The 57,671-nt window shown below is 36.4% G+C and carries 53 protein-coding genes and 5 pseudogenes (1 of these 58 only partly in view); 21 read left to right on the forward strand and 37 right to left on the reverse strand.

The window, feature by feature from the left end; translation table 11 throughout:
• From RTP99_RS16390 to RTP99_RS16400, 3 genes and pseudogenes are all read right to left on the reverse strand, one after another.
• Positions 1 to 780, reverse strand: a pseudogene (locus tag RTP99_RS16390) (S-layer homology domain-containing protein); the annotation flags it as partial.
• Positions 781 to 946: 166 nt separating this feature from the next.
• On the reverse strand, positions 947 to 1,279 hold the full coding sequence (locus tag RTP99_RS16395; RefSeq protein ID WP_000415599.1) for a hypothetical protein: 333 nt from the start codon (positions 1,277 to 1,279) through the stop codon (positions 947 to 949).
• Between the two features lie 184 nt (positions 1,280 to 1,463).
• Positions 1,464 to 1,679: a hypothetical protein gene (locus RTP99_RS16400; protein WP_041184715.1), complete on the reverse strand. Its 216-nt coding sequence runs from the start codon at positions 1,677 to 1,679 to the stop codon at positions 1,464 to 1,466.
• A 162-nt stretch (positions 1,680 to 1,841) separates the two neighbouring features.
• Between RTP99_RS16400 and hpt the strand changes: the two genes are divergently transcribed.
• Together hpt and RTP99_RS16410 are read left to right on the forward strand one after the other, a co-directional pair.
• Entirely contained in the window at positions 1,842 to 2,369 is a 528-nt protein-coding gene (hpt, locus tag RTP99_RS16405) for a hypoxanthine phosphoribosyltransferase (protein ID WP_001019304.1), read from the forward strand.
• A gap of 82 nt (positions 2,370 to 2,451) precedes the next feature.
• Positions 2,452 to 3,354 carry a diacylglycerol/lipid kinase family protein gene (locus RTP99_RS16410; RefSeq protein WP_046648685.1) on the forward strand — a complete coding sequence of 301 codons (903 nt, stop codon included), beginning with the start codon at positions 2,452 to 2,454 and terminating at the stop codon, positions 3,352 to 3,354.
• Between the two features lie 60 nt (positions 3,355 to 3,414).
• Here the strand turns inward: RTP99_RS16410 and RTP99_RS16415 are convergent, their stop codons facing one another.
• Entirely contained in the window at positions 3,415 to 4,095 is a 681-nt protein-coding gene (locus tag RTP99_RS16415; protein ID WP_001168353.1) for a DUF7003 family protein, read from the reverse strand.
• Between the two features lie 229 nt (positions 4,096 to 4,324).
• On the opposite strand from RTP99_RS16415, the gene RTP99_RS16420 reads away from it, so the two are divergent.
• Positions 4,325 to 5,047 carry a glycosyltransferase family protein gene (locus RTP99_RS16420; protein WP_000461062.1) on the forward strand — a complete coding sequence of 241 codons (723 nt, stop codon included), beginning with the start codon at positions 4,325 to 4,327 and terminating at the stop codon, positions 5,045 to 5,047.
• Positions 5,048 to 5,180: 133 nt separating this feature from the next.
• Here RTP99_RS16420 and RTP99_RS16425 read toward each other — a convergent pair.
• Positions 5,181 to 5,291: pseudogene (locus tag RTP99_RS16425) on the reverse strand (DUF7003 family protein); the annotation flags it as partial.
• Between the two features lie 208 nt (positions 5,292 to 5,499).
• Between RTP99_RS16425 and RTP99_RS16430 the strand changes: the two are divergent.
• Positions 5,500 to 5,961, forward strand: a pseudogene (locus RTP99_RS16430) (Rpn family recombination-promoting nuclease/putative transposase); the annotation flags it as partial.
• Between the two features lie 71 nt (positions 5,962 to 6,032).
• On the opposite strand, the pseudogene RTP99_RS16435 reads toward RTP99_RS16430, so the two are convergent.
• From RTP99_RS16435 to RTP99_RS16455, 5 genes and pseudogenes are all read right to left on the reverse strand, one after another.
• Positions 6,033 to 6,176, reverse strand: a pseudogene (locus RTP99_RS16435) (FtsX-like permease family protein); the annotation flags it as partial.
• 210 nt (positions 6,177 to 6,386) lie between these two features.
• Positions 6,387 to 6,977: a DedA family protein gene (locus RTP99_RS16440; protein WP_000418909.1), complete on the reverse strand. Its 591-nt coding sequence runs from the start codon at positions 6,975 to 6,977 to the stop codon at positions 6,387 to 6,389.
• Entirely contained in the window at positions 6,977 to 7,555 is a 579-nt protein-coding gene (locus RTP99_RS16445; protein WP_001176075.1) for a class I SAM-dependent methyltransferase, read from the reverse strand. Before RTP99_RS16445 ends, RTP99_RS16440 begins: the two co-directional genes overlap by 1 nt.
• Before the next feature lie 142 nt (positions 7,556 to 7,697).
• Positions 7,698 to 9,647 carry an ABC transporter permease gene (locus RTP99_RS16450; RefSeq protein WP_000176128.1) on the reverse strand — a complete coding sequence of 650 codons (1,950 nt, stop codon included), beginning with the start codon at positions 9,645 to 9,647 and terminating at the stop codon, positions 7,698 to 7,700.
• Positions 9,634 to 10,404, reverse strand: coding sequence for an ABC transporter ATP-binding protein (locus tag RTP99_RS16455; RefSeq protein ID WP_000859654.1), 771 nt, complete (start codon positions 10,402 to 10,404; stop codon positions 9,634 to 9,636). Before RTP99_RS16455 ends, RTP99_RS16450 begins: the two co-directional genes overlap by 14 nt.
• A 305-nt stretch (positions 10,405 to 10,709) precedes the next feature.
• Between RTP99_RS16455 and RTP99_RS16460 the strand changes: the two genes are divergently transcribed.
• Entirely contained in the window at positions 10,710 to 11,582 is an 873-nt protein-coding gene (locus RTP99_RS16460) for an AraC family transcriptional regulator (protein WP_000377724.1), read from the forward strand.
• Between the two features lie 45 nt (positions 11,583 to 11,627).
• Here the strand turns inward: RTP99_RS16460 and RTP99_RS16465 are convergent, their stop codons facing one another.
• Together RTP99_RS16465 and RTP99_RS16470 are read right to left on the reverse strand one after the other, a co-directional pair.
• Positions 11,628 to 12,266 (reverse strand): SdpI family protein, encoded by a 639-nt coding sequence (locus RTP99_RS16465; RefSeq protein WP_001225597.1) that lies wholly within the window; start codon positions 12,264 to 12,266, stop codon positions 11,628 to 11,630.
• Positions 12,263 to 12,535, reverse strand: coding sequence for an autorepressor SdpR family transcription factor (locus RTP99_RS16470; protein WP_001070523.1), 273 nt, complete (start codon positions 12,533 to 12,535; stop codon positions 12,263 to 12,265). The genes RTP99_RS16465 and RTP99_RS16470 overlap by 4 nt, the downstream gene beginning before the upstream one ends.
• A gap of 208 nt (positions 12,536 to 12,743) precedes the next feature.
• Here RTP99_RS16470 and RTP99_RS16475 point away from each other — a divergent pair, with 208 nt between their 5' ends.
• The 6 genes from RTP99_RS16475 to RTP99_RS16500 all read left to right on the forward strand — a co-directional run bounded on the left by RTP99_RS16475 (position 12,744) and on the right by RTP99_RS16500 (position 21,339).
• A complete protein-coding gene (locus tag RTP99_RS16475; RefSeq protein WP_000276733.1) occupies positions 12,744 to 13,439 on the forward strand; it encodes a response regulator transcription factor in 696 nt (231 codons plus the stop codon).
• Positions 13,440 to 13,441: 2 nt separating this feature from the next.
• Positions 13,442 to 14,464: a sensor histidine kinase gene (locus RTP99_RS16480; protein WP_000765346.1), complete on the forward strand. Its 1,023-nt coding sequence runs from the start codon at positions 13,442 to 13,444 to the stop codon at positions 14,462 to 14,464.
• A 94-nt stretch (positions 14,465 to 14,558) separates the two neighbouring features.
• Positions 14,559 to 16,529, forward strand: a complete 1,971-nt coding sequence (locus RTP99_RS16485; protein ID WP_000145073.1) for an FtsX-like permease family protein — start codon at positions 14,559 to 14,561, stop codon at positions 16,527 to 16,529.
• 112 nt (positions 16,530 to 16,641) lie between these two features.
• Positions 16,642 to 18,597, forward strand: a complete 1,956-nt coding sequence (locus RTP99_RS16490; RefSeq protein WP_000145016.1) for an ABC transporter permease — start codon at positions 16,642 to 16,644, stop codon at positions 18,595 to 18,597.
• 19 nt (positions 18,598 to 18,616) lie between these two features.
• Positions 18,617 to 19,369 (forward strand): ABC transporter ATP-binding protein, encoded by a 753-nt coding sequence (locus RTP99_RS16495; RefSeq protein ID WP_000393245.1) that lies wholly within the window; start codon positions 18,617 to 18,619, stop codon positions 19,367 to 19,369.
• Positions 19,366 to 21,339: an FtsX-like permease family protein gene (locus tag RTP99_RS16500; protein WP_000144908.1), complete on the forward strand. Its 1,974-nt coding sequence runs from the start codon at positions 19,366 to 19,368 to the stop codon at positions 21,337 to 21,339. The genes RTP99_RS16495 and RTP99_RS16500 overlap by 4 nt, the downstream gene beginning before the upstream one ends.
• A gap of 50 nt (positions 21,340 to 21,389) precedes the next feature.
• On the opposite strand, the gene RTP99_RS16505 is transcribed toward RTP99_RS16500, so the two are convergent.
• Entirely contained in the window at positions 21,390 to 21,581 is a 192-nt protein-coding gene (locus RTP99_RS16505) for a YjcZ family sporulation protein (RefSeq protein WP_001290390.1), read from the reverse strand.
• 277 nt (positions 21,582 to 21,858) lie between these two features.
• On the opposite strand from RTP99_RS16505, the gene RTP99_RS16510 reads away from it, so the two are divergent.
• Together RTP99_RS16510 and RTP99_RS16515 are read left to right on the forward strand one after the other, a co-directional pair.
• Entirely contained in the window at positions 21,859 to 22,452 is a 594-nt protein-coding gene (locus RTP99_RS16510) for a TetR/AcrR family transcriptional regulator (protein ID WP_000132253.1), read from the forward strand.
• Between the two features lie 47 nt (positions 22,453 to 22,499).
• The gene (locus RTP99_RS16515; RefSeq protein WP_000710359.1) at positions 22,500 to 23,171 is read left to right on the forward strand and encodes a YqeB family protein; all 672 of its coding nucleotides are present in this window, start codon (positions 22,500 to 22,502) and stop codon (positions 23,169 to 23,171) included.
• Between the two features lie 90 nt (positions 23,172 to 23,261).
• Here the strand turns inward: RTP99_RS16515 and gntP are convergent, their stop codons facing one another.
• The 8 genes from gntP to RTP99_RS16555 form a co-directional block, all read right to left on the reverse strand.
• The gene (gntP, locus tag RTP99_RS16520) at positions 23,262 to 24,587 is read right to left on the reverse strand and encodes a gluconate permease GntP (protein ID WP_000356175.1); all 1,326 of its coding nucleotides are present in this window, start codon (positions 24,585 to 24,587) and stop codon (positions 23,262 to 23,264) included.
• Between the two features lie 199 nt (positions 24,588 to 24,786).
• Positions 24,787 to 25,512, reverse strand: coding sequence for a GntR family transcriptional regulator (locus RTP99_RS16525; RefSeq protein ID WP_000539264.1), 726 nt, complete (start codon positions 25,510 to 25,512; stop codon positions 24,787 to 24,789).
• On the reverse strand, positions 25,512 to 26,528 hold the full coding sequence (locus RTP99_RS16530; protein ID WP_001227464.1) for a sugar kinase: 1,017 nt from the start codon (positions 26,526 to 26,528) through the stop codon (positions 25,512 to 25,514). Before RTP99_RS16530 ends, RTP99_RS16525 begins: the two co-directional genes overlap by 1 nt.
• On the reverse strand, positions 26,521 to 27,276 hold the full coding sequence (gene dagF / locus RTP99_RS16535) for a 2-dehydro-3-deoxy-phosphogluconate aldolase (protein ID WP_000181927.1): 756 nt from the start codon (positions 27,274 to 27,276) through the stop codon (positions 26,521 to 26,523). The genes RTP99_RS16530 and dagF overlap by 8 nt, the downstream gene beginning before the upstream one ends.
• A gap of 1 nt (position 27,277) precedes the next feature.
• A complete protein-coding gene (locus RTP99_RS16540) occupies positions 27,278 to 28,381 on the reverse strand; it encodes a DgaE family pyridoxal phosphate-dependent ammonia lyase (protein WP_000510088.1) in 1,104 nt (367 codons plus the stop codon).
• The gene (locus tag RTP99_RS16545; protein ID WP_000139981.1) at positions 28,359 to 29,459 is read right to left on the reverse strand and encodes an amidohydrolase/deacetylase family metallohydrolase; all 1,101 of its coding nucleotides are present in this window, start codon (positions 29,457 to 29,459) and stop codon (positions 28,359 to 28,361) included. The genes RTP99_RS16540 and RTP99_RS16545 overlap by 23 nt, the downstream gene beginning before the upstream one ends.
• Positions 29,460 to 29,827: 368 nt before the next feature.
• Positions 29,828 to 30,118, reverse strand: a complete 291-nt coding sequence (locus RTP99_RS16550; RefSeq protein ID WP_000760462.1) for a DUF3986 family protein — start codon at positions 30,116 to 30,118, stop codon at positions 29,828 to 29,830.
• A gap of 20 nt (positions 30,119 to 30,138) precedes the next feature.
• On the reverse strand, positions 30,139 to 30,741 hold the full coding sequence (locus RTP99_RS16555; protein ID WP_000726228.1) for a hypothetical protein: 603 nt from the start codon (positions 30,739 to 30,741) through the stop codon (positions 30,139 to 30,141).
• A 198-nt stretch (positions 30,742 to 30,939) separates the two neighbouring features.
• Here RTP99_RS16555 and RTP99_RS27865 point away from each other — a divergent pair.
• Positions 30,940 to 31,131, forward strand: a pseudogene (locus RTP99_RS27865) (hypothetical protein); the annotation flags it as partial.
• Positions 31,132 to 31,264: 133 nt separating this feature from the next.
• On the opposite strand, the gene RTP99_RS16560 reads toward RTP99_RS27865, so the two are convergent.
• The 9 genes from RTP99_RS16560 to RTP99_RS16600 all read right to left on the reverse strand — a co-directional run bounded on the left by RTP99_RS16560 (position 31,265) and on the right by RTP99_RS16600 (position 41,736).
• Positions 31,265 to 32,125: a M15 family metallopeptidase gene (locus tag RTP99_RS16560; RefSeq protein ID WP_000759388.1), complete on the reverse strand. Its 861-nt coding sequence runs from the start codon at positions 32,123 to 32,125 to the stop codon at positions 31,265 to 31,267.
• Between the two features lie 82 nt (positions 32,126 to 32,207).
• Entirely contained in the window at positions 32,208 to 33,314 is a 1,107-nt protein-coding gene (locus RTP99_RS16565) for a HAMP domain-containing sensor histidine kinase (protein WP_001284574.1), read from the reverse strand.
• Positions 33,307 to 34,005, reverse strand: coding sequence for a response regulator transcription factor (locus tag RTP99_RS16570; RefSeq protein ID WP_000822490.1), 699 nt, complete (start codon positions 34,003 to 34,005; stop codon positions 33,307 to 33,309). Before RTP99_RS16570 ends, RTP99_RS16565 begins: the two co-directional genes overlap by 8 nt.
• A gap of 173 nt (positions 34,006 to 34,178) precedes the next feature.
• A complete protein-coding gene (gene menC / locus RTP99_RS16575) occupies positions 34,179 to 35,285 on the reverse strand; it encodes an o-succinylbenzoate synthase (RefSeq protein ID WP_000403261.1) in 1,107 nt (368 codons plus the stop codon).
• A complete protein-coding gene (locus RTP99_RS16580) occupies positions 35,286 to 36,731 on the reverse strand; it encodes an o-succinylbenzoate--CoA ligase (protein ID WP_000449580.1) in 1,446 nt (481 codons plus the stop codon). It lies immediately after the preceding gene.
• 162 nt (positions 36,732 to 36,893) lie between these two features.
• Positions 36,894 to 37,712, reverse strand: a complete 819-nt coding sequence (gene menB / locus RTP99_RS16585) for a 1,4-dihydroxy-2-naphthoyl-CoA synthase (RefSeq protein WP_000963874.1) — start codon at positions 37,710 to 37,712, stop codon at positions 36,894 to 36,896.
• Positions 37,713 to 37,781: 69 nt separating this feature from the next.
• The gene (gene menH, locus RTP99_RS16590; RefSeq protein ID WP_001103341.1) at positions 37,782 to 38,594 is read right to left on the reverse strand and encodes a 2-succinyl-6-hydroxy-2,4-cyclohexadiene-1-carboxylate synthase; all 813 of its coding nucleotides are present in this window, start codon (positions 38,592 to 38,594) and stop codon (positions 37,782 to 37,784) included.
• Positions 38,591 to 40,345, reverse strand: a complete 1,755-nt coding sequence (menD, locus tag RTP99_RS16595) for a 2-succinyl-5-enolpyruvyl-6-hydroxy-3-cyclohexene-1-carboxylic-acid synthase (protein WP_001059228.1) — start codon at positions 40,343 to 40,345, stop codon at positions 38,591 to 38,593. Before menD ends, menH begins: the two co-directional genes overlap by 4 nt.
• Complete coding sequence (locus tag RTP99_RS16600; RefSeq protein ID WP_000616743.1) at positions 40,342 to 41,736, reverse strand: isochorismate synthase; 1,395 nt, start codon at positions 41,734 to 41,736, stop codon at positions 40,342 to 40,344. The genes menD and RTP99_RS16600 overlap by 4 nt, the downstream gene beginning before the upstream one ends.
• A 194-nt stretch (positions 41,737 to 41,930) precedes the next feature.
• Between RTP99_RS16600 and RTP99_RS16605 the strand changes: the two genes are divergently transcribed.
• Both RTP99_RS16605 and RTP99_RS16610 read left to right on the forward strand, forming a co-directional pair.
• A complete protein-coding gene (locus RTP99_RS16605) occupies positions 41,931 to 42,884 on the forward strand; it encodes a 1,4-dihydroxy-2-naphthoate polyprenyltransferase (RefSeq protein WP_000425748.1) in 954 nt (317 codons plus the stop codon).
• 109 nt (positions 42,885 to 42,993) lie between these two features.
• The gene (locus tag RTP99_RS16610; RefSeq protein WP_000957378.1) at positions 42,994 to 43,725 is read left to right on the forward strand and encodes a yteA family sporulation protein; all 732 of its coding nucleotides are present in this window, start codon (positions 42,994 to 42,996) and stop codon (positions 43,723 to 43,725) included.
• Between the two features lie 44 nt (positions 43,726 to 43,769).
• Here RTP99_RS16610 and cspD read toward each other — a convergent pair whose 3' ends face one another.
• The gene (gene cspD / locus RTP99_RS16615; RefSeq protein ID WP_001193054.1) at positions 43,770 to 43,970 is read right to left on the reverse strand and encodes a cold-shock protein CspD; all 201 of its coding nucleotides are present in this window, start codon (positions 43,968 to 43,970) and stop codon (positions 43,770 to 43,772) included.
• Positions 43,971 to 44,361: 391 nt separating this feature from the next.
• Here cspD and RTP99_RS16620 point away from each other — a divergent pair, with 391 nt between their 5' ends.
• Complete coding sequence (locus RTP99_RS16620) at positions 44,362 to 45,144, forward strand: TIGR00266 family protein (protein WP_001201255.1); 783 nt, start codon at positions 44,362 to 44,364, stop codon at positions 45,142 to 45,144.
• 23 nt (positions 45,145 to 45,167) lie between these two features.
• Here the strand turns inward: RTP99_RS16620 and RTP99_RS16625 are convergent, their stop codons facing one another.
• Positions 45,168 to 45,938 (reverse strand): MerR family transcriptional regulator, encoded by a 771-nt coding sequence (locus tag RTP99_RS16625; RefSeq protein ID WP_000043964.1) that lies wholly within the window; start codon positions 45,936 to 45,938, stop codon positions 45,168 to 45,170.
• Between the two features lie 140 nt (positions 45,939 to 46,078).
• Between RTP99_RS16625 and RTP99_RS16630 the strand changes: the two genes are divergently transcribed.
• Together RTP99_RS16630 and RTP99_RS16635 are read left to right on the forward strand one after the other, a co-directional pair.
• Positions 46,079 to 46,801 (forward strand): lipase family protein, encoded by a 723-nt coding sequence (locus RTP99_RS16630; protein WP_001260126.1) that lies wholly within the window; start codon positions 46,079 to 46,081, stop codon positions 46,799 to 46,801.
• A gap of 76 nt (positions 46,802 to 46,877) precedes the next feature.
• A complete protein-coding gene (locus RTP99_RS16635; RefSeq protein ID WP_000911074.1) occupies positions 46,878 to 47,012 on the forward strand; it encodes a hypothetical protein in 135 nt (44 codons plus the stop codon).
• Between the two features lie 133 nt (positions 47,013 to 47,145).
• On the opposite strand, the gene glgP is transcribed toward RTP99_RS16635, so the two are convergent.
• The 5 genes from glgP to glgB form a co-directional block, all read right to left on the reverse strand.
• Positions 47,146 to 49,554: a glycogen phosphorylase gene (gene glgP, locus RTP99_RS16640; protein ID WP_000494089.1), complete on the reverse strand. Its 2,409-nt coding sequence runs from the start codon at positions 49,552 to 49,554 to the stop codon at positions 47,146 to 47,148.
• Positions 49,555 to 49,572: 18 nt separating this feature from the next.
• Positions 49,573 to 51,003: a glycogen synthase GlgA gene (gene glgA / locus RTP99_RS16645; RefSeq protein WP_011040795.1), complete on the reverse strand. Its 1,431-nt coding sequence runs from the start codon at positions 51,001 to 51,003 to the stop codon at positions 49,573 to 49,575.
• 112 nt (positions 51,004 to 51,115) lie between these two features.
• Positions 51,116 to 52,150, reverse strand: a complete 1,035-nt coding sequence (glgD, locus tag RTP99_RS16650) for a glucose-1-phosphate adenylyltransferase subunit GlgD (RefSeq protein WP_000504138.1) — start codon at positions 52,148 to 52,150, stop codon at positions 51,116 to 51,118.
• Between the two features lie 18 nt (positions 52,151 to 52,168).
• A complete protein-coding gene (gene glgC / locus RTP99_RS16655) occupies positions 52,169 to 53,299 on the reverse strand; it encodes a glucose-1-phosphate adenylyltransferase (protein WP_000057613.1) in 1,131 nt (376 codons plus the stop codon).
• The gene (gene glgB, locus RTP99_RS16660) at positions 53,247 to 55,184 is read right to left on the reverse strand and encodes a 1,4-alpha-glucan branching protein GlgB (protein ID WP_001100879.1); all 1,938 of its coding nucleotides are present in this window, start codon (positions 55,182 to 55,184) and stop codon (positions 53,247 to 53,249) included. The genes glgC and glgB overlap by 53 nt, the downstream gene beginning before the upstream one ends.
• A 469-nt stretch (positions 55,185 to 55,653) precedes the next feature.
• Here glgB and RTP99_RS16665 point away from each other — a divergent pair, with 469 nt between their 5' ends.
• A complete protein-coding gene (locus RTP99_RS16665) occupies positions 55,654 to 56,259 on the forward strand; it encodes a CalY family protein (RefSeq protein WP_000053953.1) in 606 nt (201 codons plus the stop codon).
• A 32-nt stretch (positions 56,260 to 56,291) separates the two neighbouring features.
• Positions 56,292 to 57,671, forward strand: partial view of a S8 family serine peptidase gene (locus RTP99_RS16670; RefSeq protein WP_000728873.1) — the 5' end (the start) only. 2,844 nt of this gene lie beyond the right edge of the window; the window shows 1,380 of its 4,224 coding nt (coding positions 1–1,380); the start codon lies at positions 56,292 to 56,294; the stop codon falls past the right edge of the window.

The following is a 57,671-nucleotide window of genomic DNA, read 5'->3' on the forward strand; positions in this document are numbered from 1 at the left end:
TTTTAATTCAAGCTCTTGCTTCACCTGTTCTTCTTTCTGTTTTAATTCAAGCTCTTGCTTCACCTGTTCTTCTTTCTGTTTTAATTCAAGCTCTCGCTTCGCCTGTTCTTCTTTCTGTTTTAATTCAAGTTCTTGCTTCGCCTGTTCTTCCTGCTGTTTTCGTTCAAGTTCTTGCTTTATTCGTTGCTCCAGCTCTAGTTGTTGCTTCTTCAATTCTTCCTGCTGTTTTCGCAATTCATCTTGTTGCTTCTTTAACTCTTCCTTCTTTTTTTGTTCTTCAAATTCTTCATGAACTTTTTCTTCTTGGCCATTGTTTTCTTTTACTTCTACTCCATCCTTTTCTTTAAGTTCTTCTTGGCTTTTTAATTCATTCGTTTTTTTCTCTTGATCATTGCTCTTTACCTGTAATGGATTCTTCTCTTCAAGTTCTTCTTGCTGCTTTTTCAGCTCATTTAATTCCTGATACACTTCTTCTATCTGTACGTTATGTTCACCAGCTTGTTCCAGTAACTCTTCTTTTTTCTGTTTTAAATCATCTATTTTAATAAATAATTCTTCCTGCTGTTTTAAAATTTCTTCTCTTTTTTCTAATTTCATTTCTCGTTCTTTTGCAGCTTCTAATTGTTTTTGTAATTCACTTTTCTCATTGCTCTGCATATGCGATACAGCTTCTATACTATTTCTCGTTTTATTTTCAATTTCAGCTAGAGAGCTAGAAGGAAATGTTAATAGATTTGTCGCTAACAAACTCGCTACTGCAATTACACTATATGTTTTCATCATACACACACCTTTTCAAATTTTATTACGTTCATATTTTCATACTAAATGTAAAATGTAAGATTCCTCCATAATCATAACAAATTTTTCCTCAAACAAAAGACTTTTTGCAAAAAAGAAAAAGAGCACTGTATCAATGCTCTTTTCGGGTGTGTGTCTCAATTATTTACATGTTACTTTCGCGTGATTTAGAAGTAGAACGGGCCGGAGCGATAACTAATTGTCTCGGCTCAGTTTTCTTTAAGTGATTTTTGACGTTACACTTACGACGTTGAACAACCCACGCTTTAATAGGGTTTGTCAAAATAATTTTTTGCTCTTCGTTAGGGGCCTCTTCTTCCAACCTACAACTTTCGCTCCATTTATTCCATTTCATTGTAAATTTAGAAGAAGAATGATCGTCTTCTCGATCAAACAAGTGCAAAAAATCCATTTCGCCAGCTAGCATTACGGTGTTGCTAGTTGCTAAAAAAGAAAAGGTCGTCCAACGTTTCTCCATGCCCTCCTACTCCTTTTTCACATATAGAGTGCCTAAAACTGAATTTACCTAAAATATGCTTGCCTTTTACCTTACACCCATAGTTTATCCAAAACACTACTATGCAACTATCGATTTCCCTTACAACTACCTTACATTTTTGTAAGAAACAAAAAAACCTTCACTATGCATATGTGAAGGTCTCTTATTTCTTATCTATATGATCTTTCATATCATCAAGTCCAGCTTCTTGTAGCTGCGACATCATACCATGAGAAATTGCGCCTAATACTAAAGTCATTCCAATTAGTGAAATCCGAATCGCTGGTACATCAATTATGTAAGCTAACAAGCCAAGAACAATTGTTAAAAGTAATGCTTTTATAAATGTTGCACTTGTATAATCTTTCTTTTTCATCATAATCACCCTTTATGGAAGCGTTTTCTTTATTATAATCAGTATATCATATCATCTGACTATTTTGTGGGTATTTTTGTAAAAAACTTATATCTTCTTTGACTTTTTCCTTTCTATCCTTTACAGTCGAAATGTTCGCAAGTTTTACACTGTAGGAGGACTCCAATGAATATTGAAATAAAAGACACTTTAATTTCTGAAGAACAATTACAAGAAAAAGTAAAAGAACTAGCACTTCAAATCGAACGTGATTTTGAAGGAGAAGAAATCGTAGTCATCGCTGTATTAAAAGGATCTTTCGTATTCGCTGCTGATTTAATTCGTCACATTAAAAACGATGTAACAATCGACTTTATTTCTGCATCTAGCTACGGAAATCAAACAGAAACAACTGGCAAAGTAAAACTATTAAAAGATATCGATGTAAACATTACTGGAAAAAATGTAATTGTTGTAGAAGACATTATCGATTCTGGTTTAACACTTCACTTCTTAAAAGATCACTTCTTTATGCATAAGCCGAAGGCACTCAAATTCTGTACATTACTCGATAAACCTGAGCGTCGTAAAGTAGACTTAAAAGCTGAATATGTTGGCTTCCAAATTCCAGACGAATTTATCGTTGGCTACGGTATCGACTGTGCAGAAAAATATCGTAACTTACCATTTATCGCTTCAGTTGTAACGGAATAATATAATAAAATAAACTTTCATCAATTACTGGTGGAAGTTTATTTTCTATCACAATTCGTAAAAGACAAAGGGAGAGAAAAAAATGACAAAGACAAAATTTGAAAAAGTACTCCTCATCGTAAATCCAAAAGCTGGACAAGGCGACTTACATACAAATTTGGCGAAAATCGTACCACCTCTTGCGGCTACTTTTCCTGACTTACATATCCTTCATACGAAAAAGCAAGGTGATGCAACGAAATATTGCCAAGAGTTTGCTAGTAAAGTAGATTTAATTATCGTCTTTGGTGGTGACGGCACTGTATTTGAATGCACAAATGGCTTAGCGCCTCTTGAAACGAGACCTACACTTGCAATTATTCCAGGCGGAACTTGCAATGACTTCTCTCGCACACTCGGCGTTCCGCAAAACATTGCAGAAGCAGCAAAACTTATCACTAAGGAACATGTAAAACCAGTTGATGTTGCAAAAGCGAACGGACAACATTTCTTAAACTTCTGGGGCATTGGACTCGTATCTGAAGTATCAAACAATATCGATGCAGAAGAGAAAGCAAAGCTTGGTAAAATTGGTTACTACTTAAGCACTATTCGAACTGTTAAAAATGCTGAAACATTCCCAGTTAAAATCACGTACGACGGACAAGTATATGAAGACGAAGCTGTCCTTGTTATGGTTGGAAACGGTGAATATCTTGGCGGTATCCCGTCCTTTATCCCAAACGTAAAGTGCGATGACGGCACACTTGATATTTTCGTCGTCAAATCAACAGGCATTCAAGCGTTTAAAGATTATATCGGAAAGAAACTATTTGAAGACTCAAATGAAAATGACATCTTCCACGTAAAAGCGAAATCCATTCATATTGAAACAGAAGAAGAAAAAGAAGTAGATACAGATGGAGAAAGCTCACTGCATACACCTTGTCATATTGAAGTATTACAAGGGCACTTTACGATGATTTATAATCCTGCGGTTGTGTAATACAAAAAGACGAGCTAAAGTTTTAACATTTTAGCTCGTCTTTTTTATTAGAAAGATATTTTAATATGAGTTTTCGTAATCAAACTCCACCCAATTTTTCCAATGTGTATTAGCGTTCTTATTCACAATAACACTTGGATCTTTCTTCTCTATTGCAGCGGATACTGATTGGAAGAATTCATTTTCACTTACTTTTTCGTCTTCAACATGTTTCCATTCTTCCGTTTCATACGCTACTTCCCAATCACCTTCTAAACCGCACTCTTCTAAAATTTCTTCTTTATCCCACCATACTAATTTTCGAGCTTCATCATTAGTAGCAAGCATACGCATGAAATATGTTGGATAAGACTCTATCGTTTGTACTTCTATTCCATGATTCACATAATCTTCTTCTGTAAATTGATATTCAAAATGATGCTCGCGAATTTTGAAACTGCCGTTATAAATATCCGGTATAAAATTACCTTCATCATCAAATAATTCATAATCTCCATCATTTAATTGCAAAATTCCATCATCACCAATTGAATGGTTTATTCTATCTCCATATACTTGAATATCATTACATACACCTAATGAACCTACACCGACAACCTGAAATACCATTAACCAATCTTTATTATCTTTAAAGAAAAGAGAGAATTTCACTTGTGAAATATCCATATATTCATTATCAAAGGCAGGAAATTCATAGTTACTTTGTTTTTTATCTAATAACCTTAAAATCTCTTTTTGCACATGTATCACCTTTTCATTAATATTATCTAACGTTTACCGTGTTCTCATGTAGCTAGAAAAATTCCTCTTTCATCACTATTCGTATACTCAATCTACCTTAACAAAACTGCTTTTCCTACTTCCATCATATATAGGCCGCACACCGCTTCCATTCCTCTTACTTACGCATATATTGGAATGTTGTTTCTAATGCAGTGTATTTTATTTTTGCTGGGAGGTGTTATAAATCATGTTCGAATGTAAGAACGAACTAAGTCTTTCTAATATAGAAAACTTAAAATATAATTCCAACATTCCTATAATAGTGATAGCCTTCAATAATGTCACTTATGTAAAAAATATGTTAAAACAATTAGAAAACAAAAAGATAAAAAATGAAGATATATGGATTTGGGATAATAATTCAACCGCTCCTGCTTTGCTTGCTTTTTATGAGCAAATATCAACTAAATATAATTTAGTAAAGAATGCAGAGAACTATGGGCCACGTTTTTTTGTAATTCCCTATTTTTTCGATTTACTTCCAGATTTCTTTGCTGTAACTGATCCTGATTTATCTTTTAATGAAAAAATGCCAGATAACTTTTTAGAGTATTTAAAGCAATTAACAATTGAGCTTTCACTCTTTAAAGCCGGACTTGCTTTAGACATTATACCTACGCCTAATTTCAACTGGGACCTCATGTCAAACGAGGAATGTACAGTAACAGAATGGGAAATGCAGTATTGGCTTTTTCCTATAACTAAATACAATAACCCTAAAGTTTTCAACGCTGGGATTGATACGACTTTTGCTGTTTACAATAAAAAATTTATTAGTAACGGTTTTTATAATGCCGTAAGGGTAGCTGATAATTTTACATGTAAACATCTGCCTTGGTATAAAGACAATATAATTTCAGAAGAAGAAAAAAATATGTTAAATACTAAATGGGCTAACTGGCATGAATAAAGTGAAACTTTATTCAGTGGTTTTTCTCTTCATCCCCCACCTAACTTCTTTGCTTCCGCTGCATTTTGAGGTGGGGGTCTTACTGTCCGTTAATGCGAGATAAATAATACAGAGCTTAAATGGTGAATTGCGCTCAAATGTTCCAGTGCGTATTACAATCCTTATTCACGATAATGGTTGGATCTTTTTTCTTTATTGCAGCGGCTACTGATTGGAAGAATTCATAGTTACTTTGTTTTCTATCTAATAGTTTCAAAATATCTGTTTGCATATGTATCATCTTCATCCCAATATAAAGTGAAACTTTAATCGGTGGGGGTCTTACTGCCCATTAAAGTCGGATAAACTTTTCAATTTCACTAGAGTATAACATAGATATGCTTGCCTGTGACATTCTAACAATACTACTCAAAAATAGAAGAATGGCTTGTTTGCATACTCTAGTTATTATTAGATACAATGAAGAAAAAGTAAATCCGTGGAAAGATCCATTTGTTCGTTGGCTTTTATTGCTTTCAGCAAATGAGGATGAACACTTAACTAAAACATTGGAGGATATTGCTATGAACCGAGATCCTATTTTACAAAAAGCAATAAACAAGTGGGAACGTATGAGTCAAGATTCCTCTTTCCGACAAGCCTATGACGCAAGGGAGAAAGTTTTAATGGATGAGGCCGCAAAATTCGCCCATGCAGAGACAGAAGGTATGAAAAGGGGCATGGAAAAAGGCATGGAAAAAGGCTTAGCAAAGGGCTTAGAACAAGGTATAGAAAAAGGGCGAAAAGAAGGGGTTCAACAAGGAAAAATTCAAATGATTAAAAGTATGTATGATCTTGGTATACCACTTGAAACGATTGCTAAGGCAAGTAAATTAAGTTTGCATGAGATTGAGCATATTTTAGGATATAAATAATGATAAAAAAGCGTAAAAGAGCATAATTTACACTATGTTCTCTTACGCTTTTTTTAGTTTGAATCCATTTTTTATTTACTAACAATCCTAAAATAAGAACAAATCGTTACGTAATAATAACCAATGTAAATAACACTATACACACCGATGCTAATTAATAACGGAACTGCAATTTCATATGGAATAACTGTCGCTAATCCTTTTAGCGCAAATAAAAACTCGTACAGTTTCTTAACTTTTTCTTAATGCAGAAGAAATTTGGCATCACATCTAGGTACATGAAATTATATCGACGATTTTTCAAATATATCGAACACAACTCAAAATATATCAACGATTTTTTCAATATATCGACTTACCGACAAAAACTGACAGTAGAGACAACAAAAGAGGCTGTCCAAAAATGTATTTTGGAACAGCCTCCTCTATTTACTAACTACTGCACTTCTTTTTACATAAAACAAACTGCCAATCAAAACGACAATTACGCCAAAATACACACCATACTCTATCGCAACTGCGACAATACTTTCAATATGTTTCCCAAATAAAGAACCTAGCATAAAGTAAACGAGTGTCCAAACAAATCCTGTCGTATAAGAATACAAAGCATACATCTTAAATGACATATTATTCATCCCAACTACATACGGTACGATATGTCTTACAACCGGTATGAAGTAACTTGTAACTAACGCATAATGACCATATTTCTCTACCATTTGTTGAGATTTCAAAAGATATTTCGCCTTTTTCTTTTTCATTAGCTTATGAAGTACTTTTGTACCAAATATTTTCCCTAATATATAACCTAGCGATAGCCCAGATACAACGCCTAAATATGTTAATAAGAATGCAGGAATGCCACTTAATATCCCTAGTGAAGAGACAAAGCCACCACTCATTACAATCATTTCGTCTGGAATTGGCATACCGATAATACCTAACCATAAACAGAAAAATAAAGCCCAATAACCGTATTGTTCAATATAAGATAATAATTCATGTAATTCCATTATGCATATGCTCTCCTTAGCTCTTTTTTACAGCTAAAGACGTACGCTGGTGGGAAATTGAGCCACACCTTTTCTAGTGTAATTTCAGGGAAGAAATGCTGTATAAATCCTTTTTTCACAAGTGAATATTGAAAGGTAATAAATTTACCATTCTCATGTATCGATTCCATTACATTGTTTAAAATACGTTTTGAAACTTCTTCTGGTAAAGAGGTAAAAGGTAATCCCGATAAGACATAATCCACGCATTCTATATGGAACTCTTCCATATACTTCTTTATATTTTCAGCTGAACCGTGTACAACAATGACGTTCTGCTCATCTTTAAACTTTCTCTTTAACTCTTTGCAAAACACTTCATTAATTTCAATAAGAAGAAATATTGTTTCCTTCTTTTTTCTCTTCATAATCTCCTTCGTAAAAACCCCTGTACCAGGCCCTAACTCTACGATGCATTTCGCTCTATGAAAATCAATTACATCTACCATTTTTCTTGCTAATATTTTTGAACTTGGCGCAATTGCACCAGTATGTTTCGGATGTTTAATAAATTCGTGTAAGAATGTTATGAGTTGCATGTAACCATCTCCCCATTCGTTCAATAGTTTTTAACTTGTTTCTAAGTATAACTATCGTTTCTTAACAAAAATTGAGGAGATTTCTTAAGATTTTATGAAGAATAAAAAACAGCTATCGCCTATAGCGATAGCTGCTCCTTTATTACTTCGCACTCACAATCTTATAATAAGAACGAACCGTTAAGAAATAATATCCAATATAAATAACACCGTATACTCCGATACTAATTAGAAGCGGAATCATAATTTCAAATTGTATTAGTGTTGCTAAACCTTTTAGTGCAAATAAGCTGTGCAAAATTCCAATCACTAACGGAATTGCAAAGATAAAGCTTACTTGTTTGGCGATAGCTTTTTTCATTTCTTGTTTTGTGACCCCTATTTTGTGAAGTACAACATAACGCTCACGATCAGCATTTGCTTCTGTTAATTGTTTAAAGTAAATGATAGAACCTGTTGCTAGTAAGAATACAAGACCTAAGAACATTCCAATAAACATCATTAGTCCTGTTCCTTCAAGCCCCATATGGAAACCAGTGTAGAAATCTCTAAATGATAGTACCATTTCTGATTCACCAGCTGGCATCACTTTTGTTAATTTTTCTGTTAACACTTTACTATCTTTTTCATCTTTTACATCAATATTTTTTACAACGCGTGTTCCAAATGCTTGCTTCGCTTGTTCATACATTTCATCTGAAACGACAACAACTAGTTCACCTAAGTTTGTAATTGCAGTATTATTTGCATCCTTGATTGTTAATGTCTTCGTTTCATTTCCAATTTGGAATACCGTTTTATTTCCTTTATATGTTGGACTAAACTCATGCCCTTCCATATACGAACTATCATATATAAATGCTTCACCAGCAGCTACATTCACTGTTTCTGCGTCGATTTTTTTAGCAAATTTATTAAATTCTGACTGAGACATAAACTGATATTTCTCTGAAATCCTATAGTTCATGTTAAGAATGAAATCAACTTTGTCTCCTTCAAACTTCCCTTTTACAGGAACTGTCTCAATTTCAAATTGATCTTTGATCGGGTGATTTTTCTTCTCTTCTGCAAAAATCGCATTTACTTTCTTATCAAGCTCTGCATCTTTTTTCTCATAAGAGTAACTGTAAGGTGCAACTGCTTTTGACTGTGTAAATGTGTTGTAATACATCGTAACTGATGTACCAACTGCCGTTAATGTTACCGCGCTTAAAATAGAAATTGTCGCAAGTGACTTTGCATTTCCTTTAATACGATATAGTAGCTGTGACGTCGTTACCATATTCATACCGTTATAAAACGATGATTTATTCGTTCTTGCACGTTTCAATACGAATACTGTAAAGAACATAAATAGTAAGTACGTACCTAATACTGTTGCTAGTAAAATATAAAGTGCAACTGCCATAAAGTCTGCATATTTAACTGCCTTCATGAACATTAATGCTAAGAAATAACCTGAACCGATTAAGACAACTGAAATGAATGCCATAATGACAGATCCTTTTGGCATTGCTTCTCCTTCACGTTCTGCACGGAAAAGTTCAATTAACTTAAAGCGATAAATTAAACGATATCCTTGAAGTGATGTATACAAAATAATCACAAAGAAAATAAGTGCTGTATCAATAATGGCAGCTATCGGTACTTCAAAATGAACGTTTAAGTTTAATCCCATCATACTTACTAGCAGTTCAAGGAATAATTTCGAAAGGACGCTACCAATCGCAATTCCGATAATTAAAGACATTAATCCCATTAACATATTTTCATAAAAGAGCATTTTACCGATCTGTCTTTTACGAATACCTAATAAGGAATATAATCCAACTTCTTTTTTACGTTTCCTTGTAAAGAAACCGTTTGAATATATAATGAACACCGCTACGAATATAATTAGCATGACACTGGAAACTTGGAAAGCTCCACTAATTTTTTTAGAAGCTTCCGCAGCTTTTTCCATTTGTGAATTATATTGCAGTGCTTTAAATGTAAAGTAAATAACGATACTAAAAATCATAGATGCAAAATATACAAAGTAGTCTTTAAAGTTCCGCTGTATGTTGCGGAGGGCAATGCTAGATAAGGTCATCAGCCATACCTCCGGAAATAGAAGACATTACGTCAACGACTTGTTGGAAGAACTGTTTACGCGTTAATTCACCGCGGTGCAATTCTTTATATAACTCACCATCTTTAATGAAAATAACTCGTTTACAGTAACTTGCCGCAAACGCATCGTGCGTTACCATTAAAATTGTAGAGTTGTCATATTCATTTAGCGACTTCATACTTTCAAGTAAATCTGTTGCTGATTTAGAATCAAGCGCTCCAGTCGGCTCGTCCCCGAAAATCATACTTGGATTTGTAACGATTGCACGTGATGCCGCACATCTTTGCTTCTGTCCACCAGATACTTGATATGGGAACTGACTTAAAATATGATCAATACCGAATTTCTTTGAGATTTCAAGAACGCGGCGATCAATCTCACTCGCTTTCACTTTTGATAACGCAAGAGGTAACGCAATGTTCTCTTTTACAGTTAACGTATCTAATAAGTTATAATCTTGGAAAATGAAACCTAAATGATCGCGGCGGAATAACGCTAACTTATCATCATTCATTTTCACGATATCTTTTCCATCAATTAAAATTTCACCGTTCGTCGCATTATCAATTGTAGAAAGAACGTTTAGTAAAGTTGTCTTACCAGAACCAGAAGGTCCCATAATTCCAACGAACTCACCTTCTTTTACTTGTAAGTTAATACCTTTTAACGCTGCAAATTTATTACCACCCGTGTCATACACTTTTTCAATATTTTTTGCTTCTAACACTGTTTTCATCTCGACATCCCTCATTTCATCTATTCTCTATTTTCACTATATACATTCTCTACTTTTTCCACTATCGATGTTTCTTACACAAACATGACAGTTATGTAAGACCGGTAAGCAAAGAAATCAAAATTTAACCTAATGAATCAAAGTACTTTGTTACTATAACATTGGGATATCATGCCATCCATTCATTCTCCTTACAGGAACATTACAATTTTGTAAGGTACAAAATGTACCCTACAAAGTTGTGCACGAAATGTCGGGTGGAGCTATTTCGTTCCTGCTATTCTATGTACAGAGGAGGTCATAATATGGATTCACTTAAAAATATGAATGCTGCAATGCGCTATATCGAAAACAACTTAACAAATGAAATTAATTTTAAAAAAGTTGCGAAGCTAGCTTACTGCTCGGAATATCATTTCAAAAGAATGTTTTCTTTCCTAGCTGGCATATCACTATCAGAATACATTCGTTGTAGACGTCTTACTCTCGCTGCTTTTGAACTAAAAAATAGCGATGCAAAAGTCATTGATGTCGCTATCAAATATGGATACAACTCACCAGATTCATTCTCTCGCGCCTTTCAAAACTTACACGGCATAACACCTTCAGAGGCCCGAAATAGTAGTCATTCCTTAAAAGCCTATTCACCAATGACCTTCCAATTATCCATCCAAGGAGGAAACGAAATGAACTATCGAATTGAAGAAAAAGAACCATTTCGAATTATAGGTATTACAAAACGAGTACCGATTGTATTTAACGGTGTAAATGAAGAAATTGCTTCTATGTGGAAAAGTTTAAATCCAAAGTCCATTCAAACGTTAAAGTCACTTTCAAACATGGCACCGAATGGAATCATTAGTGCTTCTACTAACTTTTCTGAAGGCAGAATGGAGGAAAAAGGCGAACTCGATCACTACATTGGAGTAGCCACAACTAAAGATTGTCCAGAGCAATTCGCGCAACTTGAAGTCGCAGCTTCAACGTGGGCTATATTTGAAGCTGTCGGCCCATTTCCTGAAACATTACAAAACGTATGGGGCCGTATTTATTCCGAATGGTTTCCTTCCTCAAACTATGAACTAGCGGAAGGACCGGAAATATTGTGGAATGAACAGAAAGATACATCCTCTCCAAACTTTAAAAGTGAAATTTGGATACCGGTTTTGAAGAAGTGATAAAAAAACAAAGCAGCTTTTCCTTGAAAGGAAAAGCTGCTTTGTTTACATTTTTAGTTCTTTTTTATAAGCAACATAAGAATATCCCATCGTTAATCCTACTGCCCCGACAATAATTCCAATGATTAGGAAACCTTTCCACGCTACGGGGGCAAAAATACTTAAAATCATAATAACCCCTAATACAACAAACACTTTTCCGCTAAAACGGTGTGTCTTTCTCCATACTTCCTCGTTACTTAATGTCCACGGTGTTTTTATACCTACAAAGTAATTTGGTTTACATTGTGGTAAATAGTTACCTATAACTATAAATAAAAGACCAACAAGAATATGCGGTGTACTATTCATTGGAATGTCATAACCTAATCCAGCTCCAATTCCAATGATATTTACTAAAAATAATAAGATCAATACACTATAATTTATTACATTATACCCCTTAGAAAACTTATCATAATTCTTATACTTCGGATCTATCTTAGGCAATACAGTCAATAAAGCATATATAAAAACCATAATTGCCACATCAAAAATCATACCTCCCATTTTAGACATATGTCCATCTACTTCACCCGAAACATTCCAGTGACTCGGAACTTCTTCTGGTAAATTCGGCCAAGCAACGCACCATGCAATAATCGTTAAAGCAATTAATAATAACGGAAATACATGTTTTCTCATTTCCCCTCTTCCCCCTTATTCGTAAACGTAAACACCCAAGTTAATAAATCTTGAAATACAGTTGTGTTTAGAGAGTACATAACGAACTGACCTTTTTTTTCATCTTGAATAAGTTCAGCATTTTTAAGTGCGTTTAAGTGGTGTGAAATACTTGGCTTTGTCATATTGAAATGTTCAGCAATCTCACCAGCGGTTAAATCACCTTCTTTTAATAAATCTAAAATTTTTCGCCTTGTTGGATCTGCTAATGCTTTAAATGCTTGATTCAATGTCTTTCTTCCCTTCACTAATTAGACATTTAGATATTTATCTAAATGTTAAAATGATTTCGGTTAATTGTCAATTATATAAGAAGCCCTTTTTACTTTCTACGCTTTTGACATATACTGTTTACTAGCTTATCTTTCAACTTAATGAAAAGACTTGAAACACATGATACACTATAGCTACAATTGTTTTTTTAGGAGGAATATACATATGTATAAAATTTTAATCGTTGAAGACGATCCAAATATTTCATCATTACTGCAATCTCATATTCAAAAGTACGGTTACGACGCTGTTGTTACTGAAAACTTTGATGATATTATGGAATCGTTTAACACAGTGAAACCACATCTTGTTTTACTTGATGTAAACTTACCGAAATTCGATGGATTCTACTGGTGCCGTCAAATACGTCATGAATCTACTTGTCCAATTATTTTCATTTCAGCACGTGCTGGTGAGATGGAACAAATTATGGCGATTGAAAGCGGTGCGGATGATTATATTACGAAACCGTTCCACTACGACGTTGTAATGGCGAAAATTAAAGGTCAATTACGCCGCATTTACGGTGATTATGCACCAAACATTTCTGAACGTATCGTTGAAGTAGAAGGATTAAAATTATTCCCTGAACGTCCAGAAATTCATTTTGGATCTGAGCAAGTTCTTTTAACGAAGAAAGAAGCTATTTTAGCAGAAATGTTATTATCTAAATTCCCTCGTACAGCGAGCCGTGAAGATTTGTTAGCTGCGCTTTGGGATGACGAGAGCTTTGTTGAAGAAAACACATTAAACGTAAACATTACGCGTCTTCGTAAAAAGTTCAATGAGCTTGGTATTGAAAATGCTATTGAAACAGTGCGCGGACTTGGGTATCGTTTTAACGCAACTTGGAGTGAATAAGCATGAAGCTATTTCTACGTGATCATTTTGCATTTTTTCTACTGTACGTATTAAACTTCGGTATCATTTTCGTTCTTTATGATGCAGTAGATGGATTTCAAAATAATAAATTTTACTTCGTCGTTTTAAGCTTATACTTATTTATTTGTTTCCTCGCTTACCGTTACGTTCGCAATCGTAGAATGTACCATAGATTAAGTGAACAACCAGAAAAAATGGAAGATGCATTTATTGAAAGAGCAACTGCTCCGATGCCTCACGGTGTAAATGAACTCGTGCGCACGCAGTATCGTCTATTCCAAAAAGAACTACAATCGTACGAAGTAAAACAGCAAGAACATCAATTATTTATTAACCACTGGGTGCATCAAATGAAGACACCCGTTTCTGTTATGCAGCTTATGGTGCTCGAAATGGAAGATGAACATTTAATTCCGAAATTCAAAAAAGAATTAGAACGATTAAATCAAGGACTCGATATGGCTTTATACATGGCAAGGTTAAATAACTTCCATGAAGACTTCCATGTTGAGACGATTTCATTAAAAGACACGGTAACAAAAAATATTAATGGATTAAAAGAACTATTCATTCGAAACGGGGTCTTCCCTGTTTTAGAAGTTCATTCTGATTTAAAGGTTGCCTCTGATGCGAAATGGCTAAAATTTATCATCTATCAGTTAATGACAAATGCTGTCCGTTACTCTGGTGAGCGCGGAAAGAAAGTATTCTTATCCGCTTACCGAAATGGAAAAGATATTATTTTAGAAGTTCGTGATGAAGGTGTTGGGATTCCGCAAGAAGATATTCGAAGAGTATTCGAACCGTTTTACACTGGGAAAAACGGCCGTACATTCGGAGAATCTACTGGTATGGGGCTTTATATTGTAAGTAAAATTTGTGATTATTTAGGTCACTCTGTCAAACTAGATTCTGAAGTTGGGAAAGGAACGACGATTAAAATCATCTTCCACAACGCTGCAAATAATCAAGCAGAACATACGGAGAAGGTGACCAAAGCATGATCGTAACATATGCTAGCAAAATGTATGAGAACTTACTCTCATACATTTTTTGCAATAAAACTACATATTTTCCTTCTAGCGGGAGGTACGTATTATGACATTTTGGCAGTTTGCCTTTAAAAATGTAACACGTAATTCCAGAGCTTATTTTGCTTATTTCGTAAGCAGTTCTTTTTCCATTGCTGTTTTCTTTTCGTTTGCTGTTTATTTATTTCATCCTAAATTACAAAATTTTAGTATGATCTCAGAAATTTCAGGATTAATGATTTTTTCAGAAGTTATCATTGTCTTGTTCTCGTTCTTCTTTCTACTTTATTCAATCGGATCGTTTTTAAAGGTTCGGAAAAAGCAATTTGGTGTGTTAACCGTTTTAGGTATATCAAAAAAGCAATTACATCGACTCATTTTCACTGAAAATATGTTAATTGGTATTTTATCTATCTTTTTCGGCATGCAGTTTGGACTTGTCTTTTCGCAATTTTTCTTATTAGTAACAGCCAAACTTACTCATGTCCCAGGCATATATTTATACTGGCCTACTAACGCAATCATTTTAACGACAATTGTTTTTCTCAGTCTCTTTATCGTTGTATCTACATTCACACCGATGCTCATTCGAACAAGAAAAACAGTCTATCTTTTAAAGGCGAATACCAGTAAGCGAAAAGAAAGAAAGCCATCTATACTTATTTCTCTATTTGGCACTATATGTTTAGTAGGCGGCTACGCTTTAGCTGGAAACCCAAAATATTTCGTTTCATTAGACCCAAAAATAGGAATGATATATATGGTTTCTAGTATTTTTCTTATTCCACTGCTCGTTTCGATTGGAACGTATTTCTTCTTTTCACAAATTAGTTTCTTACTCATACATATTTTGAAAAAAAGACGAAATTTCTATATGAAACGTATTAATATGCTTTGGATTTCTGACTTGGCTAGCCGTATTCGGACAAATATTAATATGCTTTTTATCGTAGCAATGTTATCTACTATTGCCTTTACGATGATTACCTTTTTATACGGATTTGGGAAGTTTATGAAGTTAGAGGCTGAAAGGATTTCTCCATTCGCATTTTCTTATGTATCATACGAAGCAAATCCATTTACTTCCCAGCACTTAAATTGGCTAGAGAAACGATTACAAGATGAAAAATTCTCTTATGACAAAATTAAAGTGGAGTTATATGCTACACCGTTAAAAGAAGACGAGAGCGTCGGAGATTACAATGACATATACGCCATTAAACAAAGTGATTATAATAAGCTTGCCAATTCCTTACAACTAAAAAAACTATTTATGAACGATAGCGAAGCATATGTCTTAGCTGGATCATCCTATTTCCCGATATTTAACGCGTTAGATGACAGTTACACTAGAGAACACATTACACTTTCTGATACAAATTATAAATTACAAGTAAAAGGATATGAAGCTGTTAATGCCATTCCATCTTATTTTGCACATCAAACATTAGTATTATCTGACTCTGTCATTCACAATCTCCCCAATGGGACGAAACATGTAACAAGCTATAATTACAACGTACAAAACTGGGAGAATACATACACAATTGCTGATGAATTTATAAAACAAATCGATAAAGACCGTGCAAGTATTAAGAACGATGGACCGCTCGTTCTTGCTTACGAATCGGGCAATTCCCTATACAGAATTAAATCAGGGAGTGCTTCCTATTTCTTAATCGGTACTTTCCTCGGAATCATTTTCTTTATTGGTGCCGGCAGTGTACTTTACTTCCGTATGTATACCGATTTAGCAAACGAACAAGAAAAGTACGTAACGATTACCAAGATTGGTTTAACAGAGTCAGAAATGAAGCGCTCAGCGACCATTCAACTTGCCATCCTATTTTTCGTTCCATACATTATGGCTTCTATTCATACTATGTTTGCAACGAAGATGTTACAGGATGTTATTAGTATATCTTTATTCGCTGAAATTACAGTCGTACTTGTCATTTTCGGGACAGTGGAGATTATCTTTTTCCTACTAATTCGTTCACTCTATATGCAGAAGTTATCGCAACATATTCAGGTTTAAATTATAGAAAGGTGAGCTTTATGGAAAAAGTATTACACATAAAAATAAAAGAGTATGAGGAATATTCCCCTCATACTCCTTTGACGTTAACTCTATTAAGGAGGCTAGGCAAATGACATTTTGGCAGTTTGCATTTAAAAACGTCACACGAAACGCCAGAGCTTATTTCGCCTATTTTGTAAGCAGTGCGTTCTCTATCGCAATCTTTTTCTCGTTTGCGGTTTATTTATTTCATCCTAAACTACATATGACAGGCGTAAATGCTGCTCTGAACATATTAATGACAATTTCAGAAATTGTCATTGTATTCTTTTCATTTTTCTTTTTACTATATTCAATCGGTACTTTCTTAAAAGTACGAAAAAAGCAATTTGGGATTTTAACAGTACTTGGCATATCCCAAAAACAATTAAAGAGACTCGTATTTCTAGAAAACATGCTAATTGGTGTTCTTTCCATCTTTTTCGGCATTCAACTTGGACTTGTCTTCTCGCAGTTCTTTTTATTAGTTACTGCCAAGATTACACATGTTCCTGGTTTATATTTATATTGGCCAACAGCTGCCATTATTTTAACTATGATCATTTTTCTAGGACTCTTCATTCTCGTCTCATCGTTTACGCCGATGCTCATTCGGACGAGGAAGGCTGTACGTCTTTTAAAAGAAGGAACAAAACAAAAAGAAAGAAAAGCATCTGTGCTCATCTCTCTATTTGGTGCGACATGTTTAATATCTGGATACGTACTAGCAGCCAATCCGCTATATTTCATGTCGCTCGGCGACATAGTTGGGCTTTTGTACGCCGCCACCAGTATATTTCTCATTCCGTCACTTGTTACAGCTGGAACATACTTTTTCTTTTCACAAATTAGTTTTTTACTCATTCGTATATTAAAAACGCGAAGAACATTTTATATGAAGCGAATTAATATGCTTTGGATTTCTGATTTAGCAGCGCGCATTCGGACAAACATTAACATGCTTTTTATTGTAGCGATGCTATCAACCCTTGCTTTTACTATGATTACATTCTTATATGGTTTTGGTAAATTTATGAAGTTCGATACAGTAAGAGAAAATCCTTTTCCTTTTACATATTTATCACATACTGAAAATACGTTGGCGGATGAACATTTAAACTGGTTAAAACAAAAATTTAATGAAGAGCAATTTACTTATAAACAATTTAAAACGGATATATATGAAGTATCTTCAGCGGAAGAAAATTCGCAGCTCTATTATGCAATTAAACAAAGTGACTATAATGTACTTGCTAAGGCTTTAAATTGGGAAACACTCACGGTAAATAAGAATGAATCTTATATTCTTATGAAAGACTTAGATGATCAAGTTATTGGAACGCTTCATAATAAAGACAAGAAAAATACTCTTACACTTACGCAAAACAATTTACAACTACAAGTGAAAGAATATAAAAGTTATAACCCATTCCCAAATCGCTTAATATACCAATTGCTCATACTATCTGATGAAAATGTAGAAGCATTATCCACTGTTTCAAAACAGATGAGTGTATATAGCTTTAAAGTTAAGGACTGGGAAAAAGCTAATAACATCGGTGCGGTATTCATAGACAAAATTAATACTGACGGGAACAACATTCAAGCAGAGCACCCGCCTTTCCATGCAAGTGAAGCGAGCGATTCTCTATACACAACAAAACAAAATGTCGCTTCGTTCTTCTTAATTGGTACTTTCTTAGGTGTTATTTTCTTTATTGGTGCTGGCAGTGTTCTTTACTTCAGGATGCATACAGATTTAACAAATGAACAAGAAAAGTATGTAACGATTACAAAAATTGGTTTAACAGAAGCCGAAATGAAACGATCTGCTACAATTCAACTTGCGATTCTTTTCTTTGTTCCGTACATTATGGCATCAATTCATACGATGTTTGCGACAAAGATGCTGCAAGAAGTTTTACATCTCTCGTTCTTCGCTGAGATTACAGTCGTACTGGTTATTTTTGGAACAGTTGAAATTTTATTTTTCCTTTTAATTCGTTCCTTCTATATGCAAAAATTATCACAACACATTAAGTTTTAAAATTAGAAAGGTGATTATTATGGAAGAAGTATTACACATTAAAAATGTCTCAAAAGTGTATGAAGGAAAGGTCCCTCATACAGCTTTAAAAAATATAAATTTACATGTAGATAAAGGTGAATTCGTTGCGATTATGGGACCATCTGGTAGCGGTAAATCTACGTTTTTAAACGTTATTTCTACAATTGATTCTCCGACTGCTGGTGATGTCGTGATTAATGGAAAAAAACCGCACACATTTCGTAGAGAGAAGTTAGCTGTTTTCCGCCGCCAAGAGCTAGGATTTGTTTTCCAAAACTTTAACCTACTAGATACACTAACAATCGGTGAAAATATCGTACTACCTTTAACATTAGATAATGTTCCTTTAAAAGAAATGGATGAAAAGCTCGATAACATTTCAAAAAAACTTGGAATTGATCATATTTTAGACAAGCGTATCTTTGAAGTGTCAGGAGGACAAGCACAGCGTACCGCAGTAGCACGTGCTGTTATTCATCATCCGTCTCTTTTACTTGCCGATGAACCGACAGGAAATTTAGATTCAAAAGCGGCAATTGACGTGATGGAACTATTTACGAAATTGAACAAAGAAGAAGATGCAACAATTTTAATGGTTACGCACGATCCATTCGCAGCAAGTTATTGTAACCGCGTCATTTTCATTAAAGATGGCGAACTTTACAATGAACTACACCGCGGATTGTACCGAGAGAAATTTTATCAAGAAATATTGGATGTTCTAGCATTACTAGGAGGAAGACGTGGATGACATTTTGGCAATTTGCATTTAAAAATGTCTCGCGTAATTCTAAAGCATATTTCGCTTATTTTGTAAGTAGTGCGTTCTCTATCATGGTTTTCTTTTCATTTACTGTATACGCGTATCATCCACGCTTACAAATTATGAATAAATTACAGGAACAAGATCCGCTCATGAACTTAGCTGGAATGGCACAGTTTGTTATCGTCTTGTTCTCGTTCTTCTTTCTCTTATATTCTATTGGGACATTTTTAAATGTACGAAAACAACAATTTGGCATTTTAACTGTTCTCGGTATATCCCAAAAACAATTAAAACGTCTTTTGTTTACTGAAAATATGATCATTGGAATACTCGCTATCTTTGTAGGTATTCAAGGCGGTCTTGTGTTTTCTAACTTTTTCTTACTCGTTACTTCTAAATTAACAAGTGCAAAAGGCCTCTATTTATATTGGCCAACAGAAGCAATTATCGTTACAACCGTAACTTTTATTATTTTATTTTTCATCGTATCTACGTTTACACCGATGTTCATTCGTACTCGTAAAACAACACAGCTCATTAAAGGGACTAAAAAAGGCGATAAAGAAAAAAAACCATCTATACTCATTTCGATATTCGCTTTAATTTGCTTAGCAGTATGTTATTATATCGCTGGTTATCCGCAAGGCTACATAACAGAAAAAAATGTTCAAAATGGATCTGTATTATTTATCATGTTATCTATTTTGCCACTCGTAGTAGTCGGAACATATTTATTCTTTTCCCAAACATTTCTTCTCTTTATCTTGATTTTAAAAAGACGAAGAAAGTTTTATATGAAGCAAATAAATATGTTATGGATTTCAGATTTAACTAGCCGCACTCGTAGTAATATTAATGTGCTCTTTATCGTTTCTATGTTATCGGCACTTGCATTTACAATTATTATCGGACTATTTGCCGCTAATAATAATACAAAAGCATCGATACTAGAACGATATCCTTTCCCCTTCACATACATATCCGTAGGAGAAAGTGTACTAGAGCAAAAGCACACTGCTACAATTGAAACAGAGCTTACAAATGCTAATTTTCAATACAATAAATACAAATCTACAGTATTAAAAGATACAGCTTCAAACGAAGACGTTGCTCTTATGAAAATGAGTGACTATAACGCACTCGCTAAACAATTAAAGAGACCGAAAATAACTCTGGATTCTACACAAGTTTATATTATGTCTCGTTACTCGCCAGAACTTTTAAATCTTGTATCAAATCCATTTGCTAAACAAAATACGATTACACTTGGCTCTAATAAAAAGGAATTTCATATTAAAGGTTTTATTAATAAAGGAATAGAACCACCCTTTGCATTGCCTCATCTCATTATTATGCAAGATAATGCAATTGAAAATATGATTCCTCATATTGAGACAATCACGATTTATAATTATTTTGTAGAGAACTGGGAAAATACAATTATTCCGACGAAAAAAATGTCGCGTACCATTCGCGATGATGTACGTGATTTTTATGAAAAACATAAAGGAGAAAATACTCAAGCCCCTTTTTCTATTTATACAGCTGCGGATGATCTAAGCTACAGCAAAGGAAATTCAATTGCCACTTTCTTTATTTGGACATTTCTCGGCTTTATTTTCTTTATCGGAGCAGCTAGTGTTTTATACTTCCGTATGTATAATGACTTAACAACTGAAAAACAAAAGTATATTACGATTACAAAGCTTGGCTTAACTGAATCGGAAATGTTTCGCTCCGCAACGATTCAATTAGGAATTTTATTTTTCGTTCCTTACATCGTTGCTGGTGTTCACACATTATTTGCCGTTAAGTTTTTACAAAGTATGTTTTCTTTCTCATTACTAAAAGAGACATGTATCGTACTCACCTTTTTCGGAATGATCGAGATTACTTTCTTCTTCTTAATTCGTTCCCTGTACATTAATAAATTATCACAGCAGATCAAAATATGAATAAAATGGCCTTGTGCGTATTGCACAAGGCCATTTTCAATAGTTTTTAATTAGCAGCAATATCCGCCGTAGCCACCATATCCGTAGCCGCCGTAACCGCCATAACCACAACCGCCTCCGCCGAAGCAGCTAGCACCGATGATGATTAATAAAATAAACAATACGATTAGAAGCGCAAAACCGCCACCGCACCCATGTCTGCGGTTACAATCATCATGTCTGTGTTCACACTTTTCGCTCATTACTCTATTCCTCCTTTAGTATCATTCATAACAAGTTCACCTTGCTCTAAATGAGGGGATTCCATTTATAGTATGTTTTCAGGGCGAATAGGAAGCTTGGCTTACTTAAAAACGGGCTTGTTTTAGGAATTGGGCTTCATCGATCGGCGGATTAGCCTTTTCAAGATGTAAGCATAAAGCATTTGACATACTTCTAATTTCTTACTAAAATTTAATTGAACGACCAATCAGTTTTTTGATTATACATTCAAATTATATAAATCAGGAGTTGAATAGCGTGACTGATTCTTTTATCGCAGAGGCTAGGCGTGAACAAATTATTCTTGCATGCATTGATACGTTAGAAGAAGTTGGATATAACAACTTAAGCTTAACGAAGGTAGCAAAAAAAGCTAAGATTAGTACTGGACTTATTTCTTATCATTTTAACGATAAGCTTTATCTTATGAATCGGACATTACAATTTTTAGTTGAGAAACAACATGAATTTATTAGCAATCGAGTACTATTAGCCCAATCTGAAATAAACAAACTAGAAGCTTTTATTGAAGCACATTTGGCTTATCAAGAAACTCATTGCAAAAATAATATTGCCTTGATTGAGATTGTCTTTAATGCAAGAAATGAAGAGAATATTCCTTATTACAGAATTGAAGACGATGAAGAAGATGATGCACTTAGAACGATGTTATTAAATATTTTGAAGACTGGTCAACAAAATGGAGTGTTTTCTAACTCTTTCCAAGCCGACACATTAGCTTCATTTATTTTAGGAGCAATCGAAGAAAGAATGCTGAAGGCAAATGCATCTATATCTATAGAAAATTACTCAGATGAGCTCATAAAAATGGTGAAGAAACTCACTATTTAAATGCCCTGATTTTGAAAAATTATATATGAAGAAAGGATGAACTACACGTGAAAAAGGCATCTGTCATTGGATTAGGTTTTTTAGAAAAATTACTTGTTATAGTAAGTCCAATCCTTTTGGGCGTTATCGGATATTTTTCGCCTAAATTAATAGAGATTATAAAAAAGATTCCCCTCTTTTCTGATTTGAAAATGATAGAATTTTTAAATTTTATTAACCCCTTCTGGCTTCCTATTATCCTCATGTCAATTGGCGCTATTGCAGGAATTTTATTTTCTTTAATTATTTATAGTGAAGCTTTAAAAATGAACATTACTTCGGAAAGCATTCATGTAAATAAGGACGATCAAAAGAAGCAAATTACTAGTTCAAATGTAAAAGCCGTTTTTGTAGATACAGGCCAAGTGGTAATCATTGATCAAGAAGACCGCGAATGGTTACGTGAAAAATCTGATATAAATCCACATAAAATTAAAGATATTTTCTTGCTGCACGGCTTTCCATGGGTGGAACAAGATCCTTATAAGCAAGACTATAGTCTATGGAAATTAGAGGATGAGCGATTTAGTAAAAATGTAAATACCATTTTGTATGAAAGACGAAATGCTATCCGAGACGGAAACTCGAAGAAAAAGAAGCACTTACGTAAAGATTTGAATGAGCTAGGAGTCTTTGTCAAAGACGATGGAGAAGATCAGTATGTCCGCTCCATTAAGTAATAGAGCGATAGAAAGCACAAAAAACGAATAAAACCTAGAGAGAAATTACATTCCCTCTAGGTTTTATTCGTTTAAATCTGATCTCCTCTCCTAAAGAAACATATTCAATAAAAGCGCAAAACCAAATGCAATAAATGATAACAATGTCTCCAGTACCGTCCACGTTTTAAACGTTTCCTTCACCGTCAAACCTAAATACTCTTTTACAAGCCAGAACCCTGCATCATTTACGTGAGAAAACATTAATGAACCTGCTCCGGTTGCTATAACGAGCAATTCTAAATTTACACCTGACATATGCTGAATAACTGGTGAAACAATCCCTGCCGCTGTCGTTAATGCTACTGTAGCCGATCCGGTCGCGATTCGAATTAAACCAGCTACCATGAAAGCAAGTACAATTGGTGATAACGATATATGTTCTGCCATTTGCGCAATCGCCGTGCCAACGCCGCTTTCAATTAATATTTGTTTAAATCCACCGCCTGCACCAATTATTAAAATAATAGAACCGACCGGTAGTAAACTTTCATCTGTTAATTTTTTAATCATCTTTTTATTAATACCTTGTCTGATTCCAAGTAAATAAAATGCTGCAAAACATGAAATAAGTAAGGCAATTACTGGGCTTCCTACAAAAACGAAAAATTCAGTCATCTTTTTCGGTAATGAAATATAAGGTGCAACGACCGATAAAATCATCAATACAACTGGTAATAAAATAATAAAGAATGAAACTTTACGACTCGGTAAATCAGTTGAGACAGTCGTAACTCGAATAAGCTCTGGTTCATTTTCAGGTATAACCTTTTTATCTACCCACTTTGCAAATATCGGTCCCGCGATAATGGCTGTTGGTAACGCGATAAGTAATGAATATAATAGTACCTTTCCTAAGTTCGCGTTATAAATACCGATTGCTGTCATCGCTCCTGGATGTGGTGGCACGAGCCCATGTACGATAGATAATCCCGCAATAACAGGTAACGCAATTAATAATATATTTTGCTTCGTCGTTTTTCGTATGGAAATAACGAGTGGTAATAAAATGACGATCCCCACTTCAAAAAATACCGGAATCCCTATAACAAATCCTGCAAATAACATAGCCCACGGTAGTTTCTTCACACCGAAAAATCGAATAAAGAAATCTGCCACTTGCATGCCGGCCCCTGAATCGGACATCATTTTTCCTAAAATTGTTCCGAGAGCTAGAATACCAACTAAATGCCCTAGTACACTACCGACACCAGTTTCATAGGCAGTCACTATTTTCGTCAAATTCAATCCAGACATGATAGCTAAAAATAAACTCGCAACTGTTAAACTAATAAATGCATGCCATTTCCACCATGATACCCCTAAAATAACAATCGCAATTGCAAGTAACGTGACGATTAATAAGTATATATCCATCTCTCATTCTCCTTACTTTATAAAGTGAAACTTTAATCAGTGGGGATTTTGTTCATCCCCCACTGATTATTAGTTGAACCAATCGGACGTTTATGGACAGCCCGACTCCCACCTAACTTCTTTGCTCCAACTGAATTTTGAGGTGGGAGTTTTACTGTCCGTTAACGCGGGATAAAAAAAGAGGGAAAATCCCCTCTTTTTATACGTCATAATTTACTACATAATGCTGCATTTCTGTATTGTAGTAGCCTTCACTATATTCAATTACTTCTCCAACTTCATCGTAAGAATAGCGCATGCGTTTTAATAGCGCTGTCCCCTCTTTTTCACCTAACGCTTCGGCAACGAAACTAGGCGCAAGTCCAACAGCGAATTCATCTCTGAAGTTTTCTAAATGTATACCTCGGTCTTCTACTAAATCGTAAAGCGATTGCAAATCAAAGTCCGATAAATCTGTACTTGCCATGTGTGCTGAGAAATAGTGCGTATAATGAATGTACGGTGCATCATTTAACGTATATAAACGTTCAATGCGAAAACTTTCCTTACCGAATAATCGAAAAGGCACCGTTCCTTCTTCATTATGAACGATTTCTGCTTTGAGCAATTTCTTTTGTACTTTATATCCTTCTTCCACTAACACTTCTGTAAATTTTTTACCCTTTGACAACTTTGTCGCAGAAGTATTACGGATAACTTTCGTTCCTTTACCGCTTTTCTTTTCTAAATATCCTTCTTGAGCGAGTTCTTTAATTGCATTTCGCACTGTAATTTTACTCACTTTGAACTCTTCTTCTAACTGCGGTTCGGAAGGAATATTCGTATGAATCGCATATACACCATGCAATATTCGATCACGAATAATGTTTTTTATTTGTAAATATAATGGTCCTTTTTTCCTCGTTACGTTCACCGTTACACCCACTACCTTTCTACATCACCTACTGATGCCGTCATTGCCCGAAGTATATCCTTCTCTGATGACATTGGCGTATCACCGACGATTGTATGTGCAAGCATTCCAGCTGCTGACGCAAATGAAACAGCTTTCTCTGGTGCAAACTCTTCTATCTCGCCATGAATAATCCCGCTCGTATAAGCATCTCCAGCACCTATTCTATCATATACAGAAAACGTAAGTGTTTTTGCAAAAGTGAACGCACCATCTTTACATATAAATCCGCGAAGCGAGTGTGTATTATCGCTATTAATAGAGCGATGTGTACCAGCAATTGTAGCGATATGATACGTTTCAGCTACTTTCGGAATGAGATCAATAAGTTGCGCCTCTCGCTCCGTCTCCTCTGTTTTCATTCCAAGAACGAACATTGCATCTTTTTCATTCATCATTACAATATCAGCTAGCCCTAACATTTCTTCATAATGCGGTCTCGCCTGCTCATATCCATCTTCTCCCCAAAGTGACGGACGATAATTGCAATCAAAGACGACAGTTCCTCCGTTTTCTTTCACTGCTTTCGCTAAAGATTTCATATGATGACGCACCGTATCATTCATCGCAAGTGTAATCCCGCAAAAATGAACGATATCAATTTCCTTTGCGATTTCTTCAAATTGATACATGTCTTCACATGCCGTATTGAAGCTACTTTCTAACCGATTTGAATATGTAACGCGGCTTGCACGTGCCCCAAATCCATTTTCTAAAAAGTACATGCCGACATATTTACCGCCTCTTGAAATAAATGAAGGACGAATACCTAATTTCTGAATGTGTGATATCGCAGCATCTCCAACCGAATTTTCCGGTAAAGTTGAAATAAGAAAGCCTTCGTGACCGAGATGAGAAAGTGCTGCTGCAACGTTCACACCTGTACCAGAAAATGAGTAATGTAATGTGTTAGCTTGCGACAACAACTCATATCCTGGTACTTGCAGGCGCATCATTACTTCACCAAATGCAGCAATTTTCTTACGCATATTGATCAACTAACTTCTTCACGACTGCTAATAATTCACGAACATCTTCTACTTTCGTATTACCAGTTTCCTTATCAATAATAGAAGAGTATACGTGCGGGATCACTCGCTCTACATTTGCTTCAAGCGCAATACGTACAATTGTTTCAAAGTTTTCTTTATCAATTCCGCCTGTTGGCTCTAATGCAAATCCTTCTTCCGCACAAGCCTTCGCAACTGCGCGATATTCTTCTTCATGAGCTAAACCTTTCATTGGGAAGTATTTCAATGAATTTCCGCCCATATCACGTACAAGTGCAATCGCTGTTTTAATTGGAACGATTGCTTTTTCTTCTCCAGCTGCACTAATTGGACCAGTAGAAATATTTACGTACCCTACTTTTCCTGTTGGCGATACTAAACTATTAATCCAGCTATCTTTTCCGCCAAGATTTGCACGTGTCGCTCCAACTGAAGGGAACACTTGGTTAATATGGCTACCTGGATAATGTTTCGCAATTTCAGCTACAACTGCCGCTTGTCGATTATCTCCTGCTCCTAGTCCGATCGATACAGCATCCTCAATTTCTTTTCCGTATGCTTTCATCGCTGTAACTGCTTCTTCTACTGTTGGATAGTCTTTTGATAACACTCCCACTACTACATAACCTTCTGCTGCTTCAAAAATATCTTTCGCATTTTCGATATTGTTCGCTAATACATTTAATGCTACGCGGCCTTTATAAAAACGTTTTTGAATGTTTGTCATTTTAGTTTCCCCCTACAATTTCTCTCAATTTTTCTTCAATTACATGTATGTCATCACCTAAAAGTGGACGTGGATCAATATCAAAGAATCCTTGTCTTACTCCGTAATCACGTGTATAAATTGCGATTTCCCCTTCGCGTAATGCAGTCACAACGTCTTTTGCTGATTTATTTAATTCATTCTCGTCAATATGAATACGAGCTCTAAAGATTGCTCTTCCCGCTTCATCTTGAACGATCGTTACATTTACACCGTTTAATTCTTTTAGCGGCATAAGTACTTGTAATAACTCTTTTTCTTGCTCGCTCTTATCTTCTTTTACTCCGTACTCATCAAGTGCTTGCAGTAAACCAAAAGTTGTTTCTTTCCCAACTTTCATACTTCTTCCAATGCAATGTAATTGCACTTTCAGCCACTCAATATATTTTCGTTTCCCGCCAACAATACCAGAAGTAGGTCCTTCAATTGCTTTTGAACCGCTATAAATGGCAAGGTCTGCATACTTCACATATTTTTGAATATCTTCTTCAGCTGCCGCATCAACGATAAGAGGGATGTTATTTCGCTGCGCAACTTCCCATGCTTCTTCAACAGAAATCATATTTTTTTGTACTGCATGATGGGATTTCACATACAGAATCGCCGCTGTATTTTCACCAATCGCATCTTCAATATGCTCTGCTTTCCCTTCATTTGCGTAGCCAACTTCTACAAGTTTTCCTCCGCCTAAATAAATCATCGTTTCAACAGGAGCACCGTATTGAACGTTATGACCTTTTAACATAATCACTTCGTTTTTCGCGATGACCTCTTGATGAAGTCTTTCACTTTTACGGCGATTTCCTTCCGTCACGATTGCTGCGATAGAAAGCGCAATTCCGCTCGATGCTGAATTCACAACGACCGCTGCCTCTGAATCTAGAATTCTCGCAATATGATCTCCTGCTTTATCTACTAAATCAGCAATTTCCACATAATTTTGTCCCCCATGTTTCATTGCATCCATAACTGTATCTGTCGGAGCGGATACACCTAAAATACTCATTCTACCGCTCGCATTAATTACTCTTTTTAATCCGTACTTAGCATTCAATGAATGACCCATTGATTACAACCCCTTTCGTATCAATTCTTCTTTCAGCAATGCGCTGATCCCCTTCTGAATCAATTAACGTAATCTTCTCATCTTTCACCGTAAATAAAGTTAAATTTGCAATATCTCCTTCTTGAATACGGCCAAGCTCTGGTTTCTTAAGCCACTCTGCCGCATGTTTCGTAACCGCATCAATTACTTCTTCTAGCGAATAACCTAAGTAAAGGAATTTCGAAAGAACGTGAGCCATACTATACACGGGACCATGCATGCGATTCTTCCGGTAAATATCTGTACTAATTGTATTGAAGGCAATACCGTGACGCTTCGCCGCTTCTGCTACTTTAAAAGAAAAACTAGCATTACCGTGACCAACATCTAAATGTACGCCGCGATTCACTGCATCTAGTAACACAGGTAGCGGTTTGCCTTCTTCATCAAATAAATTATTTTCTTTCCCGTTTAAGTAATGTGTAATAACATCATCTTTTTCTAAAAGAGGTACAACTTCCTCAATGCGAGGAGGCGCTGAACCGATATGTACCATAATCGGCAATGATGTTTCACGGGATAAATCACGCGCTATATGAAGCGGTTCAATTCCGCTATCACAAACGACACTCTTACTCATTCTCGCTTTTAACCCAACGATTACATCTTTATACTTTTCTACTGCTTCTATTACTTTCTCTTTATCGATCCATTCCATATTGGATAATTCATCAATTCGTTTCAAACCGATGCGAGAAATATTTAAAAAGGCAAATAAATTCGTTTTCGCCTGCTCCCTACTTTTGACTAAATCTGCAATACGATCAGCTCCGCAGCTACCCGCATCAACAATTGTCGTTACCCCTTGCTTAACGCCAATTTCGTCCACCTCATCGCCATACGGATCAAACTCTGGAAAAGCATGAACGTGCAAATCAATCCAGCCACTCGATACGTAAGTACCTGAGTAATCAAGAACCTTTCCACCCTCGCCAGCACCAGCTTTCGTCACCTGTGCGATTTTATTATTTTCAATTACAATGTCAACCTCTTCCCCGTTCACACGTTTTACATTACGTAGTACGAATCGTTCTGTCATTGTACTTCACCCTTTTCTATAAGAAGCCATAAGAATACGCTTACATTAAAATTTCATTTTTATATCTCTTTCACACGTTTAGCGTAACACAAAAAAAGAGAGAAGTAAATATAACGTTATAATGTTTAAGTCCCGATAATAGATACAATTATCATTTCGTAAATTTTATATGTTAAGATATTTTTAGTACATTGTGCCTCTGATTTTTCAAGACATTTCTCTATCATAAATAAAAAACCAAAAAGCACTTAAATTGATAGGCCTTTTGGTGATAGATAGATTTATAAAATGAAACTTTAATCAGTGTGGATTAGCCTTCACCAACTTTTGAGGTGGAAGCCTTACTGCCCACCAATAGCGGGCTAGAACTAAACAATTGAATTATTAATTAACCAATCAGTAAATAATTTATTTCCTTCACACTCATCTAGATCTTTTGTACGAACATGGAAAATTTCATATCCATACTTATCATAGAATGGATACTGAGAAAATTGATGATTTGATAAATCATCATAGGAAGAAATATCAAAATACACTACCCATAAATTTTCATTACATACTTTATAAGCTATAGCCTCATATGTAAAAACCTCTTCTATATCCCCGTAATAAAATAAATGCATATGAATCGAATCGTCAAAGTTATATTTTTTCATAGATATAAGCTCCTTAGACATTATCTAAAATATTTATGTGCACTAACATTAGGAGGACTATGATAATGTAAGATAGGACCTTTTCCATCAATATAATGATAATCTATGGCAAAAACTCGGTTACCAGTAGCTTTAGAACGTACTTGTATTATCATTCCACCCTTAGCTGCTTCTAAAATATATTGCTTCGGAGAATTGAGTGCCTTTTGTACATATGGACGCGCAACCGCCCAGGCTTTATCCGCAGCAGTTCTACCTACTTTTGAAACTAATACTCTTAATGCACCAAGAACAATAGCAGGCAATATCTCCTGCTTAACAACCAATTCGCCAGTAAAAGGATTTTTTTCAACAACAGATTCAACCCTTAGTTTACTTACTTCCTCCTCTAGTTGTAAAAAAACAGGGTCATTTACTAAAAACCCATACTCTTTTTCGAAATTTTCAAAATCGAATTCAGAAGTATCAACCTTTGATAAATCAATGCCTAGATTGATTTCAGGGATATACTCCGTTACAATACCATCTTCTTCCGTTTCAATACTTGCATCAGCAATTGATGGTAAAGTAAAGCTCAGCAATAATGCAGCAGAAATCATCCCCGTGATAAATTTCTTTTTCATCTACCATTCTCCCTCCTAAATATATAACAGCAGAAAACAATAAAAATACACTTTTATTATCTCGCATTTTAAATAATAAAATATTAAGAAAAATTTAACTAGTCTATTAATAATCATCAATATTTGTTACTATCAATTTGTATAAAACAATTATTTAATGACATTTAAAATAAATCTCATAACTAATTCATTCGGTGCAAATATAGAGCAATTTATATAATTAATAATTCCTTTTCGTTCCTATTTCAAGTAATCGCCTTTATCAACTGCTTAAAAAGAATGGTCTTAAATCTCATCGATATAAGAAGGTACCATTTTTTATAATCCGATATTGTGTATAAAACAACGATAAAGCATAGACAAGTACCCAATAAAAAAATCGCACTTTAATAAGCTTTTTTAGCACCCCTACTTTTATTTGTTAGTTTAAAGACAATCCGATTTCGTATCCATTGATTTATTTCGCTAGCTTGATAGGCGGCCAATCATGAAAAAAAGCTATCTACTTCAGATAGCTTTTTCTCTATTCCTGAACCGTCACAATAACCCCATCCATATTATTCCCCGAAACTTCATACTGCTTATTCACCGGAACATTCACTTTCATGTTCCCGGATACTTTATAATAAGACACCGTATATTTCTTACCTTCCACATCGGTTGTAATTTCTTTTTTCTCTTTCAAGAAGTCTAAGTATTCCTCTAATGTCATTTTCTTTTTTTGCATAATCGCACTATGAGGTAAGCCGACATAACGAATGTGCCACGGCTCATATTGAATGCCTGTTATATTGCTTTTATTTTTCGGATAACGTAAAACAAAGCCATGCTTCCATACGTTCTCTTCAATCCATTTTCCTTCAGGCGCTTTTTCCATTTTCTTTTGCGTTGATCCAACGTCCAGTGATAATCCTAAATTATGCTCACTGTATCCTGCTGGGAGTGCATAATCAGATCCCATGTCTTTATATAATTTACTTTGTTCTTTAAAATCTCTATACCCGCTATTCATTAAGAAATGTTGTACACCATCTTTTCCAGCCGCATCGACAACGTTCAAAAACTTTTTTACAACCTCCTTTGATAAACGAAGATTTCTATCAAATATTACGTAGCCTCTCACTAATTCACTACTGTGATTTACATTTATAATGTCAGACCTAATACTATCTTTTTTCACTGGGTAGTCTTTGTTAACTAATAATAGATCCCCTTTATAAATTTCTTCTTTTGTAACCTCTACCTTTTTCATATTTTCATTCTTTACTGCACTATTTTCCCCGCCGATTTTCACATCAATTTCTTTTTGAAATAACGGTGATATATAAACGCCTACACAGATTGTGCATGCGATAAAAAAAGAAATAAATACCCACTTTTTCATTTCTAGTTCCTCCTTAACGTAACTTACGTCTAGAATAGAAAAAACTATTAAAATAAAAAGTGGGGTAAAGTTTAAATTTTTATTAAATTGTTACGTTCTCGTCTTTTGGCAATCGCACTTCAAACATTGTTCTAACTACATTACTTTCAGCAGAAATCGTACCGTTATGCTGCTCGATAATATTTTTCGCAATAAATAGTCCAAGGCCTGTCCCGCCACGGTTCTCAGTTCTCGATTTATCACCTGTATAAAACATATCAAAAACATACGGTAGGTCTTCTTCTGGAATGCTATCTCCGTAATTTATAACTTGTACGACAACTTCTCCATTATCGATATACCCATTCAGATCAACAAATTGCCCATCATATCCGTAACGAACAGCATTTGTTAACAAGTTTTCAAATACTCTCGCTAACAATTTTCCATCACCGTTAATCGGCAAATGAGAATCAACATTCAACCTAGCTTCTAAATGATGTTTTTCTAATAACGGATACAATTCCTCATCTAACTGTATAAGTAGCTCACTTATATCAATCGGCTTTTTATCCAGCTTTAGCATGCCATAATTCATACGTGTAATTTCAAATAGCTCATCAATTAAACTTTCGAGCCTTTGCGATTTCGTATATGCAATTGTAGAGAAATGTTTAATTTGTTCCTTCGTTAAATTTTCATCTTTAAGAATTAAATCTAAATATCCTAACACGGATGTTAATGGAGTTCTTAAATCATGAGCTAAATTCACAACGAGCTGGTCTTTACTACTTTCCGCAAAGTCTCCTCGTTCCACTGCTTCCCTTAATTTTTCACTCGCTACATTAATCTCACTTGCAATATATCCAAACTCATCATTTGATGAAACGCGCACTTCATTTGTAAAATCTCCGTTCGCCAAATGATGAATTCCATTTGAAATCTCATCAAAATATTTTAAATACGGCCTAGTAAGGAAGAAGAAAAACATAATGGACAGAGGTATGAAGATAATTAAAAAGAAATTAACATCCCCAATTTGTCTTATTATCGACCGGACTTGAGCTAATGGATCCTCAAAACGAACGACTAATTTATAATAGATCCGTAACCCTTCATAAATGATATACGTTACGCCAGCAGCACATATCATACTTAACGCAAATAGCATAACCATCTTCGAGCGAAAACTTCTCATCTTGTTAGCCATTGAAAGTATAACCTACTCCCCACACTGTTTTTATTAACTTATTCTTTCTTTTATCTTCCCCAAGTTTTTTCCGCAACGTACGAATATGTACCATAACTGTATTTCCGCCTTCAAAATAATCATCGGCCCATACTTGCTGAAAAATATTTTCCACATTGTACACTTTCTTCGGGTGACTCGCTAATAAATATAAAATATCAAACTCTTTCGGTGTTAATTCAACTTGTTCTCCGTACACATTTACCGTTCTTCGCTCAGGATCAATAACGACTCCGCCTACCTCTAAAGCAGATTTATTCTCCGCCACTTTCGGCTGATTTAACGTAAGAAATCGGCGTAATTGTGCATTTACACGTGCGACTAATTCAATCGGTGTAAAAGGTTTCGTCATATAATCATCTGCGCCTAGCACAAGACCTGTCACCTTATCAAAATCAGACGTTTTTGCACTTAAGAAAATGATTGGCATATGGTGCTTCGCCCGAATTTGACGCGTCACTTCATACCCATCCATTTTTGGCATCATAATATCTAAAACCACTAAATCGATTGGCTGCGTTTCAATAATATGAATTGCCTCTTCTCCATCAGCTGCTTTCACGACGTGGTACCCTTCTTTTTCTAAATGTATCTCAATTAAATCAGCAATTTCTGCCTCATCATCCGCTATTAAAATGGAAATGCGCTTCATTTTACTCCCCCTTTTATACGCTCGATTGTAAACTAGTCTATCCAATTTGTACAATACGAAAAGGTTACTCGCGGGAGTAACCTTAGTAAATGAAATTATATCGACGATTTTTTTAATATATCGACTTACCGACAATTAACGACGAAATTCGCCCACTATTTTAAAGAATCCATTCACCGCTCAAAAACAATCCGCTGCTTCGTGATTTCCGCCAGCCTTCCGCGATCTACTTCATACTCAGCGTCAACACTTTGCGGCACCATCACTTTTCCGCCCTCAAGCGTCACTTCTGGTGAAATAATATCCTTCTCCCAATGTCTACTAGAAGCGGATATATCACCTGGAATCGTAAAGTTCGGCAATGAGGCAAGCGCAACATTTTGCGCTCTTGAAATTCCCATCTCCACCATACCGCCGCACCAAACTGGTATGTTATGTTCCATACAATAATTATGAATTTGGATGGATTCTGTTAATCCGCCCAATCGTCCTGGCTTAATATTAACGATTTGGCAACTGCCAAGTGTAATCGCAACGCGTGCGTCTTCTAAACTATGGATACTTTCGTCTAAACAAATTGGCGTTTCAATCTTCTTCTGCAGCTGTGCATGATCAAGAAAATCGTAATCCGCTAACGGTTGCTCAATCATCATCAATTGGAATTCATCTAGTCGTTTCAGACTCTCCGTATCCGCTAATGTATACGCTGAATTGGCATCCGCCATTAACGGGATATGCGGAAACTCTTTACGAATCTCTTTCAATAATTCGTAGTCATGCCCTGGCTTTATTTTCACTTTAAAACGCTCGTATCCTTCTTCAGCGTACTTCTCGATTTGTTTTAACATAACCGGAATCGTATTAAGCCCAATTACAACACCGACTTCAATTTCAGCCTTCGTTCCGCCAAGCACTGTCGCTAACGATCTCTTTTGACGCTTCGCATATAAATCCCAAATAGCCCCTTCAATTCCCGCCTTTGCCATTCGGTTTCTTTTTATATGCTGGAACAAGCTCGGCACTTCATTCGGATGAAAAATGTCAGCCTTTAATAAATCCGGTATTAAAAAATCTTGCAGTACATGCAGCGCGGTTTTCACTGTTTCTTCCGTATACCACGGTTCAGAAAACGCAACGACTTCGCCAAAACCAATGCACCCGTCCGTATCTTCTAATTCAATGACAATACTCTCACGCTTTTCATACGTTCCGTAGCTTGCAGCAAACGGGATGACGAGTGGCATTTCCGTTATATGAAATGTCGCTTTTTTTATCTCCACTTACATCTCCTCCACTAATTGTCTTAACTCTCGTCTTAACAATTTTTTCGAAGCATTTCGTGGTAACTCCTCTAAGAAACAAGCTTTTTTCGGCACTTTATATTTCGCTAATTTCGCCTCGCAAAAGTGAATAATTTCTTCTTCTGTTACCTCTCCGCTTTTTACAACAAAAGCAACGGGTACTTGTCCCCATTTATCGTCAGTCATGCCGACAACACCAGCTTCCGCTACCGCCGGATGAGAAAGCAACACTTCTTCAATTTGAGCCGGATATATATTCTCTCCGCCAGAAATAATTAAATCACTTCGGCGATCTAATACGTATAAAAATCCTTCTTCGTCTAAATAACCGATGTCGCCAGTATGAAGCCATCCGTTTTGAATTGTTTCACGCGTCGCATCTTCACGGTTAAAGTAACCACCTGTTACGTTCGGTCCTTTTACTACGATTTCGCCTTCTGTAAATGCCGGCACTACGACGCCATCTTTTTCAATACGAAGTTGGCACTGAAATAGTGGTTTTCCAGCTGATCCTACTTTCGTTAACATATAATCTGCGGACAACGTACAAATTTGCGAAGACGTTTCTGTCATACCGTACGTTTGATATACAGGAATTCCTTTTTCTACACACGTTTCTAATAGTGGTTTCGGCGCTGGTCCTCCGCCAAGTAACATGCATCGTAAAGAAGATGGGTATGTCTCTGCCCCAAGTCGCTCTAATAAATCAGTTAACATTTTAGAAACGACAGAAATAATTGTTACACCTCTCGTTTGAAGTGCTTTATGAATAAAATCAGCATCATATTTCGGAACGAGTAAAATGCGCATGCCGTACATAATGTTTTTCATTAAAAGAGATAAGCCGCCAACGTGGAACATCGGCATACAAGCTAACCAGCAATCATCATCACGAAGGCCTAAATTAAGCGAAGAACCAACCGCGCTTGCCCAATGATTGCCGTACGTTAAAATAACGCCTTTCGGTTTGCCTGTCGTCCCAGACGTATAAATAATTGTCATTGCTTCTTCTAAAGAAAACTCTTCTTGTATAGAGGCTTCCTCTTTTGGTCCATTCATCACTTCAGCGAATGAATATACAGGAATATCTTTAGCATCAAAGTCTTGATCTGTCACTAAACAAATAACTTCAGCATCATCCATTTGCCAAAGTAGCTCTTCTCTTGAAAGACGCGTATTTAAAAGCACAGCTACTGCACCTACGTAAGATAGGGCGTGAATAACTGTAATCATCTCCATACCATTTTTCATCAGAACAGCCACCTTTTGCCCACGTTTCACTCCTATATGTGTGAGGTGTTCACAAACAGATACTACTTTTTCATGCAGCTGCATAAAAGTAACTTTCTCTTCTTCTATTTCAATTGCAGTACGGTCTGGTGTTAAAAATGCACGTTGCATTAACCAATTTGGCATCGTCTCCATCACTCATTCTCCTTTCATGAAAGAAAGAGACTTGATATGACATCAAGTCTCTTAGTTGTTTTGTTTCCGGTTTGATCATTTGGTTGCGACTCACTTTGTGGGCGAGCTGCTTCCGTCTAAGAACCTTAGCCAACGAGGCTAAACAGTCGGCTCCGCTTTTGATCACGGGAAACGAGGGAATTGACCGAAGTCTGGACGGCGTTTTTCTTTGAACGCGTCGCGACCTTCTTTTGCTTCGTCAGTTGTGTAGTACAATAACGTTGCATCTCCAGCTAGTTGTTGAATACCAGCTAGACCGTCTGTGTCTGCGTTGAATGCAGCTTTTAGGAAACGAAGTGCCATTGGGCTGTTTGCTAAAATTTCTTCTGCCCATTGTACTGTTTCTGCTTCAAGTTGTTCTAATGGTACTACTGTATTTACTAAGCCCATATCAAGCGCTTCTTGCGCGTTGTATTGACGGCATAGGTACCAAATTTCGCGAGCTTTCTTGTGGCCTACCATACGAGCTAAGTAACCAGCTCCGTATCCACCGTCAAAGCTTCCTACTTTAGGACCTGTTTGTCCGAATACAGCGTTGTCTGCAGCAATTGTTAAGTCACATACGATATGAAGTACGTGTCCACCACCGATTGCATAACCTGCTACCATTGCGATAACTGGTTTAGGAATTGCGCGAATTAGACGTTGTAAGTCTAATACATTTAAACGAGGGATTTGGTCGTCACCTACATATCCACCATGACCGCGAACTTTTTGGTCGCCGCCTGAACAGAATGCACGTCCACCTTCACCTGTTAAAATGATAACGCCAACATTTGCATCATCACGAGCATGTGCAAAAGCGTCGATTAACTCCATTACCGTTTTAGGACGGAATGCGTTATGTACTTCAGGGCGGTTAATCGAAATCTTTGCGATACCATTGTATGTTGAATAAATAATATCTTCGTAATTGCCTTCTTTTACCCATTCAATAGCCATTACAACTACCTCCTTGTATATTTCTGATCTCCTCTATAAGTGCAACTTCATTCTTAACTGAAAAAAGCATCACTGCATAGTTTTTAGAAATCCCTTTACTATTGTATCAAACTTTTCCGGTTGTTCCACATGAATTGCATGGCCAGCGCCATCAATTTTGACAAATTTCGCGTCAGAGACGCATTTTTCGATATTTTTTAATATGCGAAAGAACTTTTCATCATGCTCACCGTTCATTAAAAGAACAGGCATTTTTAAGTTTTGCAGCTCATTCCACCATGAAGGCTGAGCCCCTGTTCCCATGCCGCGCAAGCTATTTGCAAGCCCTTTTGGATTGTTAGCGAGTCGTTCTTTTCGCACTGCTTCTTGTACGTTTTGTGCTAAACTTTTTTGCGTTTCAAACAGCGGAATATTTTCCCACATCGATACAAAACTTTCGATGCCTTCTCGCTCAATTTTTTGAGCAAGTCGCTCATCTTTTTCACAGCGTTCTTTTCGCTCATCTTCACTTTCAAGCCCAGCTGTACAGTTTTCTAATAAAAGAGAACGTACATATTCTGGATATAGACACGCCATCGTAATCGCCAGTCTACCGCCCATTGAATAGCCAAGTATATGCGCCTTTTCAATATGAAGATAATCTAGTAGTTCTTTCATTTGCAATGCCGCATTTCGAATATCATAATGCGTCACATCTTCAGGACTTTCCGTTTTTCCGTGCCCAACAATATCTACTAAAATGACTTGAAACTGCTCGCTCCAAGAAGGAATGAAGGAACGCCACGTTTCCATACTTCCCGTAAAACCATGAAGAAGTAGAAGTGGTTCTCCGCTTCCGACTACTTCATATTCATACGATAAACCTTGCAGCGTTACGTTCATTTTGATTCACCTTGCAACGATGTAGTAATGACGTCCTGTGTTTTTGCCCATAACGTACGGTGCAACGTTAAGTTTTCATCACGGTTCGTACAAATTTCCACAACGTGTAAACCTTCTGTCGTCGTTCCTTTTTGTACCTCTTCACGGAATTGCTCCCAACCATTTACACGGCTAAATGAACCACCGTACATGTTGACAACATGCTCATAGTCAAGCCCAATTGGAGTTCCAAATAATGATTCGAAATGTTCCTTTTTCTCATATTGTGGTAAGAATGAGAAAATACCACCACCGTCATTATTTACAACAACAATCGTTATATTTAACTCATGTAATTTTGCGGCTAATAATCCGTTTAAATCATGATAAAATGATAAATCACCGATTACTAATACGAGCGGATCGCAAATCATGCTCGCTCCTAAAGCTGTCGAAATGATTCCATCAATCCCATTTACACCGCGGTTAGCCATCACTTGAATATTTTTATCCGATGTGAAAAAGAATGAATCTGTATCACGAATTGGCATACTATTACTCGCAAATAACGTTGCTCCTTCTGGTAATACGCGGACAATATCCGTAATGACTCTTCCTTCAAACGCAGTATCATATGTTTCCATTTCACGAAGCGTTTCCTTCGTTTTTTCGTTTATATGTTGCCACATTTGGGACCAATCATTCTTTTTCATAACTGGCATTTTTTCTATTAGTGCACTGCAAAATGCAATATCACTTGCTTGGACAACTTCTGTTGCAACGAGAGCTGGATCTCTCCATTGTCCTGATTCGTCAACAACGATATGAACAGCTTTCGTTTGTTTTTTGATGAACTGCGTTAATGCTTTCGAAACAGGCATACCACCGAAGCGAATTATAACTTCTGGCTTCCACGTTTCTTTTAACAGCACATTTCGTAAAAATGTATCGTAACAGTCGATTACCATCGTTTTATCGTGGTGTCCACTACGAATGTTAGAAAGTGGATCCGCTAATATTGGATATCCCGTTTTTTCAGCTAGTTGCGTTGCAAACGTTGCGATTTCTGAATGACTATCATCTCCACAAATAATAAGCCCCTTTTCCATATGTGAAAGGCGCCCTACAAGAGAATCTACATATTCACTCGGCATCACCGCATTCCCTCGCTGAACTACTCCTGTATATTCTCCGCGTCCTTTATCCCATAAACTTTCTAATGAGAAGTCCGGGATAAGCGGTTCACGAACTGGAAAATTAAGATGAACAGGTCCTTGCGGTGCTAAAAGCGCGCTCGCTATCATGCGCTGCGTTGTCATGCGAGCGTAATGATACATCGCCTCATTCGCTTCTGGAATTGCCATCTCTGTAAATTGCTTCACAAACGTGCCGTATAAATTAATTTGATTCATCGCTTGTGGTGCACCGACATCTCTTAATTCATGCGGTCTATCTGCCGTTAAGACGATAAGCGGCACTCGCGAATGAAAAGCTTCACATACAGCTGGATAATAGTTCGCTGCAGCCGTTCCTGACGTACATAATAATGCAACAGGACGTTTTTTCGCTTTTGCGATACCGAGCGCAAAAAATCCTGCTGATCTTTCATCTACATGTAAATATGTGTTCATTCCTTCATGTTGTTCCATTAGTAGAGCAATCGGCGTTGACCGTGAGCCTGGACTAATGACAACATCACATACATTTAGACGCGTCAGTTCATCCACGAACGCGCCTAAATAATATGATAATGCTTCTATATGATTGTTCATTTCATTAATTCCTCCAAAGCACCAAGCATCGGTCTAAACTTCAAACTTGTTTCTTCATATTCAAGTTGTGGTACTGAATCAATTACAATCCCGCAACCGGCGAATAAGGATGCTTTCTCGCCATTTAATAATCCGCAGCGAAGTGCAACCGCAAATTCACCATTTCCTTCATCATCTATCCAGCCAATCGGTGCACCATATAATCCTCTGTCTAACAATTCAACATCACGAATCAGTTTCATCGCTTCCAAACGAGGTGTCCCGCCAAGAGCTGGTGTTGGATGTAATTCTTCTACCATTGTTAAAAGACTCGCATCGCCTTTTGCCTCTACAGGCGTATATAAATGAATTAAGTTTTTCGTTGTTAATAAGCCCGGACTTTCCGGAATATTAACAGATTCGCAGTGCTCATTTAATACAGACCTGATCATGTTCACAACATAACCGTGTTCAGCTAAATTCTTTTCATCATGAAGAAGCGCATCACTATTTCGCTTACTTTCTTCTATAGATTGACCATGACCAGTTGAACCAGCAAGACACATTGAAGTAAACTTCTCATCTTCTTTGCGAATTAATCTCTCTGGCGTCGCTCCTAAGAAGCATGCTCCTTTATAATCAAAAGAAAATACGTAACAATCTGGTTGCCCAATGCGAAGCGCTTCTAAAACAAGCGCAGAATCAATATGATGATCCATCTCTACTTTTAGCTCCCTCGCTAATACAACCTTCTGCACGTTCCCCTGCTTCATCTCATCTTGCACTTTCTCAATAGCCTTCATCCAGCCTTTCGGATCCACTTCTACTTTAGAAGTAACTGTTAATTTCGATCCTTCTAGTGCACATTTACTCTCCTCCAAAATTTTCTCTTCTAAAGAAACAATTTCGTTATAAAGAGTTTCTGCACAATCTGTTGCTGAAACGAATGTATTCATTGTTAACCATGCTTTTTCATTTTTTACAGTTAATAAAAATGCTGGTAGTGAAAATGTCGTATCATCAAATTCTTTCCATAAGTCCGTTTTCTCTTTTTCTTGGTCAAATGAAAATCCACCAAATAAAAGAGGACCTGTTCCAAATTCATATTTTTCTCTTTGTACAAACGATTTCTCTTTTACTTTATCCCACTCGTCACGAGCAGTTTGAAAGCGTTTGTGAGAAGCAGTTGCTATAGTGAAAACAGAACCAATTCCAGCAAATATTACATGCTGAGCCGGGTCTGCAAAATAACATCTATTTTCGAATGAGATCCTTTTTCCTGCTGCATAAAACAGAAGTGGATCCATCCAGTCTATTTGTTTTACAAAACTAACCAATATTTTTTCATCAGCTGCATGCTTAATGGCTGCACTTAGAACTTCTTGCAAGCCTTTTTGTTTCGTTTGAATCACAATTGTCTCCCCCCTATGGGCGAAAAATAGTCATAATTACGCTTGATTTTAAGATACACCTCAAACGAAAGGCCTGTCAACGTTTAGCATTTCTGAGAAATTCACCTTCTCTTCCTAGAAAATAAACGTTGACACTAAATGATGCTTTTTCTACACTTAGTTGTGTACAATATGTGACCAAAGGAGGATTCAACATGGAAATGAACGTCGAAACGAATTCCTCTCCTACGGCGCCAAAGCCAAGCAAGCAAACAGGCTGGCGCATTTGGTGGAGTTTACTACGTCCCCATACATTAACAGCAGCTTTCGTTCCTGTTTTCATCGGAACAGCCTATGCAATGCAGGTCGGAGGTATAAATCAAATACATCTCCCTCTTTTCCTTATAATGCTTCTTGCTTGTCTTCTCATTCAGGCAGCAACAAACATGTTTAATGAATACTTTGATTATAAAAGAGGACTTGATCACGAAGGTTCAGTTGGTATCGGCGGCGCTATCGTTCGCGATGGCATTCAGCCAAAAACAGTGCTTAACTTAGCATTTGGATTTTTCGGCATCGCAATACTATTAGGTGTTTATATTTGTATGAATTCTAGCTGGTGGCTTGCTGCAATCGGTCTTGTTTGTATGGCCGTTGCTTACCTTTATACGGGTGGTCCACTTCCCATTGCCTATACACCATTTGGAGAGTTAACAGCCGGATTATTTATGGGTGTCATTATTATCGGGATTTCATTCTTTATTCAAACTGGAACTGTAACATCAGAAGTCGTTTTATTATCTATTCCAAGCTCCATTTTAATTGGTGCCATTTTACTTGCTAACAATATCCGTGACTTAGATGGCGATAAAGAAAACGGTCGTAAAACGTTAGCAATTCTCGTTGGACGCGAGCGAGCAGTTGGTGTACTTGCTTCTATGTTCATCGTTTCCTACATTTGGACAATTGCTTTAATTATCGTCGGCATCGTATCACCATGGATGCTTATCGTATTTTTAAGTGCACCGAAAGCATATAAAGCGACGAAAGGCTTTATCGGCAAAAGCATTCCAATGGAAATGGTACCTGCGATGATAGCAACAGCAAAAACAAATACAATCTTCGGTCTCTTAATGGGAATCGGATTATTACTTGGATATTTCCTTTGAAAGGAGCTGCTAATGCGGCTCCTTTTTCATATACCAATTTCAGCTCATAATTCCTACTCGCAACGCTCATACTATGTAAAGAAACTGAATTGTAGGAAGGTGGACGACTATGTTAACTCCACAACAAATAAATCAATTTAAATCCGTTTTAGAAAAACAAAAGCAAGAACTAGAACAAACGATACAAACACACGAAAATGAAGATCGTGCATCTGAACGTGAATCTGTTGGAGAATTATCTAGCTATGATAACCATCCGGCTGATATGGCAACAGAGCTATATGAACGCGAAAAAGACTTCGGACTTATTGAACTTTGGCATAAACAGCTAGAGGATACGAAACATGCCCTGCAAAAAATAGAAGCGGGTACGTACGGCATTTGCGAAGTATCTGGTGAAGAAATTCCATTTGAAAGATTAGAAGCAATGCCGACTGCTACAACATGCATCCAGCACACGACAAGTAAGTTAAATATGAATACACGACCAGTTGAAGAAGAAGTGTTGTCTCCTTCTTTCCATAAACATGATGAAGATCATTCTGTTGAGTACGATGCAGAAGATGCATGGCAAGATGTAGCCAATTACGGAACATCTGAGACACCATCTGATTTAGAAAGACAAGATTCGAAAAACTATAACGGCATGTACGTAAATAGTGAAGAAAACGTAGGCTACGTAGAGGATTTTGAAAACTTTATCGGTACAGATATGTATGGAAAAAATCCGCAAGTTTTCGCTACGGAAGAACATGAAGAATATGAGCAAATGCTTGATGACTTTGAAGAGCGTACCTTTAAGGGCGAATTGTCTTCAAATGAGTCGAGTTCCAAAGAATAAAAAAAAGCATTCCGAAAATCGGAATGCTTTTTATCGCTAGCTAATTAGTTTTTTGTAACGTTAGCAGCTTGTGGTCCACGGTTACCTTCAACGATTTCGAAAGAAACTTCTTGACCTTCTTCTAAAGTTTTGAATCCGTCACCTTGGATAGCTGAGAAGTGAACGAATACATCGTCTCCACCTTCAACTTCGATGAAACCGAAACCTTTTTCGCTGTTGAACCATTTAACTTTACCTGTTTGCATGTCATGTACCTCCTAAATAAAAATGAAACTATGAATCCACATGAAAAGGTGGATATAAAGGACATGAATGTATAACAAGCTTACAGCCTTTAATTCAACGTGCTTTATTTCCGTACCACATTATGTAGCTCAATAGTGACTTCACTATATCACGCTATATCCAAAACGTCAAATGAGAACACTTTCATTCCATTATTTTTTTATAATTTTAATATAATGTTGAACTTCCATATTCATATTTTATCTCGCTATTTGCGGACTGCTCGATTGGTGAGAGCTGACAACCAATTTTGGGTGCTCCCACTTTATTTGAAAATTAACAAAACTAAAGTATTCTAATCCTATTAAATTCTGTACAATATAAATATCTATTACATACGAGGTGAAAAAAATGAGAGCACATGAAATCGAGTATAAATTATACGGCGATGATATGCAGTTTGTTGAAATTGAGTTAGACCCAGAAGAAAGCGTGATCGCAGAAGCTGGTGCAATGATGATGATGGAAGATTACATAGAAATGGAAACAATCTTCGGCGATGGTTCTGGCCCATCTGGAGGTTTATTCGGAAAATTAATGGGCGCTGGTAAGCGTCTCGTGACAGGCGAAAGCATGTTTATGACTGTATTTACAAATACAGGTCACGGCAAGCGTCACGTATCCTTTGCTGCTCCGTATCCGGGTAAAATTATTCCTGTAGATTTAACAGAATATCAAGGAAAAGTAGTTTGTCAAAAAGATGCATTTCTTTGTGCCGCAAAAGGCGTTTCTATCGGAATCGAGTTTACGAAAAAAATCGGAACTGGTTTCTTCGGCGGTGAAGGTTTCATCATGCAGAAACTTGAAGGTGATGGACTTGCTTTCATGCATGCAGGCGGAACTGTATATAAGCGTGAACTAAAACATGGCGAAAAACTTCGCATCGATACAGGTTGTCTCGTTGCCATGACAAAAGACATTAACTACGATGTCGAGTTCGTTGGAAAAGTAAAAACAGCTCTATTTGGCGGCGAAGGTTTATTCTTCGCAACGTTAGAAGGACCTGGAACAGTTTGGATTCAGTCCTTAACACTTAGCCGCTTAGCAGCACGTCTGACAAGCCCAGCAGCGCAAAGCACTGGTGAAGGCAGCGTTTTAGGTGGACTTGGTCGTTTATTAGATGGAAAAGAGTAAAAAGGGCCCTTATAGGGCTCTTTTTATTTAGGTGGACTATACAAACCATTTCGAATCATATAATACCCCATCGCTTCATTAAGCCACGCCTCTTCTTCTTCCGTATAAGGAGAAGGCATCATATTATTATATTGTTCTTCTGCATTCTCTAATTTACCTAGAGAATACATTGTCTCTTCACCAACATACTTAAGAGTCGCCTTCATATGTTCATCAACCAATTTTTGCACTTCTGAATCCTCAATTTGTCTTCCGAATAACCTTTTCACTTCTTTTGCTAAACGCACAAACTCTTTATCAAGTGCCAGACTCTCTTCTTCTGGTTTATTATATAATCCATCAACTGTTTCTTTTGATACATATTCTTCAAGCCATAAACGTTGTTCAGTTTCTTTTTGAATGCTGTTAATTAGACTCATTAATATGTCACTATCCAACTCTTCATCTTCCTTAAGACATACCATTGTTCGTTCAAGCGCCTTAATCGAAACTTCAATTTGTTTTCTTTTTTCTTCAAAGGCTTTTCTTTGTTGCTCCAATGTTTCTTTTAAACTTACATTCAAACTTGGCATTTTCAGCATAACGCTTATTTCTTCTAAACTATATCCTAATACTTTAAGGCTCACTATTTTTTGTAGCTCTAATATATCTTTTCCTTTGTACACACGGTGACCAGAGCTAACATTCTTTTCAGGTTTAAGTAATCCAATTTCATCGTAATATTGGAGCGTTCGTATCGTTGTACCTGTTCCCCTTGAAAACTCACCAATTGAATAGCCTTCTCTTTTGCTCATCTTACACTCCTCCTAACAGTATGTTTACAAAAATCATACTCCCTCACGTAACTGTAGGTTCAAGCTTTTTTTCTAAAAGAATGAATCAAGTCCCTCACTGCATATATTGAACTATACCTTTTCTTAAGGAGGCTCCCTTAATGCGTACTCCTTTATCCTTTGATAAAGATACCGCCATACTGTTAGCTTCTTGTTGTGAGTTAACATATGAACAATATAAACAAAATGGGATTTTTGAAATACCAGATGGTTTTCAATATGTACAAAGCTTTCAAGGAAAAACCATTCAAACGACAGAATGGTTCGGATTCATACTAGAATCTGAGGATACCGTTATTGTAGCTTTTCGCGGGACACAAACAGATACAGACTGGATTATCGATTCACTCGTTAACCAAAAACCATATCCATATGCTTTAAATAGCGGAAATGTCCATAACGGCTTTCTTTCCATTTATGAATCTTGCCGAGATTCTATTATGGATATGCTCGTATCGTTACCAGCCCATAAGAAACTTCTTGCAACCGGTCATAGCTTAGGCGGCGCACTCGCTACACTACATATACTCGATGCGCGTATAAACACTGCCTTCGCACAGTACGGTCTGTATACATTTGCCTCCCCAAAAGTGGGAGATATTGCATTTCGTAATTATTATAAACTACAAGTAGCTAGTAGCTTTCGTTTCGTCAACTTATTTGATGTCGTTCCACTTCTTCCTCCTCGAAACATAAATTTTAATGACCAAGACTGGGAATATGCACACGTTCATCACAACATGACTTTTACAAAAAACACAAAATCTATTACAAATAATCATGCCATGACAACATACAAAACATGTCTGACTTCTCATTTTTAACCAGTAAACAATTGGAAATTAAATATCCTTATACTATAATAATATATGAAGTTACTTTTGGATGAGGGGACCTTACATGCTAAAATTTATCTTTGCACTTTTTCTCATTGTAATTTTTACGTTTACAGGTTTCTTTACATTTTCATACTTTGCGACAGGAGAATATGGTGGAACGGGTGTAATATATACTGCGATCCCATTTCTTTCTTAAGCAAAAAAGAAAACCGAGCTTAATGAGTTTAAGCTCGGTTTATTTATTAGTGTCAATTTTTGTCGGTAAATCGATATATCTTAAAAATCGCTGATATAAATTTCATATAATCTTTTCCAACGTAGCAATCTCTTTAAATTTGCGTAACTGTATTACCAATACCCCAAATCTCATTACTATACTGTAAAATCGTTCGATCGCTCGCAAAATGACCAGATTGTGCAATATTTAAAATCGACATTTCGAGCCACTTCGTTCGGTTCTCATAAGCTCTACCAACAGCTTCTTGCTTTTCCGCATATGGGCCAAAATCTCGCAGAACGAAATATTCATCATTTTGAATAACGAGAGAATCGTAAATTGCTTCAAATTCAGCTCCCGACTGTGCAAAGAAACCATTCGTTAACTGGTCTACTACCTTCTTAATGTGCCCATTGTGGTGATAATAATCACTTGCACGATATCCACCATTTTGATAGTAATGAAGAACCTCTTCGGCCGTTAAACCGAAAATGAAACAGTTATCATCACCGACTCTATCTTTTATTTCAATATTCGCTCCGTCTAACGTGCCGAGCGTAATCGCACCATTCATCATAAATTTCATATTGCCTGTTCCGGATGCTTCTTTACTCGCTGTTGAAATTTGTTCACTTACATCAGCCGCTGGGAATATATCTTCCGCTACAGACACTCGATAGTTTTCTAGAAAGATAACTTTCATATATTGGCTTACGTACGGATCGTTATTCACTTTCCTTGCAAGTTCATTTATTAATTTAATAATTTTTTTCGCATAGTAATAGCCAGGTGATGCTTTCGCTCCAAAAATAAAAGTACGCGGATAAAATGTAAAACTAGCATCCTCTTTCAAACGGTTATACAAATATAAAATATGAAGAACATTTAATAATTGTCGCTTGTAAGCATGTAGCCTTTTTACTTGCACATCAAAAATAGAATTAGGATCAATTGTAATCCCCATTGTATTATGAATGCGCGCTGCTAAAATCTCTTTACGCTCTTGTTTTACCTCTGCAAATTTCTCTTGGAAACTCGCATCGTATTGAACTAATTGTAGCTCTTGAAGCTTAATCGGTTCTTTCTTCCACTCTGTTCCAATCGCCTCTGAAATAAGGTTTGTCAGCTGTGGATTCGCCTTCATTAACCAACGTCTATGAGCGATTCCATTCGTTTTATTATTAAACTTATCTGGATAAAACTCATAAAACAATCGCATTTCACGTTGTTTTAAAATTTCCGTATGAATTTTTGCTACACCATTTACGCTATGACTACCGACAATTGCTAAATGAGCCATTTTCACAAGATCATGCGCAATAATCGCCATCTCTTCAATACGATGCCATTCATACGGATAACGCTCCCAAAGTTCATGACAGAAACGTTCATTAATCTCTTCAATAATCATATAAATTCTCGGTAATAACGGTTTAAAAATGTGAATTGGCCACTTCTCAAGCGCTTCTGATAGCGTTGTATGATTCGTATAAGAAATCGTTTGCGTCGTTATGTGCCAAGCTTCTTCCCATGCTAGTTTTTCTTCATCTAATAAAATACGCATCAGTTCTGGAATCGCCAAAACTGGATGTGTATCATTAATATGGATCGCAATTTTCTCATGTAATTGACGAAGGTCACCATATCTTTCTCTATGCATTCGAACGATATTTTGCAAGCTTGCTGATACGAGAAAATACTGTTGTTTCAAACGAAGTATTTTCCCCTCATCATGCGTATCATCTGGATATAAAAACTCCGATACCGCTTCTGTTTCACGCTTATATTTCAAAATATCTTTGCAATTTTGTGGGAAAGGAACTGGTTCCGCATTCCAAAGTCTAAGTGTATTTACAGTACTCGTCTCATAACCTACTACTGGAACGTCATATGGTACGGCCATAATTACTTCTGCATTTGTATGCCTGAATTCTAAACGCCCATCAATGTAGAGCGGTTCAACATTGCCGAAATAACTTACTTCTACAGCTTGATCATGCCTTCTTACTTCCCATACATTTTCATGAAGAAGCCACTGTTCTGGAAATTCAACTTGATAACCATCAACAATTTTTTGATCAAATAAGCCGTGTTTGTAACGAATTCCGCACCCATGACCTGGTAAGTTTAAAGATGCAAGTGAATCAAGGAAACAGGCTGCTAATCGTCCAAGTCCACCATTTCCAAGACCTGCATCTGCTTCCACCTCTTCTAATTGTTGCAACGAAATTCCAAGCTCAGAAAGCCCTTGCTCACATACATCCTTGATACCTAAATTTAATATGTTACTTCCAAGCAAACGCCCAAGTAAAAACTCAATGGATAAGTAATACATTTGCTTTCGCTCTCCAGACCGATAACTTTCATTCGTTGCAATCCATTGACTATTCATATACTCACGTACCATATACCCAAGCGTATTGTATTGATCACGAGTTGTAGATTCTTTGAAACTTTTACCATACATCGTCTCTAACTTTTCTAGAAAAGCTGATTTGAAACTTTCAACATGAGTAAACATTTCTTCACCACCTACATGTTATTCCATGAGACTTTTATACAATTTCTTATAAGCCAGAGCTGATTTTCCCCAGCTATAATCTTCAGTCATTGCTTGTTTTACAAGCTGCTCCCACACCGGTTTATCATGATAAAATTCAATTGCACGACGAACCGTGTGCAACATGTCATGTGCATTAAAGTTCGTGAAACTGAAACCATTTCCTTCTCCAGTCTCTTCGTCATAAGATTGTACCGTATCATTTAATCCGCCTGTTTCCCTTACAATTGGAATCGTACCGTACGCTAATGCGATAAGTTGTCCAAGTCCACATGGTTCAAATAGTGATGGCATTAAGAATAAATCACTTCCCGCATATACTTGGTGGGCTAATTCTTCATTAAAGCCAATATACACTTTTACCTTCTCAGGATACTCATATGCCATCCACTCAAAGAATTTCTCATATTCCGAATCACCTGATCCTAAAATAATACATTGTACATCTTCTTCCATTATTTCTCGGAATACAGTACGTACTAAATCAAGACCTTTTTGCTTCGTTAATCTCGTTACCATAGAAATAATTGGTGTATCTTCTTTTTCTGGCAAACCAAAATAACGCTGCAACGCGCGTTTATTTTTACTCTTTTCATATAATGAATCTGCATCGTACTGAGCAGTAATATACGAATCCGTTTCTGGATTGTACACGCTCGTATCAATTCCATTTACAATGCCGCTAAGCTTACCATTATATTTTCGCAGTAATCCATCTAACTTCTCACCGAAAAACTCATATTGGATTTCCTCTTTGTATGTCGGGCTAACCGCTGTAATTTGATCAGAAGCGATAATGCCACCCTTCATAAAGTTCACATTCCCATAAAATTCTAACTGCTCACTATGAAAATATTCATCACCAAGTTCTAGCAAGTCGTACATCACTTCAGGAGGAAATACACCTTGGAACTGCAAGTTATGAATCGTATATACCGTTTTAATATGCTCATATAATGGGTTATCTTGATACTTTTCACGTAGTAAGAAATTTACCATAGCTGTATGCCAATCATGGCTATGAAGAACATCCACTTCGAAATCAAGATGAGGAATACACTCTAAAACTGCTTTCGAAAAATAAGAAAAACGCTCTCCGTCATCATAATGACCATACAGAGAATCCCTCTTAAAATAATATTCATTATCTATTAAGTAATACGTAATCCCGTCTTGCTCACCTTTTAAAATTCCGCAATATTGATTTCTCCAGCCAAGCGGGACGTTAATTACTTTATGTAGCGTACATCCATCCCTTAATTTTTGCGGAATAAGACTATAATTCGGGAGTATAATGCGAACTTCCACACCTAATTTTTTTAGCTCTTTTGGGAGCGCACCTGCTACATCAGCTAATCCTCCCGATTTAACAAATGGTACACATTCTGATACTGCAAATAAAATATTCACTTGTTGTCCCACTGCACGAAAAGCTTATACTACTTCCCTTGCAGCTTCCTCCCTTCGAGTTTTCATTTAAATTAAAACTTTAATCAGTGGAGGAAAACCCCCCACTGATTCCTTAAGAATAACTATTAATCGTACTGTTTTGCACGCTTCCTTTTTCTACAACGTATGGCTCATCGGCGTTTCCTTTTAGTACAACACCGTCACCAATTTTCACATCTTTATCAATAATAACACCGTCTATTATACAGTTATCTCCAATTTGGCTCTTTTGCATAATAATGCTATTACGAACAATTGAACCTTTCCCAATTTTAACAGAACGGGAGACAACACTATTTTCTACTTCACCTTCGATAATACTACCATTTGCAATCATTGTATTTTTCACGACTGCACCCTTTACATAACGAGTTGGCGGCTCATCTTTTACTTTCGTAAAGATTGGTGCTTCTTTCTTAAATAGTTGCTTCCAAATAGCAGGTTGCAAAATTTCTAAGCTATGTTTATAGTAGCTTTCAATTGAATCAATAATAGCTACATATCCTGTATGCTCATACGTAGCAATATGTAGTGATTTTCCGCGCTTTTCTCTCACTACATCGAATAAGCTATATTGCTCCACATCTTTATATGAATCGAATAAATCTAACAGTAATTGTTTCTTTAACACGTACGTTTGAAGCGAAACCCCTTCATGGCAAACTTCCGTAATATCAGCTGCCGTATGTATATGTCGCTCTAACACCGCTTGAAAATTCAATGCTGTTACGAGATGGCTATTCGTAATAACGACGTATTCTTCTCTAGCTCTTAGAAAATAATCAATATGTCTTCTAAAATGCGCAAAAGATCCAAATTCATCTTGATCACATTGGCAATTTGGCGGGAATAAAAACAGTCCGTCTCTTTTTCTATCTAAATCCCACTGTTTTCCTGAACCAACGTGGTCCATTAACGAGCGGTTTTTATGACTTGTAAAAACCGCTACACTATGAATATTAGAATTCACCATATTTGAAAGCATGAAATCAATGAGTCGATAACGGCCCCCAAACGGTAACGCCGCTAGTGAACGATGCCCTGTTACTTTCTTTAAGGAAGGAAAACTTCCCGTTGCATTAATAATTCCTAACATTTTTTCTCCCATTCATTTCATCCCCCTTTTCTATTTCCCTTCAGCAATGAGTACTACATCGTCGACATTTTTTTCTGGACGAATAATTGTTCCATCTTCAATAACCATTTCTGATCCAACGATCGCTCTTTCAATCACAACATTTTTACCAATCTTCGCTCCCGGCATAACGACAGAATCAATAACCATACTACCTTCTTCCACCGTAACTCCTTGGAATAGTACAGAATGCTTCACGTCCCCTTCAATGACGCATCCTTCGTTAATAAGTGATTCTTCTACTTTTGCCTTTTCAGCGATATATTGAGGTGGTTCGTTTGGATTAACAGAATAAATACGCCAATTACGATCATTTAAATTCAGTGATGTTTCATCGCGAAGTAAATCCATATTCGCTTCCCATAAGCTTTTCACCGTTCCAACATCTTTCCAATACCCTTCAAACGGATACGCCATTAACTTCTTCCCTTCATCTAATAAAAGCGGAAGTACATCTTTTCCGAAATCATTACTAGATTCAGGGTTTCTTGCATCCATTTCTAAATACTCTTTCAAAATTGCCCAGTTAAAAATGTAAATTCCCATTGATGCAAGATTACTTCTTGGAAATTGCGGTTTCTCTTCAAATTCAACAATCTCCATCTCTTCGTTCGTATTCATAATACCGAAACGACTCGCCTCATCCCAAGGCACTTCAATAACAGAAATGGAAACGTCCGCTTCTTTCTCAATATGGTAATCTAGCATTTTACTGTAATCCATTTTATAAATATGGTCGCCTGATAAAATGAGAACATACTCTGGTTCATATTGACTTAAATAGTTTAAGTTTTGATAAATGGCACTTGCCGTACCTGTGTACCACTTCACACCTGAAGACTCCGCATAAGGAGGTAATACTGTGACTCCACCGCTTACTCGGTCTAAATCCCACGCATTGCCGATTCCGATATAATTATGAAGTTCGAGTGGTTGATATTGCGTTAAAATCCCAACCGTTTCAATACCAGAATTTGCGCAGTTACTTAGCGTAAAATCAATAATGCGATATTTACCACCAAATGGAACAGCTGGCTTGGCTAAATTTTTTGTTAATGCACTTAATCGACTACCTTTTCCCCCTGCTAGTAACATTGCTACGCACTTTTGTTTTTGAGCCATCTTGTTTTTTGCTCCCCTTTCTCGTCTTCACTGGTCGTAATATGGATACGCCAAATGGTGGAATTGTAATTTCTACATGTGCTGCTTGATTATGAAACGGCTCTTGAATCGCCTTCAGACGCTTCTTATTTACTTGCCCTGATCCGCCATATTGCTCAGCATCACTGTTTAAAACCTCGTTATAATACTCGAAATCTGGTACACCTACTTTATAGTTTTCATATGTAGCTTTCGTAAAATTACATACGACAACTAACGCATCTTCTTGTTTATCCCCTTGGCGGATAAAAGAGAAAATACTTTGCTCATTATTATTAGCATCAATCCACTGAAATCCTTCAGGCGAATGATCAAGCTGCCAAAGTGGTTTGGAGCGCTTATACAATGCTATGAGCTCTTTAAAGTAATCATGCATATAACGATGCATTTCAAAATCATGTAAATTCCAATCTAAATCTTCAAGGTCTTTCCACTCATCAAACTGCCCGAATTCTCCACCCATGAAAAGTAATTTCTTTCCTGGATGAGTAAAGAAATATCCATATAATAAACGAAGTTGAGCAAACTTATCCCAGTAGTCTCCTGGCATTTTATTTAATAACGACTTTTTCCCATGAACGACTTCATCATGAGAAAGCGGTAATATGAAATTTTCAGAGTAAGCATATAGTAAAGAGAACGTCATTTTCTCATGAATATATTTTCTGTACTCTGGCGCACACTCCATATACTTCAGCACGTCATTCATCCAGCCCATATTCCATTTGTAATTGAATCCAAGCCCACCTTCATACGTTGGAGCTGTTACAAGTGGCCAAGCTGTTGAATCCTCTGCTGTCATAAGGAAATCTTCATCCTCTGCAAATACCGCTTCATTTAACTCCCGTAAAAATGAAACAGCGTGCTCATTACTTTGCTCTTGTCCTTCTTTATTCCAGTACAGCATGTTTGCAACTGCATCCACCCTGAAACCATCAATGTGGAAATATCTCATCCAAAATAACGCATTTGAAATTAAGAAATTACGTACTTCTCTCTTTCCTAAATCAAAATTGACAGTTCCCCATACTGGATTTTCTTGCACATCTTTATCTTTATATTCATAAGTCGGTGTCCCATCAAACAAATATAAACCGTGAGCATCTTTACAAAAATGCCCCGGCACCCAATCTAAAATGACACCGATTCCATATTTATGACATTCATCGACAAAATGCATCAAATCATGTGGCGTGCCGAATCTACTCGTTGCGGCATAATATCCCGTTCCTTGATATCCCCAAGAACGATCATACGGATGCTCAACAAGCGGCATAATTTCAATATGTGTAAATTGATGTTCCACCACATAAGGAATGAGTTCTTCTGCCATTTCCCTGTAAGAATACAACGTTCCATCTTCTTTCTTTTTCCAAGAACCGAAATGCAATTCATAAACTGTCATCGCTTCTTTATAAACCGATTTTTTCTTTTTCTTACGACTCCAGTTTTTATCATTCCATTCGTATCCCTTTATATCAAAAACTACAGATGCCGTATTCGGTCTTACTTCTGCATACACAGCATACGGATCTGCCTTAAAAATGACATCACCAGCCATCGTTTCAATCGCATATTTATATATTTCTTTTTCTTCAATATGCGGTATAAATAAGGACCAAATTCCCTCTTCTGTCACTTGTAGCATCTTATGTTGCTCATAATCCCATTCATTAAAATCTCCAACAACACTCATTGCTTTCGCATGAGGAGCCCATACTGTAAATCGTACACCTCGCATCTCATCTTCCGTCACAATATGTGCGCCAAAGATGTTATAACTTTCATAGTACTTTTCTGTATGAAACTCATCTCGTTTCACTTCTTCACAATTTATTACGTTCAATATGCTCACCTCACTAAGATGACAGAATTTTTTATACTTTACCAATTCTGCGAAAAACTGAAATATCCTTGTTAATTTATAAAAAACATACGTTTTTTTCTTAAAAATGTTGAATTTTTTTCACATTTCTATTTAAAATATCGAATTTTGACGAATATTCATTGAAAACGCTTCATTTTTTACTAGCTTTTCATCTTACTATTTATTTCTCAACATCTATTTTATTAGCTTTATCCCCTTTTTTATGTTATTTTCCACTTGAAATCGCAACAAAATAATCTACCATAAAAAAATGTTTCTCAACATTTTTTGTCACAATTTTATTGAAATGGAAAATTGATAAGCATATACTTGTTCTCAATAAAGAACAGCGACTTTTCGCAACTATAATTCATAGTGGACTACTATGTTTACTTATTTATCCTTGTTACGAACAGTCGCTATAAAAATTTAATTAGGGGGCTTTCTTATGTCATTAAAACAAAAGGTTGGAATGGGAGTTGTCACAGCAACGCTCGGCTTATCCCTTACATTCGGCGGTGTATTCGCCTACTTCAGTGATTCTGAAACATCTAGTAACTCATTTCAAGCTGGAACACTAGACCTTTCTATTAATCCAAGTGTAATCGTTGATGTGAAAGATTTAAAGCCAGGTGACTTTATTGAAAAAAATTTCACGCTTGAAAATAAAGGGTCATTGGATATTGCAAAAGTAGCACTTGAAACATCCTATGAAGTTACAGATGCAAAGAAAAATAATGATGGTGAAGATTTAGGCGATCATATCATCGTCAAATTTTTAGTGAATGATGGAAAACCATCTAATCCAAACGATGATCATGAAATTTTGTGGGAAACAAAACTATCACAATTAAAGACTATGAAACCTGAGGATGTGGCTACTTCTTTAGAACGTCATAACTTAATAGACGGTATTAAATCTGGTGAAACAGATTATTTACACGTGCTCTTCTCCTTTGAAGACAACGAACAAGATCAAAATAAATTTCAGGGTGATTCCTTACAGCTAAACTGGACATTCCATGCAGAGCAAACGCCAGGCACAGAGAAATAATTTTTAAAATATAAATTATCGGAGGCTTATACATGAAAAAGAAAAATCGATTTGTTACCGGAATTGTAACGGCTGGCGTTCTGTTTTCAACTGCCCTTCCGTTCAATGTACTTGCTGAAAATCCTATTAACCAAATTGACTCTTCAAACGCCCAGTCTTTACTATCAAAACTTTCTAAAGAACAGCGTCAGGCATTACAAACGTTAGATGCCAACCCTGGTTTTACTATCTCGCCAGATATTAATACAAGTAGTTCCGAACCAGTAAATATCATTGTAGAATTTCAAACGGCTCCAGTAAAGATTAATGAATTAAAACAAAAAGAAAAAGGGTTACAAGCTGCTCCTGAAAATATAAAGGCACGTATTGATCAAGAACATGAGGAATTTCAAAAAGGACTAAAACGTCTTTATCAGTTCAGCCCATCAGTAAAGTCAGGGAATTTCCAGTCAGTACAAATTAAACGTTCTTATAAACATGCGATAAATGGGGTTGCGCTGACATTACCTGCAAATACAGTGGAAGAATTGTTACGGATTGGCGTTGTAAAACGTATTTGGAAAGATTACGAAGTGAAATTAAATTTACCAAAACAAGCAAAGCAGAAAGCACCTCAAAAACTAACAGATAGCATTCCGCAAATTGGGGTCGATAAGTTACATAGCGAAGGCATTACCGGAAAAGGAATTAAAGTTGGTGTATTAGATACAGGTATTGATTACAATCATCCTGACCTAAAAGACGTGTATAAGGGCTATCGTGCAAAACCTGGCGAAGACTCTAGCAAGGTAGATCCAAACTCAGTAAAAGGTTGGGACTTTATTAATAACGATGCAGATCCGATGGAAACAACTTATACAGAGTGGCAACAATCTGGTGCTCCTGAATTTGATGATCGTGGTTCTTCCTTCTACACAGCCCACGGTACTCACGTAGCAGGTATCGTTTCTGCGCAAAAGAAAAACACATCAGATTCCGCAGTAAAAGGTGTTGCACCTGACATTGAACTGTATAACTATCGTGTACTCGGTCCATACGGAAGTGGAGATAGTTCTGGTATTATTGCTGCAATCGATAAATCTATTTCTGACGGCATGAATGTTATTAACTTATCGTTAGGTGACGATAGCAACAATCCACTTGATCCTACGTCTATCGCTGTCAATAACGCGATGCTTTCCGGTGTTGTTACAGTCGTTGCTGCTGGAAACTCTGGTCCAAATCCAGCGACACTCGGATCACCAGGTGCTTCTCCATTTGCGATTACGGTCGGGGCAAGTGATAGTTCTATTTCCTTACCGAAACTATCAGGTCATGCTGGGCAATTACAATTTCCTAACCTAATTTTATTCGGCAAAAACTTTACTGATAAAATAGAAGATTTCAAGGGACAAACTTTACCTATTGAATCT

Source organism: Bacillus sp. (in: firmicutes), from assembly GCF_031983925.1.
Lineage (GTDB): Bacteria > Bacillota > Bacilli > Bacillales > Bacillaceae_G > Bacillus_A > Bacillus_A pacificus.

Excerpts from the sequence above, each read along its gene's own strand:
- RTP99_RS16450 (WP_000176128.1), bottom strand. The coding sequence starts at position 9,647 with ATGACCTTATCTAGCATTGCCCTCCGCAACATACAGCGGAACTTTAAA.
- RTP99_RS16630 (WP_001260126.1), top strand. The coding sequence starts at position 46,079 with ATGCGTACTCCTTTATCCTTTGATAAAGATACCGCCATACTGTTAGCT.
- RTP99_RS16555 (WP_000726228.1), bottom strand. The coding sequence starts at position 30,741 with ATGAAAAAGAAATTTATCACGGGGATGATTTCTGCTGCATTATTGCTG.
- RTP99_RS16625 (WP_000043964.1), bottom strand. The coding sequence starts at position 45,938 with ATGAGCAAAAGAGAAGGCTATTCAATTGGTGAGTTTTCAAGGGGAACA.
- RTP99_RS16530 (WP_001227464.1), bottom strand. The coding sequence starts at position 26,528 with ATGCGTAAGAAAATTGCTGCATTTGGTGAAGTAATGATGCGCCTGCAA.
- RTP99_RS16460 (WP_000377724.1), top strand. The coding sequence starts at position 10,710 with ATGGATTCACTTAAAAATATGAATGCTGCAATGCGCTATATCGAAAAC.
- glgD (WP_000504138.1), bottom strand. The coding sequence starts at position 52,150 with ATGGGAGAAAAAATGTTAGGAATTATTAATGCAACGGGAAGTTTTCCT.
- RTP99_RS16420 (WP_000461062.1), top strand. The coding sequence starts at position 4,325 with ATGTTCGAATGTAAGAACGAACTAAGTCTTTCTAATATAGAAAACTTA.
- RTP99_RS16620 (WP_001201255.1), top strand. The coding sequence starts at position 44,362 with ATGAGAGCACATGAAATCGAGTATAAATTATACGGCGATGATATGCAG.
- RTP99_RS16565 (WP_001284574.1), bottom strand. The coding sequence starts at position 33,314 with ATGGCTAACAAGATGAGAAGTTTTCGCTCGAAGATGGTTATGCTATTT.
- RTP99_RS16665 (WP_000053953.1), top strand. The coding sequence starts at position 55,654 with ATGTCATTAAAACAAAAGGTTGGAATGGGAGTTGTCACAGCAACGCTC.
- RTP99_RS16475 (WP_000276733.1), top strand. The coding sequence starts at position 12,744 with ATGTATAAAATTTTAATCGTTGAAGACGATCCAAATATTTCATCATTA.
- hpt (WP_001019304.1), top strand. The coding sequence starts at position 1,842 with ATGAATATTGAAATAAAAGACACTTTAATTTCTGAAGAACAATTACAA.
- RTP99_RS16495 (WP_000393245.1), top strand. The coding sequence starts at position 18,617 with ATGGAAGAAGTATTACACATTAAAAATGTCTCAAAAGTGTATGAAGGA.
- RTP99_RS16490 (WP_000145016.1), top strand. The coding sequence starts at position 16,642 with ATGACATTTTGGCAGTTTGCATTTAAAAACGTCACACGAAACGCCAGA.
- glgP (WP_000494089.1), bottom strand. The coding sequence starts at position 49,554 with ATGTTTACTCATGTTGAAAGTTTCAAATCAGCTTTTCTAGAAAAGTTA.
- RTP99_RS16455 (WP_000859654.1), bottom strand. The coding sequence starts at position 10,404 with ATGAAAACAGTGTTAGAAGCAAAAAATATTGAAAAAGTGTATGACACG.
- RTP99_RS16395 (WP_000415599.1), bottom strand. The coding sequence starts at position 1,279 with ATGGAGAAACGTTGGACGACCTTTTCTTTTTTAGCAACTAGCAACACC.
- menD (WP_001059228.1), bottom strand. The coding sequence starts at position 40,345 with ATGAACAATCATATAGAAGCATTATCATATTATTTAGGCGCGTTCGTG.
- gntP (WP_000356175.1), bottom strand. The coding sequence starts at position 24,587 with ATGGATATATACTTATTAATCGTCACGTTACTTGCAATTGCGATTGTT.
- RTP99_RS16605 (WP_000425748.1), top strand. The coding sequence starts at position 41,931 with ATGGAAATGAACGTCGAAACGAATTCCTCTCCTACGGCGCCAAAGCCA.
- menB (WP_000963874.1), bottom strand. The coding sequence starts at position 37,712 with ATGGCTATTGAATGGGTAAAAGAAGGCAATTACGAAGATATTATTTAT.
- RTP99_RS16545 (WP_000139981.1), bottom strand. The coding sequence starts at position 29,459 with ATGACAGAACGATTCGTACTACGTAATGTAAAACGTGTGAACGGGGAA.
- RTP99_RS16570 (WP_000822490.1), bottom strand. The coding sequence starts at position 34,005 with ATGAAGCGCATTTCCATTTTAATAGCGGATGATGAGGCAGAAATTGCT.
- dagF (WP_000181927.1), bottom strand. The coding sequence starts at position 27,276 with ATGACAAACATTCAAAAACGTTTTTATAAAGGCCGCGTAGCATTAAAT.
- RTP99_RS16410 (WP_046648685.1), top strand. The coding sequence starts at position 2,452 with ATGACAAAGACAAAATTTGAAAAAGTACTCCTCATCGTAAATCCAAAA.
- RTP99_RS16465 (WP_001225597.1), bottom strand. The coding sequence starts at position 12,266 with ATGAGAAAACATGTATTTCCGTTATTATTAATTGCTTTAACGATTATT.
- menH (WP_001103341.1), bottom strand. The coding sequence starts at position 38,594 with ATGAACGTAACGCTGCAAGGTTTATCGTATGAATATGAAGTAGTCGGA.
- RTP99_RS16635 (WP_000911074.1), top strand. The coding sequence starts at position 46,878 with ATGCTAAAATTTATCTTTGCACTTTTTCTCATTGTAATTTTTACGTTT.
- cspD (WP_001193054.1), bottom strand. The coding sequence starts at position 43,970 with ATGCAAACAGGTAAAGTTAAATGGTTCAACAGCGAAAAAGGTTTCGGT.
- RTP99_RS16440 (WP_000418909.1), bottom strand. The coding sequence starts at position 6,977 with ATGGAATTACATGAATTATTATCTTATATTGAACAATACGGTTATTGG.
- RTP99_RS16500 (WP_000144908.1), top strand. The coding sequence starts at position 19,366 with ATGACATTTTGGCAATTTGCATTTAAAAATGTCTCGCGTAATTCTAAA.
- RTP99_RS16560 (WP_000759388.1), bottom strand. The coding sequence starts at position 32,125 with ATGAAAAAGTGGGTATTTATTTCTTTTTTTATCGCATGCACAATCTGT.
- RTP99_RS16400 (WP_041184715.1), bottom strand. The coding sequence starts at position 1,679 with ATGATGAAAAAGAAAGATTATACAAGTGCAACATTTATAAAAGCATTA.
- RTP99_RS16505 (WP_001290390.1), bottom strand. The coding sequence starts at position 21,581 with ATGAGCGAAAAGTGTGAACACAGACATGATGATTGTAACCGCAGACAT.
- RTP99_RS16550 (WP_000760462.1), bottom strand. The coding sequence starts at position 30,118 with ATGAAAAAATATAACTTTGACGATTCGATTCATATGCATTTATTTTAT.
- RTP99_RS16445 (WP_001176075.1), bottom strand. The coding sequence starts at position 7,555 with ATGCAACTCATAACATTCTTACACGAATTTATTAAACATCCGAAACAT.
- RTP99_RS16580 (WP_000449580.1), bottom strand. The coding sequence starts at position 36,731 with ATGGAGACGATGCCAAATTGGTTAATGCAACGTGCATTTTTAACACCA.
- glgC (WP_000057613.1), bottom strand. The coding sequence starts at position 53,299 with ATGGCTCAAAAACAAAAGTGCGTAGCAATGTTACTAGCAGGGGGAAAA.
- RTP99_RS16540 (WP_000510088.1), bottom strand. The coding sequence starts at position 28,381 with ATGGGTCATTCATTGAATGCTAAGTACGGATTAAAAAGAGTAATTAAT.
- RTP99_RS16610 (WP_000957378.1), top strand. The coding sequence starts at position 42,994 with ATGTTAACTCCACAACAAATAAATCAATTTAAATCCGTTTTAGAAAAA.
- RTP99_RS16485 (WP_000145073.1), top strand. The coding sequence starts at position 14,559 with ATGACATTTTGGCAGTTTGCCTTTAAAAATGTAACACGTAATTCCAGA.
- RTP99_RS16480 (WP_000765346.1), top strand. The coding sequence starts at position 13,442 with ATGAAGCTATTTCTACGTGATCATTTTGCATTTTTTCTACTGTACGTA.